Genomic DNA, 56,752 nt, shown 5'->3' on the forward strand with positions numbered 1-56,752 from the left:
CGCGGTGGTCCGGGCGGCCTGACGGCCGCCCGATACCCGTGGCCTCCACGGGATCTGCGGCGTTCTCGCAGGTGGCGGCGTGGTTCACACGTAGACCTGTCGCCCGGGGACGTTCGGCGACAAGATGGCGGCCGAGGGGCGGGGCTCGACGGCGAGCGGATGCCCATCGGTCGGGCGAGCGGGGGCGGACGCCGTCAGGATTCAGCTAGGAGGAGATTTGGCACGATCAGGCCAACGCCGACCGGGCCGCGCGCGGTCCGGGTCCGGCTCCGGCACCCAGCGCCGCCGCGGCGGCGCGCGGCCCGCCGAGCAGGGGATGATCCCGGTGCTCGCGCAGGCCGCCCACGAGGTCGACGGCGCCGTGCGGCGCCCGCCCACGCGCCCGGCGGTGCGCACCAAGTTCCAGGTGGTCGCGCTGCTCATGCGCGAGGAGCGGGCCCGGGTGCGAGCCGACGGCGACCTCACCGAGAACCAGCGGACCAAGCGGCTCGACCGGCTCGACGCGGTGGGGACGCTGCTGGCCCGCATCGCGGCCCGGGACACCTCGCTGCTCGAGCTGCTCGCCGAGGACGCCCGCGTCTCCGACGCGGCACGCGAGTTCAAGGCGGACATGATGCGCGCCGGCGGGCTCGAACCGCCGGAGGAGCCCCCGCCCGCACCGGTGGTCCCGCCCGTGCCGGGCGCCGAGAAGCAGGTGGTGCCCCGCTCGGTGATCTCGCGCCAGCTCGCGAACCCGTTCCTCGCCCCCGACTTCGCGGCCGCTGCCGAGCGGCAGGCCCCGAAGGTCCGCCGGCTCGCCGGCTGGGAGCTGCTCGAGCCGCTCTTCCGCTCCTTCGAGCACGCCGGGCCCGGCGCCCCGGCCTGCATGCCGCTGCCCGAGCCCCGCTCGCTGTCCGCGGCGCACGGCCGCACGCTCATGCACCACCAGGCCCAGGTGGTCGAGGCCACGGCCCGCGGCCACCGCACCTACCTGCTCGCCGACGAGCCCGGCCTCGGCAAGACCGCGCAGGCCCTGCTGGCGGCCCAGGCGGCCGACGCCTACCCGCTGCTCGTCGTGGCGCCCAACGTGGTGAAGACCAACTGGGCGCACGAGGTCGAGATGTGGACGCCGAAGCGCCGGCCGACCGTGGTTCACGGCGACGGCGACCAGGTCGACGGGTTCGCGGACGTCGTGATCGTGAACTACGAGATCCTGGACCGGCACGTCGGCTGGCTGGGCGACCTCGGCTTCCGCGGCATGGTCGTGGACGAGGCGCACTTCATCAAGAACAAGGGCTCCCAGCGCTCCCAGCACGTGCTCGCCGTCTCCGAGCGGATCCGCGAGCGGACCGCCCGGCCGCTCATGATGGCCCTGACCGGCACCCCGCTGATCAACGACATCGAGGACTTCCGGGCGATCTGGCAGTTCCTCGGCTGGATCGACGACACCAAGCCGGAGGCCGCGCTGCTGACCTCGCTCGAGGACACGGGCCTCACCCCGGCGGACCCGGGCTTCTACCCCGCCGCCCGGTCCAGCGTGATCGACCTCGGTATCGTGCGCCGCCGCAAGGCCGACGTCGTCGCCGACATCCCCGCCCGCCGGGTCGCGGACATGCCGGTCGAGCTCGACGGCGCCGTGGGCCGCTCGATCCGGGCCGCCGAGGTCGCGCTCGCCGAGCGCCTGGTGAGCCGGTACCGGTCCGCCGTCCAGGCGCGCGCCGAGAGCTCGGTCGTGGACGACGTCGTCGTGGAGGGCGTCGACCTGGAGCTCGCGCGCCGCGTGGCGGCGGCCGAGCTGAAGGACTCGAGCTCGCGCGCCGACGGCGAGAACGTGTTCACCATGGTCCGCCGGATCGGCCAGGCCAAGGCAGGGCTGGCCGCCGACTACGCCGCACAGCTGGCCCGCAACGTCGGCAAGGTGGTGTTCTTCGCCAAGCACGTCGACGTCATGGACCAGGCCGATAAGACGTTCGCGGACCGCGGCATCGGCTACGCCTCGATCCGTGGCGACCAGACACCCCGGGTGCGCGAGAAGAACATCGCCGCGTTCCAGGACGACCCGGACGTGTCGATCGTCGTGTGCTCCCTGACGGCCGCCGGGGTCGGGCTCAACCTCCAGGTGGCCTCCAACCTGGTGCTGGCCGAGCTGTCCTGGACGTACGCCGAGCAGACCCAGGCCATCGACCGCATCCACCGGATCGGCCAGGCCGACCCCGTCACGGCCTGGCGGATCATCGCCGCCCAGACGATCGACGCGAAGATCGCCGAGCTGATCGACAGCAAGGCGGGGCTCGCCGCCCGGGCGCTGGACGGGGCGGGCGAGGACGACGACGCGTCGTCCACGGACGTGCAGCTCGAGGCCCTCGTGAGCCTGCTCACGGAGGCGCTCGCCGCCGAGGGGGACCGAGCCGCCGGAGGCTGAGCCGCCGACGCCCGCGGCCGGGAGCACAGGGCACTGAAGTCCCTGTGCTCCGGGCCGTTCGGCCCTGGCCCGCCGCCTCCCGGGCGCGGGATGCTCGCCGTGTGTGCTTGCTGCCGGCGGGATCGCCGCCGGCGGGACGGAGGCATCATGACCACGCACGCGGACGACCGGACCGGGTCCCGAGCGGCTGGGGCGCCGGAGCCGGCATCGGACGAGCGGTACGTCTACGACCTGGCCGAGGGCAGCGCCGGCATGCGGGGGCTGCTGGGCGGCAAGGGCGCCGGCGTCGCCGAGATGACACGCCTCGGCCTGCCGGTCCCGGACGGCTTCACGGTGACCACCGCGGCGTGCGTCGCCGCCATGGAGAACGACCACCGCTGGCCCGACGGGCTCTGGGACGAGATCGTGACCCACCTCGCGGCACTGGAGCGCCGCACGGGCCGCAGGCTGGGTGCCGCCGACCGGCCGCTGCTGGTCTCGGTGCGGTCGGGAGCCGTGCGCTCGATGCCCGGGATGATGGACACGATCCTCGACCTCGGCATCTCCGACGAGTCGGTCGAGGCACTCGCGGCCGAGTCGGGCGACCCCCGGTTCGCCTGGGACACCTACCGCCGGTTCGTGCAGATGTACGGCGAGGTGGTCGAGGGCGTCCCCGCGCGCGCCTTCGAGGACGCGCTCACGGCGCTGAAGGACCGCCGCGGGCTGCGCTGGGACAACGACCTGACGGCGGACGACCTGCGGGAGCTCGTGACGACGTTCCGCGGCGCGGCCCGCCGGGCCACCGGCCACGACCTGCCGACCGACCCGCACGACCAGCTCCGCCGGGCGGTGGACGCCGTCTTCGGCTCGTGGGACAGCCCGCGGGCGCGCGTGTACCGCGAGCTCAACGACATCCCGGACGACCTGGGCACCGCCGTCAACGTGATGCAGATGGTGTTCGGCAACAAGGGCGACACGTCCGCCACGGGCGTCTGCTTCACGCGGAACCCCGCCACGGGCGCCCGGGAGCGGTACGGCGAGTTCCTCCTCGACGCGCAGGGCGAGGACGTCGTCGCCGGCATCCGCACGCCCCGGCCGCTGCCGGAGATGGAGACGCTGCTGCCCGCGGCGTACGCCCGGCTCATGGACACGATGGACCGGCTGGAGCACCACTACAAGGACATGCAGGACATCGAGTTCACGGTCGAGGACGGCACGCTCTACCTGCTCCAGGTACGCACCGGCAAGCGCACCGCGGCCGCGGCGCTGAAGGTGGCCCGCGACCTCGTCGCGGAGGGCGAGATCGACAAGGAGACGGCGCTGCGGCGGATCGACCCGGCCCAGCTCGACCAGCTCCTGCACCCGACGATCGACCCAGCCTGGTCCGGGACCCCGCTCGCGCACGGCCTGAACGCCTCGCCGGGAGCGGCAGTGGGCACGCTCGTGTTCGACGCCGACACGGCCGCCGAGCGTGGCCGGGCGGGCGAGGCCGTGGTGCTCGTGCGCTGGGAGACGACGCCGGACGACATCCACGGCATCGCCGCGGCCCAGGGCGTGCTGACCGCGCACGGCGGCATGACGTCGCACGCGGCCGTGGTCGCCCGTGGGATGGGCAAGCCGTGCGTGGCCGGCGCGGGAGAGCTGGGCATCGACGCCGACGCCCGCACCCTGTCGATCGGCGGCACCGTGCTCACCGAGGCGGACACGGTCACCCTCGACGGCACCGCCGGGCTGGTCTACGCCGGCGCCCTCCCGCTGGTGCCGCCGCAGGTCACCGACGACTTCTCCACCGTGCTGGGCTGGGCCGACGACGTGCGCCGACTGGGCGTGCGCGCCAACGCCGACACCGGCCCGGACGCCGCGAAGGCCCGCGAGCTCGGCGCCGAGGGCGTGGGCCTGTGCCGCACCGAGCACATGTTCATGGACCCCGACCGCCTGCCCGTGGTCCAGCGCATGATCCTGGCGGACACCGCCGCCGACCGCCAGGCGGCCCTGGACGAGCTGCTGCCCATGCAGCAGGCGGACTTCGAGGAGATCTTCACGGCCATGACCGGCCTGCCCGTCGCCGTCCGGCTCATCGACCCGCCGCTGCACGAGTTCCTCCCCGACCTCGTCGAGCAGTCCCTGCTGGTGCAGCGGCTCGAGGCGGACGCCGCACCCGGCGAGCTCGACCGGGCGCGGGCCCTCCTGGACCGCGTCCTGCACCTGTCCGAGAAGAACCCCATGCTCGGCACGCGAGGCGTGCGCCTGTCGCTGCTGTACCCCGAGATCGGCGTCATGCAGACCCGCGCGATCATCCGCGCGGCGCTCGCGGTGCGGGGCCGCGGGCTGGACCCGCGGGTGGAGATCATGGTCCCGCTGGTGGCGTTCGCCGAGGAGCTGCGGCGCATGCGCGAGATCGTCGTGGCCACCGCCGACGAGGAGCTCGCCGCGGCCGGGGCGCCGGGCCTGCCCTACGCCGTCGGCACGATGATCGAGGTGCCGCGTGCCGCCCTCACGGCCGGCGAGATCGCCGAGCACGCCGACTTCTTCTCGTTCGGCACCAACGACCTGACCCAGACGGCGGTCGGCGTCTCGCGCGACGACGCCGAGGGCTCCTTCCTCGGCCGCTACCTCGAGACGGGCATCGTGCCCGCCGACCCCTTCGCCTCCCTCGACGCCGACGGCGTGGGGGAGCTCGTCCGGATCGGTGCCGAGCGGGGGCTGCGGGCGCGGCCGGACCTGGAGACCGGCGTGTGCGGGGAGCACGGCGGGGACCCCGCGTCGATCGCCGTGTTCGACGGCATCGGTCTCGACTACGTGTCCTGCTCGCCCTACCGGGTCCCGATCGCCCGGCTGGCCGCGGCGCTGGCGCGGCTGGACGACGCCCCCGGGTAGCGCGGGTTCACGGTGTCGTGGCGTGCCGCGCCCGGCGGGGCGTCCGCTCCCCTCGTGGGCTGGTGCCGAGCCGCATCAGCATCTGGGGGAAGGTGCCGAGGGAGAGCGCCTCGCGCAGGTCGTGCCGTGTCGTGGGGTTCTCCAGGACGGTGGTCGCGAATGACGCCCGGACGAAGTAGGTGGTGGCGACCAGGAGCGCGCGCTCCAGGGCCTGGCCCGCCGCGACCCAGTCCCGTCGGGAGTCGCCGGACGTGGCCAGGACGGCCATGGTGGAGTGCTCCTCGAACGGCTCCTGGCCCCGGCTCGCGTGGAAACGGCGCACCGGGGCGTCCGGGTTCTTCGGTGCCCGTCCCAGCAGGTGCTCGGGGATCCCGTCGTCCCGTCCCGGCCAGGTGGCCGTCCACGCGGCTTCCTCGTCGCGCCCGGCCATGTCCTCGGCCGCGAGCGCCTCCGCCCGCCGGACCAGCGCGAGGACCTGGGCACGTGCGGGGTCCGTCGGCTGGATCGTGCGCAGGGCGGCCCCCTCGGCGTCGGCGGCCCGCTGGATCGCGACCAGCACGTCCGCGGGCAGGGGCTGGTCGTCGAACGGGACCCGCGACGTCACGCGGTGCTCGATCGCGATGGCGAGCTCGAGCTCGTCCGGGGTCGGGTCGTCGCCCGGTTCGAGGACGACCTCGGCGACGAGCAGCTCGTCGTCCGGATCGGGCAGGACGGTGACGACCGCGGTCAACGACTCGCGGCGAGCCGCTGCCCGGATGTTGAAGAGGTAGGCGCCGCAGCTGATCAGCATCTCCCTGCCCTGCGGGTCGCTGTGCCGGAGCTGCCGCGCCGGATCGGCACGGACCGTCACGGTGCTGTCCTCGACCGCCACCCGCCACGGCTGGGTGTTCAGGACGCTCGGTGCGTCCGCGGCAGCGCTCAGGATCCTCCCGACCTGCGCGTCGACGACGTCCATGGCTCGTCTCCCTTCGTGTGCCGGCTCACCTGGTGGTGCGCCACGATGACGGGGTTGCGCGACCGGCGGAGCACGGCGTCCGCGACGGAGTACCGCAGGCGCCCGGCCGTCGGCGAGTGCGGGCGCCCGCCGAGCACGAGGACGTCGTCGGGCCCGAGCTCGTCCAGGAGCACGTCCACCGGGTTCCCGCCGCCGAGGACGACGGTCGGGGCCACCGAGGGGTACTTCTCGGACCACCGGGCGACCTGTCGCCGCACGCCGTCCCGCTCCGCCTCCTGGTGCTGGGTGTCCGGTCCGCCGAGGTCGAGGCCCGCCGCGAGGCCGGGCTCGCGCACGTGCAACGCCACCAGCGGGCAGGCTCGCTGCTGGGCTTCCGCGAACCCCAGGTCGAGCTGCGGGTCGGCGTCGTCGTCGCTCACGGCGACCACCACCCGGCTCGGCTCCCCGGTCGCCGCGCCGGACGGGATCACGGCAACAGGCCCGGACGCCGCGGCGGCGAGCGCGCCCGACACGGAGCCGAGCACGGCCCGGTCCAGCGCGCCGAGGCCGCGCCGGCCGACGACCACCAGGTCGGCGGACGCGGACCGCTGCGCGAGCACCTGGGCCGGGTCGCCGTGCACGACCTGCTCCTCGACGCCGTGCCCGCCCGGGCGCGCGCCGTCCAGCCGGGCTGCGCCGCGCTCGACGGCGTCGTTCGCCCGGTCGCGGAGATCCGTGACGCTGACGCCCATCGTCCCCGCCATGTTGGCCGGCGGGCTGACGTAGGCGCTCAGCACGGTCAGGGGTGCCCCGTGCCGGTCCGCCGTCAGCGCGGCCCAGTCGACGGCGGCCATGCTCTGCGGGGAGCCGTCCACGCCGACGACGATGCCCCGCTGCCACGTGCTGCCCATGATCTGCTCCTCGGTCCGGGACCCGCGTCGGGTGCTCCTTCCCAGCGGACCATCTCGCGCGCGCCGCGGGCAGGGCCGACGGTCACGTGTCCACGGGACCTTCGACCGGGAGGACGACGACGCGGGCACCGCCCGCGGAGAGCCGGGACCGCGCGTCAGGCCGGTGCGACCAGCACCGCGGCCCCGCGCACCCGGTCGGCCGCGAGGTCGCGCAGCGCGACGTCCGCGCGGTCCAGCCGGTAGGGCGTCACCGTCGGCTCGATGCGCAGCCGGACGGCGAGCCGGAGCAGCTCCTCGCCGTCCGCGCGGGTGTTGGCGGTGACGCTCGTGAGGGTGCGCTCGCGGAACAGGTGCCGTTGGTAGTCCAGGACCGGGACGTCGGTCAGGTGGATGCCCGCCAGCGCGAGGGTGCCGCCCCGGTCGAGCGCGGCCAGCGCCACGGGGACCAGCTCGCCCGCGGGTGCGAACACGATCGCCGAGTCCAGCGGCACCGGGGGCGCGTCCGCCGCGGCCCCGGCCGACGCCGCGCCCAGCTCCAGGGCCAGGGCGCGGGCGTCGGCGTCGCGGGTGAGCACGTGCACCTCGGCGCCCCGCGCCAGGGCGATCTGCGCGGTGATGTGCGCGCTCGCGCCGAACCCGTAGATGCCCAGCCGCCCGCCGGGTGGCACCGCGGCCCGCCGCAGCGCCCGGTAGCCGATGATGCCCGCGCACAGCAGCGGGGCGACCTCGACGTCGGGCAGGTCCGGCAGCGGGTAGACGTACGCGGCCGGGGCCGTCACGTGCTCGGCGTAGCCGCCGTCGGCGTCCCAGCCCGTGTAGGTCGACGCCGGGCACAGGTTCTCCGCGCCCCGGCGGCACCAGGTGCACTCGCCGCAGGTCGAGCGGAGCCAGGCGACGCCCACCCGTTCGCCGGCGACGCGGCCGCGCACCCGCGCGCCGACCTGCTCGACCACGCCGACGACCTCGTGCCCGGGGACCACGGGCGAGCGGTGGGGCGGCAGGTCGCCCTCGACCACGTGCAGGTCGGTGCGGCACACGCCGCAGGCGAGCACGCGCACCAGCACCTCGTCGTCGGCGGGGACGGGCACCGGCATCTCGGCGCGCGTCAACCTTCCGTCACCCCGTGCCTGCCATGCCAGCATCGCTCGGCCCTCCCGGTCGGCCGCGGACGTCGCGCCTCCCGTTCATCGTGCCCCCGTGGTGCGGACGGCGCCCGGAGGAGGAAAGTGGTCGCATGGGACGCCCACCTCGTGCGGTGGTGGACCTGGCCGCCGTGGACGCCGTCGTGCTCGACACGGACGGCGTCATCACCGACACGGCCCGGATCCACGCCGCCGCCTGGAAGCGGGCGTTCGACGAGCTGCTCCGGGACCGTGGGCGGCGGGGCGGCGCCGAGCTCCCGCCGTTCGACGTCGGGAGCGACTACCCCCGCTTCGTCGACGGGCGGTCGCGAGTCGACGGCGCCCGCGGTTTTCTGCGGTCCCGGGGGATCACCCTGCCGGAGGAGGGCGGTCCCGCCGGCGAGGATCCCGGGGCGGAGACGTTCGGGTCGCTCCTCGACCGCAAGACCCGGTACTACCTCGACGAGATCGGGACCCACGGGGTCCGTCCGTTTCCCGGCACCATTCGCCTGCTGCGTGAGCTGCGGCGCCGCGGCGCCGGCGTCGCCGCGGCGTCGGCGAGCCGCAGCTGCGGGCCCGTGCTGCGCGCGGCAGGCGTGGACGGCCTGGTGGACGTGCGGGTCGACGGCCTCGACGCGGACCGCCTCGGGCTGCCGGGCAAGCCCGACCCCGCCCTGTACCTCGAGGCGGCCCGGCGGCTCGGTGTGCCGCCCGGCCGGTGCGCCCTGTTCGAGGACGCGCTGGTCGGCGTGGAGGCCGGCCGGCGTGGCGGCTTCGGCACGGTCGTCGGCGTCGACCGGCACGGCTCGCTCCGCGGTCCCATGCTCGACGCCGGCGCGCACCTGGTGGTCGCCGACCTGGCCGAGGTCACCGTGGTCGGCGCGGCCAGGCGGGACCGGGGCAGGGGCGAAGGTCCCCGGGGCGCGTGACCCTCGGCCCTCCCGGCGGCGCTGTCCGCGGCGCACCCTGGACGTAGAGGTCCCGGCCGCACCAAGGGAGGTTCGTCATGGGCACGACCCGGAACGTCGATCCAGTAGTCGTCGCCGTGGACGGGAGCGAACGCAGCGCGGGCGCCGTCCGGTACGCGATCCACGAGGCCCGCCTCAGCGGCAACCCCGTGCGGCTGGTGCACGTGGCGCCCACCCCGCTCCCGGAGGGCGGGCTCTGGCCCGCCGCGGGCCGCGACGTCGAGGACCTGCGGAGCTCGGGCGAGCTGATCCTCGACCGGGCCCTGGCGCAGGCGCGCGCCTCGGCGCCCGACGTCGCGTTCGACTCGCTGCTCGGCCGGGGGCCTCGCGCGACCGAGCTGGTCGCGGCGGCCGCGACCGGCGGTCTGCTGGTCCTCGGCCGGGAGACGCGGCGGGGGCTGGAGCGGGTCGTCGCCGGCGCGATGACGGCGGGGGTGGTCGCCCGCGTGGCGGTCCCGGTGGTGGTCGTGCCGGCGGACTGGCAGGGAACCCGCCGGGACGGCGTCGTCGCGGGGGTCAAGTCGTACCCGGCCGACGGCGAGCTGCTGGCCCGGGCCTTCGCCGCGGCCGACCTCCGGCACACCACGCTGCGCCTGGTCCAGGTGGCCGACCTCGCCGACCTCGCCCCGGACGCCGTCGCGGCCGCGGACGTCGACGCGCTGGTCGACGCCGGCAGCCGGATGCTGGGCGAGGCCGTACGCGACTGGTCCACCGCTTTCCCGGAGGTCCGGGTGGAGAGCGTGGTGCTGCCGGGACGGCCGGCCGAGGTGCTGGTCGAGGCCGCCGCCGGCGCGCACCTCCTGCTGGTCGCCCGTCCGCACCGCGACCTGCGCCACCCGGTCCGCCTGGGACGGACCCCGCGGGACGTCCTGGCGAGCTCGGGCACCCCGGTCGAGGTGGTCCCGCTACGAGGCGACCCGACCACGGCACCCCTCGTGCTCGAGAGGTCGGGCGAGTTCCTCAAGGACTGACGACCCGAGCGAGACCGACGCCCTGAGGGAGACTGGCGGCATGCGGCCGGTACGGGCGTTGCTGCGCTACCCGGCGATCACGGCGACCGCCGTCGTGCTCGCCCTCGTGCTCGTGCTCCAGGCGGGTGACCAGCCTGCCGCGGCGCGGTGGGTCGCGACCGTCTGGGTCGGCGGGTTCGTCGTGTGGACGCTCGTCGGGATGGTGCGCGACGTGCTGCGGGGCCACGTGGGGCTCGACGTCCTCGCGGTGGTGGCGATGGTCGCGACGCTGGCGGTCCAGGAGTACGTGGCCTCCCTGGTGATCGTGCTGATGCTCGCGGGCGGTGAGGCGCTCGAGGACTTCGCCGCCCGCCGGGCCCGCCGCGACCTGACGGCGCTGCTCGACCGTTCCCCGCGGACCGCCCACGTGGTCGCGGACCCGGGCTCCGCGGGCTTCGACGGCGTGCGGGACACCCCGGTCGACGACGTCGCCGTGGGTGACGTCCTCCTGGTGCGTCCCGGTGAGATCGTGCCGGTCGACGGTGTGCTGCTCGACGGCGGCGGCACCTTCGACGAGTCGTCGCTGACCGGGGAGAGCCTCCCGGTCGGGCGGGAGGCGGGGGCCGAGGTGCTGTCCGGCGCCGTGAACGGCACGCGCGCCGTGCGGGTGCGGGCCGTGCGCCGCAGCGTGGACAGCCAGTACCAGCAGATCGTCGCCCTGGTCGAGGAGGCCGGCCGGTCACGTGCGCCGGTCGTGCGCCTGGCCGACCGGTTCGCGGTGCCGTTCACCGCCGTCTCGCTGGCGCTGGCCGGTGCCGCCTGGACGCTCTCGGGGGACCCCGTGCGGTTCGCCGAGGTGCTGGTGCTGGCCACGCCGTGCCCCCTGCTCATCGCGGCACCCGTGGCGTTCCTCAGCGGGCTGTCCCGCGCCGCGAAGCTCGGGGTGATCATGAAGGGCGGCACGGTCGTCGAGCAGCTCGCGCGCCTGCGGTCGGTCGCGTTCGACAAGACGGGGACGCTCACCCGGGGCAGGCCCGACCTCGTCGCGCTCCGCCCCGCCCGGGGGCTGGCCGACGACGAGCTGCTGCTGCTCGCCGCGTCGGCCGAGCAGTACTCGTCGCACGTCTTCGCCGACAGCGTCCGCCGGGCGGCCGCCGGGCGCGGCCTGGTCCTGCGCCCGGCGGACGAGGCCGAGGAGGTGGCCACGAACGGCGTCGCCGCGAGCATCGACGGCCGCAGGGTCGTGGTCGGCAAGCCGGCCTACGTCCGCTCGGTCGCCCCGGACACGGTCGTCACGCCGCTCGGCCCCGGCCAGGCGGCCGCCTACGTCGCGGTGGACGGGCGGTTCGCGGGTGCCGTCGTCCTGGCCGACGACGCCCGGCCCGAGTCGCCCGCCGTCGTGGCCTGGCTCCGTGCCCACGGCGTCGAGCACGTCACGATGCTGACCGGGGACGCCCGGGCCACGGGGGAGTCGGTCGCCCGGCACGTCGGCATCGACGAGGTCCACGCCGAGCTCCTGCCCGGCGAGAAGGTACGGCTCGCCGCGGAGCTGAGCCCGCGGCCCGTGATGATGGTCGGCGACGGCGTGAACGACGCCCCGGTGCTGGCCGCGTCCGACATCGGGGTGGCGATGGGCGCCAAGGGCGCGACCGCGGCCGGGGACGCCGCCGACGTCGTGCTGCTGGTCGACTCGCTCGGCGGGGTCGTGGACGCGGTGTCTGTAGGCCGGCACACCCTGCGCACCGCCCTGACGGCGATCTGGCTCGGCATCGGGCTGAGCGTCGGCCTCATGCTCGTGGCGGCGACCGGAGCGATCCCCGCCGTCACCGGGGCCCTCGTCCAGGAGCTCGTCGACCTGGCGACCATCCTGTACGCGCTGCGGGCCCTGACCGGCCCGGCTCCGAGAATGCGCTGAGAATCGCCGCCGAGACTGACGGCATGAGCACGATCACGCCACCGCGTCCCTCGCCCGGGACCGAGCAGCCGGGACGGGCCGCCGCCCCGGACCGTCCCGGGAGCCTCGCCCTGCGGGCCCTCCTGGCCCTCGCCGTCGTGGCGGTGACCGTCTTCTGGTGGACGGGCACGCCGTCCGGGACGGGTACCACGCCCGGCGGGGCGGTCACCGCGCTCGGCGAGCTCACCGGTCTCGTCGCGTCGGTCCTGGTCTGCGCGCAGGTGCTGCTGACCGGCAGGGTGCCGTGGTTCGAACGGTCCGTCGGCCTCGACAGGCTCGTGTCGTGGCACCGGACGCTCGGGACGAGCGTCGTCCTCCTGGTCCTGACGCACGTGCTGCTGATGGTCCTGGGCGGCGCGCTCCTGTCCCGGAACGCGCTCTGGTCCCAGGCGGTGACCATCGTGACGACCCAGCCGGAGATGCTCTCGGCGGTGGCCGGCACGGTGCTGTTCGTCCTGGTCGGCGCGACCAGCGCCCGGCTCCTGCGCGCCTCCCTCTCCTACGAGGCGTGGTTCGTCGTGCACCTGAGCGTCTACCTCGGCATCTACCTGACGTTCGGGCACCAGATCGCGGCAGGGGCCCACTTCGTCGGCGACCCGGCGGCCCGCCTGGTGTGGATCCTGCTGTACGCGGGCACCGCGGCTGCGCTGCTGACCTGGCGGGTCGTCCTGCCCCTGGCCGACGTGGCCCGCCACGCGCCGCGGGTGACCGCCGTCGTGCCCGAGGCGGGCGGCATGACGAGCGTCTGGGTCTCGGGCAGCGGCCTCGGCGACCTGGGCGCGACGGCGGGCCAGTTCTTCCTCGTCCGCTTCCTGGTGCGCGGCCACCTGGTGTCCGCCCACCCGTACTCGGTCTCCGCGGCCCGGACGGGGGACCACCTGCGGTTCACCATCGGCGCGCTGGGCGACCACTCGCGCGCGGTCGCGCGGCTGCGACCCGGTACCCGGGTCCTGCTCGAGGGACCGTTCGGACGGTTCACCGCGGCCCGGGCCCGTCGTCGTGGGGTGCTGCTCATCGCCGGCGGGGCCGGCGTGGGGCCGGTGCGGGCGCTCGCCGAGGAGCTGCGGCTGCGGGGGCACGACGTCGTGGTGGTGCACCGCGCCCGGTCGGCGGCGGACCTGGGGCTCGGGGGCGAGCTCGCGGCCGAGGGCATCGACTACCGGCCGGTCGTCGGCCGGCGCTCGGAGCTGGGCCACGACCCGCTCGACGCCGGCCACCTCGTCGCGCTCGTGCCCGACCTGGAGCGGCGGGACGTGTTCGTGTGCGGTCCGCCCGGCATGGTCGCCACCGTCGTCCGGTCCGCCCGCGCGGCCGGTGTCCCGAGGTCCGCCGTCCATCACGAGGAGCTGAGCCTGTCATGACCGCACACCGCTGGAGGGGAACCTTCGTCTACCTGGGTGCCCTGGCCGGGCTGGCGGCGATCGCCGTGGCCCGGTTCGGCGGCCTTCCGTTCGAGCAGGCCGCGCCGACCGTCGCCGGCAGCACCCTCCCCGCCGGCGACACCGGAGGGTCCACGAGCGGCTCCGGGCCGGCGACGCCGGACGCCACCACCTCGCCGTCGAACCCCGGGACGGGTACGACCGACCCGTCGACGGTGACCGTCGGTGGTGACGTCGCCCAGACGCCCTACGGTCCCGTGCAGGTGGCCGTCACGTTCACCGGGACGCGGATCGTCGACGTCCAGACCGTGCAGGCTCCCGTCGGTCCCGAGAGCTCCCAGATCGCAGCCCGGTCCACGCCGGTCCTGGCGCAGGAGGTCGTCTCCGCGCAGTCGGCGCACATCGACACGGTCTCGGGCGCCACGTACACCTCCGAGGGCTACCGGGAGTCGGTCCAGTCGGCGATCGACGCGCGAGGCTGACCCGTGCGGTACCTGGGGACGGTCATGGGGGTCCCGATGTCGCTCGACCTGCGGGCCCCGGCCGACGAGCGCGCGCGGGCGGCCGCGCGTGCGGCGTTCGACCTGCTCCGGGTGGAGGACGCGCGGTTCAGCCCGTTCCGGGAGAGCAGCGAGCTGCGCCGGTACGAGCGAGGGCTCGTGGGGTCACCGTCGCCGGAGCTGGCCGAGGTGCTGCGGCTCGCCGAGGACGCCAGGATCGCCAGCGGCGGGGCCTTCGACGTCCGTCGGCCCGACGGCGGCCTGGACGCCAACGGCGTCGTCAAGGGCTGGGCCGTCCAGCGCGCGGTCGGGCTGCTGCGCGCCGGAGGCTTCGGCGACCTGTGCTTCAACGCCGGGGGCGACGTCGCGGTCCTGGGCGGCCCGGAACCGGGGCGCGACTGGGTCGTGGCGGTGCGGTCGCCGTCCGCGCCCGACGAGCTCGTCGCGCGGATCGAGGTCCGCGACGGTGCCGTGGCGACGTCCGGGACGTACGAACGAGGGCTGCACGTCCGGGACGGACGCACCGGCCGGCCGGCGGAGGCGCTGCTCGCGGCCACGGTCGTGGCCGGCGACCTCACCACGGCCGACATCCTCGCCACCAGCGTCCTCGCCCTCGGTCCCGACGGTGTGGGGTGGGCGCTCGGGCAGGGGGCGGCGTGGGCGCTCGGCGTGCGCCCGGACGGGACCCTGGTCAGCGGCGGCGCGGAGCCGCGCCGGGCAGCGTGAGCGTGAGCCGGGCCCCGTGCCCGCCGTCCGCACGCCCCGCCGCCGTCACGTCGCCACCGTGCTGGGCGGCGATCTCGGCGACGAGCGCCAGCCCCAGTCCGTAGTGCCTGCGGTCCGCAGATGCGTCTTCCCGGCCGCGGTGCGAGGCGAAGCGTTCGAAGAGGTCCGTGCCGCCCCCGGCGAAGCCGGGGCCGTCGTCCTCGACCACGACGCGCGCGCCGTCACGGTCCCGCTGGACCGCGACCCGCACCTCGCCGTCGGCATGGTCGACCGCGTTGTCCACCAGCGCCGTCACCGCCCGCCGGACCGCTGCCGGGGTCGCCAGGACCGGCGCCGTGGTCTCGCCCTCCTGCCGGAGCCGCACGCCCCGCTCCTCGGCCGCCGGTCCCGCCGCCTCGACGACCTCCCGGACGACGGCGGCGAGGTCCATCCCCACCGGGTCCACCGAACGGGGGTCCGCGGCGACCAGCAGGTCGTCCAGGATCTCGGTGAGCGCGGCCGTGTCGGCCAGCAGCCCGTCGACGTCGCGGCCGATCGCACCGGCATGGTCCGCCGGCGACTGCGTGACCCGCCGGCGCAGCAGCTGGGCCCGCGTGGACAGGAGCGTCAGGGGAGTGCGCAGCTCGTGGCCGGCGTCGGCGACGAAGCGGCGCTGCATGGCGAGGGCCTCCGCCGTGGGCCGGACCGCCCGCCGGGCGAACCACCAGCCGCCCACGGTGGCCAGGAGCACGCCCACACCTCCGGCGACCGACAGCGCCACGACCAGCAGCGCCAGCTCCTCCCGGCGCTCCGACGGGTCCAGCACGGCCTGCACCACCCGGCCGGGCCGCGCACCCGTCAGCGTCTCGTACGTCCCGGACGGGACGCTCACCTGACGGCGCAGCTCCTGGTCGGTCCGGGCCGCCTCCGCCATCAGCTCCAGGTCGGGCAGACCGTCCGGCAGCCCCGCCGAGACCTCCAGACCATCGGGCGACTCGATCGCCACCCAGACCCCGGGGTCCACCGCCTCCACGTGCTCGGCGGTGGCCACCACCGACTCGAGCCGGCGCTCGTCCTGCTCGGCATACCCGCGCGCCACGACGAGCACCGCGGTCACGGCGACGACGAGGAGGCACACCAGGACCAGGGCGCCCGTCTGCAGGCCGAGCCTGCGGCTCGTGCGCCGCAGCAGGGCGCGTTCCGCGGCAGTGGCCCGTGCCTGGCTCACAGCACACCGCACCGGTAGCCGAGACCACGCACGGTCACCACCGCACCGCGGCCCAGCTTGCGCCGCAGGTAGTAGACGTAGGTGTCGACGACGCCCTCGTCCGTGACGTCGGGGAAGACCTCCTCGAGCACCTCCCGGCGGCTGAAGACCTGGTTCCGCCGCCGCGCGAGCAGCTCCAGGAGCGAGGCCTCGCGCTCGGACAGGTCCACGGTCCCGCCCTCGGCCAGGTCGACCCGCCGGCTCGGCACGTCGAGGCGTCCGCCCGGCATCCTGATCTCCTGCGCCCCCGCCGGCATCGCGGCTCCGCGCCGGCGCAGCGCGCGCAACCGGGCCAGCAGCTCGTCGACGTCGAACGGCTTGCCCAGATAGTCCTCCGCGCCCGCGTCCAGCCCCTCCACCCGGTCGGCCGGGTTGCTCAGGGCCGACAGCACGAGGGCGGGGGTCGGCACGCCCTTCGACCGCAGGCGGCCGAGCAGGTCGAGCCCGTCCACGGCAGGCAGCCCGCGATCGAGGACCAGGACGTCGTACTCCCTGGTCAGGCCCAGGTGCAGGCCCCGCTGCCCGTCGCCCGCGACGTCGACGGCGTACCCCTCGGAACGGAGGATCTCCGTGAGCATGCCCGAGAGCTGCCGGTCGTCCTCCACCAGCAGGATCCGGGCCTCCGCCATCGGAACACCTCTCCTTCGCACCGCGCGAGATCGGGCGGTCCGCGCGACGGGTCCAGGCTCCCACGAACGCGCGTCGGGAGCCGCGCGTCCGCGCGCCGACCCACGGGCCTTTCGGCCCTGTGCCGGACCGGCGCCCCTGCCTACCGTCGGAAGCATGGCAGGGACCGACGAGGTCACGCTGAGCGACCCCCGCGAGCCCCTCGTGCCGCTGATGCGCGAGCTGCGGACCAAGCCGGAGGGGCTGTCGGGTCGCGAGGCCGCCCGGCGGCTGCTGGTGTACGGGCCGAACGAGCTGGCCCGACGCCGGCACACCGACTGGCCCGGACAGCTCCTGAGCCAGCTCACCCACCCGCTGGCCCTGCTGCTCTGGCTGGCCGCCGCGCTCGCCTTCCTCTCGGGGACGGCCGCGCTGGGGTACGCGATCGTCGCCGTCATCGTGCTGAACGCCGCGCTCGCCTTCGCCCAGGAACAGCAGGCCGAACGCGCGGTGGAGGCGCTCGCGGCCTACCTCCCGGCGACCGCGACCGCGCTGCGCGACGGGTCGCGCACCGTGGTGGAGGCACGCGACCTGGTGCCCGGCGACGTGCTCCTGATCGAGGAGGGCGACCGGGTCTCGGCCGACGCGCGGCTGATCGACGGCGGCGTCGAGGTGGACCTGTCCACGCTGACCGGTGAGTCGATGCCCGCCTTCCGGTCGGCCGAGCTGCTCGACCTGAGCGGCCCGCTGCTGGAGGCGCGGGACCTGGTGTTCAGCGGCACGAGCTGCACCGAGGGCGAGGCACGGGCGGTGGTCTTCGCGACCGGCATGCACACCGAGCTGGGGCGCATCGCGGCGCTGTCCCAGCGGGTCGAGCGCGAGGAGAGCCCACTGGAGCGTCAGGTGAAGCGTGTCGCCTGGCTGATCGCTGCGGTCGCGGTGGGCGCCGGAGTGGTCTTCCTGCCCCTCGGCGCACTGGTGGCGGGGCTGCCACTGCCCGAGGCGGTCAACTTCGCGATCGGGCTGCTGGTCGCCAACGTGCCCGAGGGGCTGCTCCCCACGATCACGCTGGCCCTCGCGGTCGGCGTGCGGGTGCTCGCCCGGAGCGGCGCGGTGGTCAAGCGCCTGTCGGCGGTCGAGACGCTCGGCTCGACGACGGTGATCTGCACCGACAAGACCGGCACTCTGACCCGCAACCGGATGACCGTCACCAGCATCTGGACGCCCGCCGGCCTGCTCGCCCTCGACGGCGTCCCGGGCGGACCAGGCAGTGGGCCGGTCCCGACCGCACTGGCCGAGGCCCTGGCGGCCTGCTCCAACGCCGAGCTCGACCCCGGCCGGCCCGGCGAGGGCTCGGGGGACCCGACCGAGCTGGCCCTGCTGCGTGCGGCGTCCGCGCTGGGGGCCGACGTGGCGGTGGACCGGCGGACCGCCGGCCGCCTGCGGCAGTTCCACTTCGACCCCGAGCTGCGGCTGATGTCCACCGTGGACCGGGGCGGCGACCGCGCCGTCGTCCATACCAAGGGCGCGCCCGAGGCGGTGCTGGACCGGGCCGGCGGAATCCTCGCGCCCGACGGCGAGACGCGCGCCCTGACCGCCCAGGACCGCCGGATGCTGGCGGACGTCGTGGCCGGGTACGCGCGCGACGGCCTGCGCCTGCTCGCCGTCGCCCGCCGGGAGCTGCCCGACGGCGCACCGGTGCCCGCCCGGCGGGAGGACGCCGAGCGCGACCTCGTCCTGCTGGGCGTGGCGGCCATGGTGGACCCGCCGCGCCCCGAGGTGGCCGAGTCCGTCGCGCGCTGCCACACCGCGGGCATCCGGCTCATCGTGGTCACGGGCGACCATGCCCTGACCGCTGCGGCGGTCGCCCGCCAGGTGGGCATCGCCCGCCACGACACCGTCGTGCTCACCGGGGCCGACCTGGAGGCGATGAACGAGGACCAGCTCGACGGCGTCCTGGCCGCGGGCCGCGAGCTGATCTTCGCGCGCAGCTCGCCCGAGGTGAAGCTGCGCATCGCCGACGCGCTGCGGGCGCAGGGCAACGTGGTGGCCATGACCGGGGACGGGGTCAACGACGCGCCCGCGCTGCGCCGCGCCGACATCGGGATCGCCATGGGGGTGACGGGGACGGACGTGGCCCGCGAGGCCTCGACCATGGTCCTGACCGACGACAACTTCGCGACCATCGTGACCGCGGTCCAGTCGGGCCGCAGGGTCTACGACAACGTCCGCAAGTTCATCGTCTACATCTTTGCCCACGCCACACCCGAGGTCGTCCCGTTCCTGCTGTTCGCGCTGTCCGGGGGCGCGGTCCCGCTGCCGCTGACCGTGCTGCAGATCCTCGCCATCGACCTCGGTACCGAGACGCTGCCGGCGCTCGCGCTGGGTCGCGAGCCGGCCGAGCCCGGGCTGATGGGCCGGCCCCCACGCTCCCGCGGGGAGAACATCATCAGCGCCTCGATGCTCGGCCGGGCCTGGGGGCTGCTGGGCGGCGTCTCGACGGTGCTGGTCCTCACGGGCTTCTTCCTGGCGCTCGTCCACGGCGGGTGGAGCCTCGGCGCACCGGTCGACCCGGGCACGCCGCTGCACCACGTGTGGCAGGAGGCGACGACCATGACGTTCCTCGGCATCGTCGCCTGCCAGATCGGCACCGGCCTGGCGTCCCGCACCCAGTACGCCTCCCTGCGCTCGATCGGCCTGCTCAGCAACCGCCTCCTGCTGTGGGGCATCGCGGCCGAGCTCGTGTTCGCCGCGGCGCTCGTGACCGTCCCGTTCCTGCGGCGGGTGTTCGGGACGGCGGCGCCGCCCGCCGAGCTCCTCGCCCTCCTGGTGCTGTTCCCGGTGGTCGTCTGGGGAGCCGACGAGCTGTGGCGCCTCGTCCGGCGTCAGCGGTCGAGCCGCGCGACCGCCTCGTCGATGACCGGCACCTAGCCGGCTGCGTCCTCACCAGCCCCGGCGCCGTAGCGGGCCAGGAACGTCGTGACCGCCTCGCGGGCGACGGCCTCCAGCTCCTCGGCCGGGTAACGCGCCGCGCCGCCGGTCAGGGTGAGGCGGTTCAGGGGTGCCGCCAGGGTGAGCCAGGTGAGCTGCTCTGCGGCGACCTCGGGCTCGTCGACCCGCAGCAGGCCGCGGGCGGCCAGGTGTCGCAGGGCGTCGGCCAGGAGCGCCTGGTTGTGGTCCCAGCTGCGGCTGACGTAGTCGGCGGCCACGTCGGGGAACCGTTCGGCCTCCGCGGTGATCAGGGTCCGCATCTGGAGCACCGGGGCGCTCAGCACGCCGTGGTGCAGGGTGCGGCAGAGCCGCAGCAGCCCCTGGCGGACGTCGTCGGTCGCCATCAGCTCCGCGAGGTGCGGGGCCATCGCGTCGCGGCCGCGGTCGACCCAGTCGCGCACGACGGCCGCGTACAGGATCTCCTTGGACGCGTACTGCCTGTAGAGGGTCTGCTTGGAGATCCGCGCCTGTGCGGCGACGGCGTCCATCGTGGCGCCTGCGTACTGGCGCGCGAGCAGGACCTCGCGTGCGACGTCGAGGAGGTCGGTGCCGCTGCTGCCGCCGGGCCGGCCGCGCCGCTGGGTCGGGGATGGACTGGTCACGAGAAAATAGTACTGGACAGTACTCCGGGCATCCGCTTACAGTACTGTGTAGTACTAAAAGGAGGATCGTCATGATCGCGTTGGGTGTCGCAGTCGCCGCCGTGGCGGCGTTCGTGCTCAGTTCCGTCTACTACGTCGTCGTCTCGCCGCTCGAACGGCGAGCGCTCGGCGACCGGGTGCTCGACCGGGGCCGCCCCGGCCCGCTGCGGGTGGTCACCGAGCTCGTGCGGACGGCCGTGGTCGGCGCCGGGTTCGCGTGGGTCGCCGCGCAGGCCGGCCTGCTGGCGCTGCCGGCGTCGCTCCTGCTCGCGCTCGTGCTGTGGGTGGCGTTCCCCGTGGTGCTGCTCACCGGGTCGATCATCTGGGAACGCGTGCCGTGGCAGACCGCGGCGATCCACGCGGGGGACTGGCTCCTCAAGCTCCTGCTCGTGGCGTTCGTCCTCGGGCTCGTCCACTGATCCGAAGGGAATTTCGTCATGTCCGCAGTCAGCAGCGGTCCGCTGGACTGAAGCTTCACCGCAGTACTGCTCCGGAGCGAGGCGAAGGGTGGCTGGACCTACCTGAAGCTGGACGGCTCCGCCGAGTACTTCGGCACCCGGGGCCTGGTCAAGGTCCGGGGCACCATCGACGGCGTCGAGTTCACCAGCTCCTTCATGGCGCTCGGCGACGGGACCCACAGGCTGCCCGTGGCCGCCGGCCTCCGCCGCGAGATCGGCAAGGAGGCCGGCGACACCGTCAGCGTGCGCCTGCTGGAGCGCCTGGCCTGACGGCCGCCGGCCCCGACGACTCCCGCAGCACCAGCTCCGTGGGCAGCCTGATCTGCTCGGCGTCCTGGGTGGTGCGCCCGGCGAACTGGTCGATCAGCAGCTCGACGGCCAGCCGTCCCGCGTGCGCGCCGGGCCCGCCGAGCGTCGTCAGCGACGGGTGCACGAACTCGGAGGCGAAGATGTCGTCGAAGCCGACCACGCTGACGTCGTCGGGCACCCTGATGCCGCGCTGGGTGAGGCGGCGGATGACGCCGAAGGCCAGCAGGTCGTTGTGGGCGACGATCGCCGTCGCCCCGGTGCGCAGGGCGCCGTCGGCCGCGGCTCCGCCGTTGGCGACGTTGGGGGTGTAGGGGCCGACGCGGTGCGCCGTCAGGCCGTGCTCCTCCGCCCCGGCGCTCAGCGCCGCCCAGCGCACCGCGCCCATCCAGGACCCCGGCGGGCCCGCGCAGTAGGTGAAGCTGCGGTGCCCGAGCGAGGCGAGGTGCTCCAGGATCTGCTGGCAGCCTGCGCCGACGGCGAGCGTGACGCTGGTCAGCCCGGCCAGCTCGCGGTTGAGCAGCACCACGCGGTGCTTCTCCGCGAGGGCGACCAGGGCGTCGTCGGCCAGTCGGCTGGCCGCCAGGACGAAGCCGTCGACGTTCGGAGACAGGTCGCGGACCTGGTTCTCCTCGATGCGCTGCGACTCCTCGGCGTTGACGATGACGAGCGTGACGTCGGACGCCTTGGCGCGCTGCTCCGCGCCGCGGATGAGCTCGAAGAAGTGCGGGTTGGTGATGTCGGACAGCACCATCGCGATGGTCCGGTGCCGCCCGCCGGGCAGCGCGCGGTTCTGCGGGACGTGCTCGTAGCCGAGCCCGGCGGCCGCGGCGAGCACCCGCTGCCGGGTCGCCTCGTTGACCCGGCCGGGCTTGTTGAAGGTGCGCGAGACCGTCGAGGCGGCCACGCCGGCCGCCTTCGCGACGTCGTAGATCGTGGGCTGCACCCGGGCATCTAGCCATATGTCCGGCAATTTTGGCAACTGCTTGCACAACTTGCCAGACGGTTTCTACTGTCGCCGCAGCTACGACGCCGCACACCGACGTGCGGCGGCGACCGCACCGCACACGGACGTGCGGTGCCGGACGGAAGGGGATCGTCCCGATGTACGTGAACCACCCATGAAGCAGGGTCTGCGGCGCGTCGTGCAGGTGCTCACCGGCATCGAGCTCGCGATCGCGTGCCTGGCCACGGCCATGATCTTCGTGCTCATCCTGTTCCAGGCCGCGCAGCGCTACCTGCCCGTGCCGCAGGTCGTCTGGGCGGGCGAGGTGTCGCAGTTCGGGCTGATCTGGCTCACGTTCGTCGCGGCCGGCGTGCTGGTCACCCGCAACGGCCACATCGCCATCCAGCTCATCGACAACGTCCCCGGCGCCCTCTTCGCGCGGGTGGTGCAGACCGTCGCCATGGCCCTGGTCGCGGTCATCTCCGCGGCCTTCACGTGGGCGTGCTGGGAGCTCGTGTACTCCGCCGGCTTCCTCACCTCGCCCGCTCTCAAGCTCCCGATGTCCTGGGTGTACGCGATCGCCCTGATCGGGCTGGCGAGCGCGACGGTCCGCGCTGTCGTCGCCGCGGTGCAGATCGCCCGGTTCGGCCCGCCGCCGCCTGACCACGACGGGCTGGTCGTCGAGGGCGAGGTCGTGCGATGACGTCGCTCCTGCTGCTGGTCACGATCATGCTGCTGCTGACGCTCCGCGTGCCGGTCGCGTTCGCGTTCCTCGGCCCCGGCCTGGGCTACCTGCTCGTCGAGGGGCAGTCGCTCGGCCTGCCGATGCGGCTGGTCGCCGACGCCACCGGCAACTTCGTGCTGCTCGCCATCCCGCTGTTCATCCTGCTCGGGGTGGTCGCCAACCATGCGGGCATCGCGGACCGCCTGTTCGACTTCGCGCTCGCCCTGTTCGGCCGGGTGCGCGGCGGGCTCGGCTACGTGAGCGTCGGCGTCAGCCTCGGCTTCTCCTGGATGAGCGGCTCCGCGGTGGCCGACGCCGCGGCGCTGAGCAAGGTGGAGATCCCGCCCATGCTGCGCGCCGGGTACTCCCGGCGGTTCGGCCTCGGCGTGGTCGGCGCGTCCGCGCTCATCGCCCCGGTCATGCCGCCGAGCATCCCCGCCGTCATCTTCGCGGGCCTGGCCTCGGTCTCCACGGGCGCGCTGTTCGCGGCCTCCGTGGTGCCGGCGCTGCTGATGGTCGCCGGCCTGTGCGTGGTGGTGTTCCTGCTGGTGCGCCGCCAGCCCGGCATCCGGCACATCGGGTTCTCCTGGCGGCGGGTCGCCCAGACCGGCAAGCGCGTGCTGCTTCCCCTGGGGGCGCCCGTGGTCATCCTCGGGGGCATCCTGGGCGGCTTCTTCACGCCCACCGAGGCGGCCGCCGTCGGCGCAGCGTACATGATGGCCCTCGGCTTCGCCTACCGCCGCCTCAAGATCAGCGACCTGCCGAAGATCTTCGTCGAGACCGTGCTGACCACGGCCGCGATCATGCTGATCGTCTCGTCCGCCGTGCTGCTCGGCTACGTGCTGGCCCTGGAGCGGGTACCCCAGGCGCTTTCCGGGCTCGTGCTCGGGTTCACCGACGACGGCACGGTCTTCCTGCTGATCGTGCTGCTCCTCATGCTGGTGCTCGGCACCGTCGGCGACGCGACGCCCATCCTCGTGCTCGTCGTGCCCATCCTCATGCCGATCGCCGCCACCCTCGGGGTGGACCCGCTCGTGCTCGGCGTCGTGATGATTATCTCGCTGATGATCGGCCTGCTCACGCCCCCGGTCGGCACCGTGCTCTTCGTCCTGAGCTCGACCCAGAAGGTGCCGGTCGGCGAGGTCTTCCGGGGCACCCTCCCGTTCATGGTGCCGCTGACGCTGGTCTGCGTCCTGATCATCTTCTTCCCCGGCCTCGCCACCTGGCTGCCGGCCCTGCTCGGCCTCTGAACTTCCTCTGCTCGGTCCGAACCGAAGGGAACCCTCATGTTCGCTCGTCGTACCACCGTGGCCGGCGCGGCCGCGGTCCTGCCCCTCGTCCTCCTGACCGCCTGCGGCGGCACCGGGCCCGACGACGCCGCCGGCGGCGGCCAGGTCGAGCTGACGCTCGCGCACAGCTACACCGAGGACCAGCCGCAGCACCTCTGCGGCGCCCAGGTCATCAAGGAGGAGGCCGAGGCCGCGGACGTCGGCCTCACCGTCGAGGTCTACCCCAACAGCCAGCTCGGCGGGGACGCCGACCGGATCGCGTCGGTGCAGGCCAGCGACGTCGACATCGACATCCAGGGCGCCTCGGCGCTCGCCGCCGTCTACGAGCCGGCCGGCGTGGTCGACGCGGCCTACGTGTTCGACGACGCGGCGCACCTCGACCGGTTCTTCGCCGACGGCTCGGCCGACCAGCTCGAGCAGGACTTCAAAGCGGCGTCCGGCGGCGTGTCCATCCTGGGCGCGTGGTCGGCCGGGGCCCGGCAGTTCACCGCCGACCTGCCCATCCGCGAGCCCGCCGACCTCGACGGCCTGCGGATGCGGTTCCCGGGCTCCGCGCAGCACCTGCTCAACGCCCAGGCTCTCGGCGCCCAGGCGACCGAGGTCGCCTACGAGGAGCTCTACCTCGCCCTCCAGCAGGGGGTCGTGGACGGGCAGGAGAACCCGCTGACCAACATCGACGCCAGCAACCTCGTCGAGGTGCAGGACTACCTGAGCCTGTCGGACCACGGCCAGAACTCCAACCTCATCGTCGCCGCGCCGTCCTACGACGCCGAGCTCGACGACGACCAGCGGGCCGCCCTGGATGCGGCCGTCGCGGCCGCCGTCGAACAGATGCCCGGCTGCGTGGCGGAGGCCGAGCAGGAGCTCCTCGACACCTGGGAGCAGGACGGCGCGATCGAGGTCGTCGACGACGTCGACCGGGAGGCCTTCGCCCAGCAGGCCGACGCCTGGTTCCTGGACAACCTCGAGGGCGACTCGCTCGCGGTCTACGAGGCCATCCGGGGCTCCGCGCAGTGACCCGCGAGTACCGGGTGGCCCTGCTGGGGAACGGCATCCGGGCCTCGCTGTCGCCCGCCCTGCACATGACGGAGGCGCGGCACCTCGGCCTCGGCTACGAGTACCGGACGGTCGACCTCATCGACCGCCCGCACGTGGACCTCGGGGCCGAGCTCCGGCGGCTGGAGGACGCCGGCTACGCCGCGACCAACGTGACCCACCCCTACAAGCAGGCCGTCCTCGACCACGTGACCGACCTCAGCCCGACCGTGCGCCACCTCGGCTCGGCCAACCTCGTGCTGCTCGACGGCGGCCGCCGCACCGCGCACAACACCGACCGCCCCGGGTTCCGCGCCGCGCTCGCCGGCTTCCTCGGCGACGACGGCGCCACCGGCACCGTGCTCCAGGTCGGGGCCGGGGGAGCGGGCCTCGCCACGGTCGCGGCCCTGCTCGACCTCGGGTTCGACACCGTCGTCGTGCACGACGCCGACCCCGCCGCGGAGGCGACCCTGCTCGACCGGTTCTCCGCCGGCCGGCCCCGGCTGCTGCCCGGCGGGGGCGGGCTGGACCACTGGCTGCCCCGCGTCGACGGCGTCGTGCACGCCACCCCGGTCGGCATGGCCGAGCACCCCGGGGTCGCCTTCGACGTCGACCGGCTCGCGCCGTCCGCCTGGGTCGCCGAGGTGGTCTACCGGCCGCTGGAGACCGAACTGCTGCGCCGCGCCCGGGCCCGCGGCCTGGCGACGCTCGACGGCGGCGGGATGGCCGTGGGGCAGGCCGCCGAGAGCCTGCGCCTGATCACCGGTCTCGAACCCGACACCACCCGGATGCACGCCCACTTCCACCGGCTCGTCACCCGACGAACCGGCACCTGAACCACCGGCGGAGGACCGACATGCGCAAGTCGATAGCGACCGTCTGCCTCAGCGGCAGCCTGGAGGACAAGCTCTACGCCTGCGCCGACGCCGGCTTCGACGGCGTCGAGATCTTCGAGCCCGACCTCGTGGTCAACGACCGCAGCCCCGAGGAGATCCGGGCGCTCGCGGACCGGCTGGGCCTGAGCCTGGACCTGTACCAGCCGTTCCGGGACCTCGAGGGCGTGCCTCCTGAACTGTTCGAGGACAACCTGCGCCGGGCCCGGGCGCGCTTCGAGACCATGCGGCGGCTCGGCATCGGCACCGTGCTGGTCTGCAGCAACGTCGCGACCGCGACGACCGGCTCCGACCGGGTGGCGGCCGAGCAGCTGCGCCGGCTGGGCGACCTCGCGGCGTCCTACGGGGTCCGCGTCGCCTACGAGGCGCTCGCCTGGGGACGGTTCGTGGACGACTACCGCCGCTCGTGGGAGATCGCCCGGCTGGCCGACCACGACGCCGTCGGCGTGTGCCTGGACAGCTTCCACATCCTCTCCCGCGGGCACGACCCGGCCGCGATCGAGGAGATTCCCGGGGAGAAGATCTTCTTCGCCCAGCTCGCCGACGCCCCGGCGCTCACCATGGACGTGCTGTCCTGGAGCCGGCACCACCGGCTGTTCCCCGGTGAGGGCGCCTGGGACCTCGGCCGGTTCGTGACCCACCTCGTGCGCGCGGGGTACACGGGGCCGCTGTCGCTGGAGGTGTTCAACGACGTGTTCCGGCAGACCGACACCGGCCGGACCGCCGAGCACGCCCTGCGCTCCCTCGTCTGGCTCGAGGACCGGGCGGCCAGGCTCCTGGCCGACGGCGCGGCTGACGGCGCCGCGGGTACGCCCGCCGTCCTCGACCGGATCGCCGACGTCGACGTGCCGACCGGCTACGACTACGTGGAGGTCAAGGCCGAGGACACCCACGAGGTCGAGGTGATGCTCGACCAGCTCGGGCTGACCTTCCGCGGGCAGCACCGCACCAAGCCGGTGCGGCTGTGGTCGTCCGGCGCCGCGCACGTGGTGCTCAACGAGCAGCAGGCCCGGGACCTGGCGCCGCACGTGGCGGGGATCGGCCTCGGCGTGGCCGACGCGACGGCGGCGAGCGACCGGGCCCGCGCCCTGGCCGTCCGCGCGGTGCCGCGCCGCACCCAGGCCGGGGAGCTCGACCTGGCGGGGTTCGTGGCGCCCAGCGGCCTGGAGGTGTTCCTCAACGACCGGCACACGCGGACGCCGTCGGGCGCCGAGCCGGCCTGGGCCGCGGAGTTCGACCGGGGCCGGCCCGGCCCCGGTGTCGGGGAGATCAGCGGCATCGACCACGTGAACATCTCGCACGGCTGGGACACGCACGACGAGGCGGTGCTCTTCTACACCACGGTGCTGGGGCTGGAGAGCCCGAGCGCCACCGAGGCCGCGGGCCCGCAGGGCCTGGTCCGCAGCCAGGTCATGCGCACGGCGGACGGCGCCGTCCGGATCTCGCTGAACGTCGCGCCCGCCGGCGTCTCCCACCCCCAGCACATCGCGCTGGCCTGCACCGACGTCGTCGCCGTCGCCCGCAGGGCGGGGGAGCGCGGGCTGCCCCGGGTGCCTGTGCCCGCCAACTACTACGACGACCTGCGGGCCCGGTTCGGGCTCGACGACGCGACTCTCGCCCTGCTGCGCGACCACCAGCTCATGTACGACCGCTCCGAGGCCGGCGAGTTCTGGCACTTCTACACGCCCCGCGTGGGCCACCTCTGCTTCGAGGTGGTCCAGCGGGTCGGCGGGTACGACGTCTACGCGGGCGACAACACCCCGGTGCTGCTGGCCGCCCAGGACCGGCTGGACCGGGCTCAGCGCAGCAGGCTCAGCAGGTCCTCCGGCGTCAGCGTCTCCGTGGGCGAGAAGTCGTCGCCGGCCAGGTAGTCCAGCAGGCTGCGCCGGAGCTGGCGCGCGGCCGCGCGGTCGCCGGACGGGTCGAGGTCGAGCGAGCTCACCATGATCCGGCCGCCGCCGACCCTGGCCTCGACCAGCACGCCGAGCCGGCGCGCCTCGAACCAGGTGTCGATCGGCTGGGCGACGGGGCGCAGCCCGGCGGGTAGCCCGTCGAGCAGCATCGCCTTGGCGCCGTGCAGCAGCTCCCACCACTGCCAGTCGGTGGTGCCCGTGGTGGGGAAGTGCCGGAACACCGGGTGCTGCGGGTCGTGCAGTACCCCGAGGGTATGCGGGGCCTGGCCCTTGGTCCAGGCGGTGTTCCAGAAGGCCGGGGTGAACCCGAGCGCGACGTCGTTCCCGATCTGCTCGGCACCGAGCTCCAGCAGCACGGTCGCGCCCGCGGCGGCCCGCTCGGCCGCCTCGCCGACGTCGCTCGTCACCAGCACGGACTGCGGGGTCGCGACCGGCTCGGCGGCCGGGTAGACCCACAGGTCCCAGTCGTTCTCGTACCGGGCGCCGGCGGCGTCGGCCACCGTGATGACCAGGGTGACCTGCGCGGGGCCGGCGGTGAGGCCCGCGGGGAGGCGCACCGGACCGAACCGGGTGCCGTTGCCGACGGGGACCGTCACGCCCTGGGCGACCGAGCCGCTCCCGAGCTCGGCGCCGTCCTGGTCGAGCAGGCTCCAGGTCACGTCCGCATCGATCGGCCCCGCACCGAAGTGCGCCACCTGCACGTCGAGCTCGATCTCCTGGTCCGCCGTCCAGACGCGCCGCGGCAGCCGGGCCAGCGGGACGGTGGGGCCGCAGAACCGCGCGAACTCCTCCGCCGTCGAGTACCCCTTCGACTCCCAGAAAGGGTTGAGCACGCCGACGAGCGCCGTGCCCTGGCCGGGGAAGTCGGTGAGCCCCAGCAGGTGGAAGCCGCCGAAGCCCTCGGTGCGCAGCGCGGCCTCGATGTCCTCCTTGTAGCAGAGCAGCTGCAGCCGGCCGGAGGCGTGCAGGAACGCGGCGGCCTGGTCGGACATGCCGCCCTGCACCAGGAAGTCGGCGAAGATGCCGAAGTTCCTGGGCTGCAGCAGCCCGGTGTACCTCGACACCTCGTCGAGGTCGGGGTAGGCGCACCACTGCCCGATCTCGTGGCTGACGATCGGGCGCGGGCGGGACTCGACCCACTCGCGGTAGTCGGACCGGGTCTCCGGTGGGCGGCCGTTCAGCCGGGACTCCAGCCCCTCGCCCCAGCGGTGCGCCCGCGGGTCCGGGATGTTGTCGAAGTCGTTCTCGACGAGGGCGGGCCAGCCCGCCCCGCTGGTGTACAGCCGCCGCGGGTCGTAGCTCCGCCAGGTCGCCACCCACGACGCGAGGAACTCGGCGTCCCTGCCGCCGGGCTCGTTGCCGTGCGCCATCATGACGAACGACGGGTGGTTGCCGTAGGCGTCCAGGATCTTGCGGGTCTCCTCGTACAGGTAGGCGTCCACCGGGCGCGACTCACCGAGCGCGGCCCCCTGGTTGGCCCAGACCGGGCCCTCGACCTGGAGGTAGAAGCCGGCCTCGTCGGCGGCGACGAAGGCGGCCTCGGGCGGGCACCACGAGTGGAAGCGCAGCAGGTTCAGCCCGTGCGCCGTGCAGACGGCGATGACGTGGCGCCACGCGTCGACGTCGGTCGGCGGGTAGCCGGTCAGCGGGAAGACGCACGACTCGAGCGTGCCGCGGATGAACGTCCGGCGGCCGTTGACCGTCACCTGGGTCCCCTCGACCCCGACCTCGCGCAGGCCGAACACGGTGCGCGCTACGTCGTGTTGCTCGTGCCCGTGCAGGTCGGTGACCAGCTCGACCGTGAGCTCGTACAGGGCCGGCTGGAACTCGTCCCACGTCAGCGCGTCGTCGCCCAGCGGGAGCTCGACGTCCACGTGCGCCCCGCTTGACGTCAGGCCGCGTTCGCCCAGTTCGCGGCTGTACTCGGCCGCGAAGGCGGCGCTCACCGGCCCCGCCTCGTGCTCGCCCGGCACGTTGAACCGCCGGGCGGAGACCCGGACGCTGCCGGCGCCCGCGCCGTCGCTCCCGGCGGCGATGTCCACCTTGACGACGGCGGAGCGGGCGGCGACGTCGGGCACCACACGCACCCGGCTGATGGTCACGGCCGGCGCCGCGATCAGGGACAGCGCGCCGACCACGCCGTTCCAGTTGCCCTGGGTGTGGTCCGAGACGCTGTGCGCGTTCGGTCCGACGTCGACCACGGCCCGGTTGTCCACGCGGAGCGTGACCACGTGCCGGCCGGGGGTGAGGCGGCCGAGGTCGAGGCGGTGGGCGGTGGTGAGGCTTCGCTCGGACCCGACGAGGCGCTCGCCGACCCAGACCGTGGACTCCCAGTGCACCCGCTCCAGGGACAGGATGACGTCCCGCCCGGCCCAGCCCGCCGGGATCTCGACCTCGCGCTGGAACCAGGCCGCGCCGCGGTAGTACACGCGGGGCTGGAGCCAGAACGGCACGGCGATGTCGCCCGGCTCGCGGTACGGCGCGTACCGGTCGTCGGTGAAGTACGACCGGTCCACGATGCTGCCGGTCCAGGGCGTGTCGAGGCCGACCGGGTCGCCGAGCCCCTGGTGCTGGACGGATCCGGGAAGCGCGACGGTCGGCGCGTCCCCGGGCAGGCCGTGCCGGAACCACTGGTCGAGCTCGCCCACGCCCTTCGGGTCGAGGGCGCACCGCCACTCGCCCGCCAGGTCGAGCGACCATTCGGGCGACAGGGCGGCCTCGGGCGTGGTCCCGGTCTCGGGTGCGTGCGGGTCGAGGAGCATGAGCAGGGGGATCCCTTCGGGCGGTGTCCGGCTCGACGGCGAGCCTGGTCCGACCCTAGGTCGGCGACCGGGGCGGCTGAAGGGACGATGCTCTGCACTTCCATGGACGGATCCACGATCCGGCCGCCCGGTCCCGGCGCTCCCTCAGCGGCTCTTGCGGGCGCGGTACTCGCTGGGGCTCATCGAGTGGATCCGCCGGAACCGGCGGGAGAAGTACAGCGGGTCGGGGTAGCCGACCTGGCGGGCGATCGAGGCGACCGTGCGGTCCGTCGTGTCGAGGAGCTCGCGCGCCGACGCCATGCGCAGCCGGGTCTGGTACTCCAGCACGCCGAACCCGGTGGCCCGGCGGAACAGCGCCGCGTAGTGGGACTGGCTCAGGCCCGCCATCCTCGCCAGCTCGGGGACGGTGACCTGGTCCGCGAGGTTGGCCCGCAGGAACTCCAGCGTGTTCTCGATCGGTGCCGCCCGGTCGGGGGTCGTCGTACCCCGGTCGGCCGCGATCAGGGCCAGGGCGTGCCACGCGGCGCCGGCGGCGGCCGCCAGGCTGGAGGCCGTCTCGTCCCGTTCCATCCGGCGCAGCACGGTGTCGGCCAGCGCGATGACCCGGGACGGGTCGCTGAGCTGCACGACCGGCCGCCGCACGGTCACGTCCGTCCCGGCGAACAGCGCGGCCAGGGCCGGGCCCGTCACGTGCATCCACCAGATCGTCCAGGGGTCGGCGGCGTCGGCCTCGTAGCTGTGCGGGGTGCCCGCCGGGATGATCACGGCGCCGCCCGTGCCGACCTGGTGGACGTCGGGGCCCACCACGCACGTGCCCCGGCCGGCCCCGCAGACCATGACGATGTCCTGCGCCGCACCCTGCGGACGGGACCTGCTGTGCTGGGCCGCCCGCGGGTAGAACCCGACGTCGGTCACGAGCAGCTGGGACGTCACCGGCCGGGTGCGTGCGCGGGCCACCAGGGGCTGGGGCAGCACCCGCATCCGCTGCCCCGGGAAGCCGGTCAGCGGCCCGCCCGTGCCGAGTGCCGGCGCACCGCCGCGTCGAGGCCGTCCGCGATCATGGTCAGCGCCTCCTCGAAGTCGGCACCCGCCTCGGGCGGCGCGCTGACGGCGTCCGGGCTCAGCGACGTCCGCGTGTCCAGCAGCCCGAGGGCGTCGGCGCTCAGGCGCTGCTGCTCGTGGAAGGTGAACCCGACGACGTAGTGCATGACGGTCTCCGCGGCGACCAGGGCCAGCGGCTCCGGCACCGCGTCCCGGCGCGTGGCCCGCATCAGCTGCGCCTGGACGGGGGAGTCGACGAGCCCGAGCGCCAGCGAGCTCGACACGAGCTCGGCGCCGTCGCGGTAGGCGAGCAGGCACTCGCGCAGCCGCCCGCCCAGCAGACGGACGACGTCGGACGTGGGCAGCTCCTCGACGTCCACCTGGTCCATGGGTCCGAGGATCCGCGCGCTGACCGCCGCGAGCAGCGACTGCTTGTTCGGGAAGTGCCAGTACAGGGCACTGACCTGCACGTCGAGGGAGGTGGCGATGGCCCGCATGGTCAGGTCGGGCAGACCGAACTCGTCCAGGAGCCGCAGCGCGGTCCTGGACACGTCGTCGCGGCTGTGCCGACGGCCGTTTGCCGGTGCGCTCATCGCGCCACTATATTCCTGAACGCCGTTCAAGTGAACGCTGTTCAAGTGGGAGAGGGACCGATGCGAGACGACTACCGATCGAGCCGGCGCGCGCTGGACGCGACCGACCTGGCCCGGGTGGCCGTGATGGCCGCGACCATCGCCGTGCTCGGCCTGCCCGGCAGCTTCAACGTCTTCGGCGCGGTGCCGATCACGGCGCAGTCGCTCGGCGTCATGCTGGCCGGCGCGATCCTCGGGCCGCGGCTCGGGGCGCTCTCCGTCGTCGTGCTGCTCGCGCTCACCGCCACCGGCCTGCCGCTGCTGGCCGGCGGGCGCGGCGGCCTCGGCGTGTTCGTCGGCCCGTCCGCGGGGTACGCGATCGGCTGGATCGCCGCCGCGTTCGTGATCGGGCTGATCGTGCACGCCACCCCCTACAAGCCGACCGTGTGGCGCACCGCCCTGGGGGTCGTGGTCGGGGGCATCCTCGTGGACTACGCGTTCGGCATCCCCGTGCAGAGCCTCGTGACCCGCCTGCCGCTCGGGGAGACCGCGCTGACCAGCCTCGTCTTCGTGCCCGGCGACCTGGTCAAGGCGGTGCTCGCGACGCTCGTCGTCGTCGGGCTCGTGCGCGCCTACCCCCGGGCGTTCAGGCGCACCTGGCAGCCCCGGAAGCAGCGCGACACCGACGACCAGGTGCAGGCCGGGCGGTGACGCGGCGCATCGTCGTGCTCGACGACACCGCGGACTCCCTGCTCTCCCGCATCGAGGCGGTGCGGTCCGCGGGCGACGTCCCGCTCGTCGCGGACGGCCGCTGGCCCGCCGCGCAGCGCGAAGCGGTCGACGCGCTCGTCCGCACGGCCGAGCCGCCGGCCGGTGCGGCCTGGGCGACGCTGACCTCCGGCAGCAGCGGCACCGCCCGCGTCGTGGTGCGGACCGAGGAGTCCTGGGCGCGGTCGTTCGCCGCCGTGTCCGGGTTCCTGGACGCGGGTGCGGAACAGGTCGTCGCCCTGCCCGCCCCGGCGTCGTCCTCGCTCACGCTGTTCTCGCTGGCGCACGCCCTGGCCGGCGGCCCGCGCCCGGCGCTCCCGGGGGACGACGCCGGGCTGGCCGCGGCCACCGCGTTCCACGGCACGCCGCACGCCCTGCGCACCCTGCTCGAACGCGGGGCGCTGCCGCGCGTGCGCACCGCCCTGGTCGGCGGCTCCCACCTCGACCAGCAGGTCCGCGCGCTCGCCGAGTCCCGGGGCATCCGCGTCGTCGCCTACTACGGCGCGGCCGAGCTCTCCTTCGTGGCCGCCGCCGACGGCACCGGGCTGCGCCCCTTCCCCGGGGTGGAGGTCGACGTGCGCGACGGCCAGGTCTGGGTGCGGTCCCCCTACGTGGCCCTCGGCTACCTCGGCGACACCGGCCCCCTGCGCACGGACGGGCCGTGGGCCACCGTGGGCGACCTCGGCGAGCTACGGGACGGGGTGCTCACCCTGCGCGGCCGCGCGGACGGCGCCATCCTCAGCGCCTCTGCCACCGTGATCCCCGAGGAGGTCGAGGCCCACCTCCGGCGGCTGCCCGGCGTCCGGGACGCCGTCGTCTTCGGCTACCCGGCCGGCGGCGTCGGCGCGCTGGTCGCCGCCGTGGTGGAACCGGCCGCCGGCCGCGCGCCGGTCGGCGCAGGCCTCCTGCGCGAGACGGCGGCGGCCGGCATGAGCCCGTCGCACCGGCCCCGCATCTGGTTCACCGGCGACCTGCCGCGCACCGCCGCCGGAAAACCGGCCCGCGCCGAGGTGGTCCGCCGCGCACTCGCGGGGGAGGTGCGTCGAGTTGTCGGCTGACGCCGTGGTCGTCGCCGCCCGCCGGACGCCGGTCGGCACCCGCGGGCGGGCGCTGGCGAGCCTTGACGTGGAGCGGCTCGCCACGCCGGTCGTCCGTGCCGCGCACGCCGACGCCGAGACCGCGGCCGGCCGACCGCTGGCCGTGGCCGACGTCGTGCTCGGCAACTGCATGGGCCCCGGCGGCAACCCGGCCCGCGTCGCGGCGCTCGCCGCCGGGCTCGGCGTCGAGGTGCCGGGCGTGACCGTGGACCGGCAGTGCGGCAGCGGGCTCGCCGCGGTGCTCGACGCCGCCGCGGCGATCCGCGCGGGCGACGCCCGGGTGCGGATCGCGGGCGGTGTCGAGAGCGCCTCGACGGCTCCGGTCCGCTCCGTCGACGGCGTGCCCTACTCGCGCGCGCCGTTCGCGCCGCACGGCTGGCCCGACCCCGACATGGTCGAGGCCGCGGAGCACCTGGCCGCCGCCGACGGCATCGGCCGCGACCGGCAGGACGCCCACGCCGCGCGCAGCCACCGCCGGGCGGTCGCCGCCCGGGACGCCGGGCGGTTCACGGCGGAGCTCGTCCCGGTGGCGGGGCTGACCGCGGACGACAGTATCGGCGTCGCCGAACGGCTGCTGCCGCGTCTGCCCGCCCTGTTCGACGGCGGCACGCTGACCGCGGGCACCGCCACCCGGATCAGCGACGGGGCGGCCGCCGTCGCGCTCGTGCCGGACGGGCTCCGGGGCGACGCCCCGGGCCTCGTGCTCCGGGGCCACGCGGTGGTCGGCTGCGACCCCGCGCTGCCGGGGATCGGGGCCGCGCCGGCCGTACTGGCGGCGCTCGACCTGGCCGATGCGCGGGCGGATGACGTCGCGGCCTTCGAGATCGTCGAGGCCTTCGCCGCCCAGTCGCTGGCCGTGCTCGACCGCCTGGGCATCGCCGACGACGACCTGCGGGTGTGCGCGGACGGCGGGGCGCTCGCCCTGGGACATCCCTGGGGAGCGAGCGGCGCGGTCAGCGTGGTGCGGCTGTTCGGCCGGCTCGTGCGCGGGGGAGCGCCCGCCGGGACGCTCGGCGTCGCCGCGGCGTCCGTGGGCGGCGGCCTGGGCGTCGCCGCCGTGTTCGAGGTGGTTCGAGAGGTGGTCCGATGAGCGGGGTCGAGCTGGAGAACGTGACCGTGCGCCTCGGCGACACGGACGTGCTGCGCGACGTGACGCTGTCCCTCCGGGCGCGGACCGTCGCCGTGGTCGGGGAGAACGGCTCGGGCAAGTCGACGCTCGCGCGCCTGCTCAGCGGCCTGGCCGTCGCCCGGGAGGGCACCGTCCGCGTGCTCGGCCTGGACCCGGCCCGCCAGGTCGCGGAGCTGCGCCGGCGCGTCGCCGTCGTCTTCAGCAACCCGGACGCGCAGATCGTCATGCCGACCGTGGCCGAGGACGTCGCGTTCTCCCTGCGCACCGAGAAGCTGTCCCGCCAGGAGCGGACCGAGCGGGTGACCGCCGCGCTCGGCCGGTTCGGGCTCGCGGACCTCGCCGACCGGTCGTCGCACGACCTGTCCGGCGGGCAGAAGCAGCTGCTGGCCCTGTGCGGCGCCTTCGTGCGGAACCCCGACCTGGTCGTGGCCGACGAGCCCACCGCCTACCTCGACGCGCCCAACGCCCGCCGGGTCGCCGACCACCTGCTCGAGGACGCCGCGCACCGGATGGTCCTGGTGACGCACGACCTGGCGCTCGCGCGCCGCTGCGACGTCGCCGTGCTGGTCCAGGACGGAGCGGTGACAAGGGTCGGGGCGCCCGACGACGTGCTGGCCGCGTACGAGGCGAGCATCCGGTGGTGACCCTCTACCGGCCCGGGGACGGGCCCTGGTACCGCCTGCCGACCGGGTGGAAGACGGCGCTGCTCCTCGTGGTCGTGCTCGCCGTCTGCCTGCTGCCGCCCACCTGGTGGGCCGCCGGGGTGATGGCCGCCGTCTGCGTGGCCTGCTACGCGGTGCCGGGCATCGGGCTGCGGGAGCTCGGCCGCCAGGCCTGGGCCGCCCGCTGGATCGTCGTGGTGACGCTCGCGGGCCAGCTGATCTTCCTGGACCCGGAGCACGCCGTCGCCAACGCCGCCCGGGTGACCACGGCGATCACGCTGGCCGGGCTGCTCACGCTGACCACCCCGGCGACCGAGCTGCTGGACACGGTCGAGCGGGCGATGCAGCCCCTGGCGCGCCTGGGCCTCGACCCCCAGCGGGCGGCGCTGACCCTCTCCGTGACGCTGAGCACCCTGCCCGTGCTCGCCCGCCTCGCGCGCGACGTGCGCGAGGCGCAGCTCGCCCGCGGCGGCGGCCGGAGCCTGCGGCACTTCGCCATGCCGTACCTCGTCATGGTGCTCAAGCACGCCGACGAGCTGGGCGACGCGCTCGCGGTGCGCGGGGTGCGGTAGGCCGGTCGCCTCCCGGCTCAGAGGTGCAGCGTGCCCTCCGCGGTCACCACGCCGCTGCCGGTGATCGTGACCAGGGGTCCGTCGACGCGCAGCTCGATCCGGCTGGGCCGGCCCAGCGCGCGGCCCTGCTCGACGACGACGCGCGCCGGGTCGGCCACGAGCCCGTCGCGGGTCAGCACGGCGGCGAGCGGTCCGGCCGCCGTGCCCGTGGCCGGGTCCTCGGCGATGCCGACGGTCGGGTTGAAGAACCGGGCGTAGGCGCTCAGGCCCGGCGCGGCGTCGGTGGTGTACACGTAGCAGCCCTCGGCCCCGGCGTCCGCCAGCAGGGCGCGCAGGCCGGCCGTGTCGGGCTGCGCGGCGTCGACCGCCGCGACGTCGCGCACCGGCACCAGCAGGTGCTCCGCGCCGGTGGAGGCGACCTCGGCGACCCGGTCGGCGTCGAGGTCCTCGGGGCGCAGACCCAGCACGGCGGCCAGTGCCGCGCGGTCCTCGACCCGGCCCAGGAACCGCGGGGCCGACTGCGCCATCGAGACCTCGACGCCGGAGGCCGACCGCGTCACCCGCACGTCCAGCAGGTCGGCGCCGATCTGCTGGACGAACCGGTCCCGGTCCTGGTCCAGCCGCCCGGCCAGGGCCAGCCAGATCCAGGCGCCCATCGCGTTGTGGCCCGCGCCGAAGACCTCTACCCCGGCGGGCGTGAAGGACCGCAGCCGGTGGTCGGCACCGGGGCGGTCGGGGCGCACCAGGAACGTCGTCTCGGACTGGTTGAACTCGCGGGCGACCGCCTGCATCGTCCCCTCCGGCAGCGGGTCGGCGTCGGGCACGAGGGCGAGCGGGTTGCCGGTCAGCGGCGTGGCCGCGAACACGTCCACCCAGTAGAACGGAACGTCCACGGAGGGCTCCTTGGTCGGCGTCGGCGATCGGTGGCCCCATGCTAGGGGCGCGCGGCGTCCCGCCGGTGGGCCACGATCACCGGGTGGTGCGACCGGCGCAGTACGGCGTCCGCGACGGAGTACCGCAGGCGCCCGACGGTCTGCGAGTGCGGGCGGCCGCCGAGCACCACCAGGTCGTCCGGCCCGAGCTCGTCCAGGAGCGCGTCGACCACGTTGCCGCTGGTGAAGGTGACCGACCGGGCCACCCCGGGGAACCGTTCGGACCACTGCGCCACCTGCCGCTGCACGCCCTCCTGCTCCGCCGCGCGGTGCCCGGTGTCCGGCCCGCCGAAGTCGAGGTCCGCCGCGGCGGCGGGCTCCATCACGTGCACCGCCGCCAGCGGGCAGGACCGGCGCCGCGCCTCCGCGAACCCCAGGTCGAGCTGGGGGCCGCCGTCGCCGTTGCTCACGGCGACCACCACGCGGCCCGGCTCGCCGGCGGGCGCACCGGCCGGGACGACGGCCACGGGGCCGGGCGCCGACGCGGCGAGCGTGCCCGACACGGAGCCGAGCACGGCCCGGTCCAGCGCGCCCAGCCCGCGCCGGCCGACCACCACCAGGTCGGCGGCCGCGGACCGCTGCGCGAGCACGTGCGCCGGGTCGCCGTGCACGACCTGCCCGTCGACCAGGTGCCCGCCGGGGTGGGCGCCGTCCAGCCGGGTCACGGCGCGCTCGACGGCGGCGTGCGCCTCCGCGCGCAGGTCCTCGACGTCGACGCCCATGGTGGCGGTCCTGGCCGAGGGCGGGGTGACGTAGGCGCTCACCACGGTCAGGGGTGCCCCGTGGCGGTCCGCGGTCAGCGCCGCCCAGTCGACGGCGGCCATGCTCTGCGGGGAGCCGTCGACGCCGACGACGATGCCGCGCTGCCAGGGGTTGCCCATGATCGTCTCCTCGCTCCGGCACCCGCCCGGGGTGACACCTCCAGCCGATCACGTGCGGTACGCCGGGCATCAGTGCTGGAGGGCCCGGTGGGCGGGGCCAAGGTCCCGCCCGGGACGGGCCGAAGGTCCCCCGACGGCGTTACCGTGGAAGACGCAGGGGGTGTGAACGGCGGGAGGCTGCCGTGGCGGAGCATGCTCATGAGCGGACCGAGCTGTTGCTCGACGCGCTGGCGAACCTCGGGCGCGGTCTGGAGCTCGAGACGGCTTTGAACCAGATCAGCGCGATCGCCGCCCGCCTCGTCGGCGCCCGGTACGTGGCGCTGGGCGTGCTGGGGGACGACGGGCGCATCGCCCGGTTCCTGACCGTCGGGCTGTCCCCGGAGCAGGTGCGGGCGATCGGCCCCTACCCGACCGGGCACGGGATCCTGGGCGAGCTGATCCGGCACCCGGTCCCGCTGCGGCTGCACGACCTCGGCGAGCACCCGGCGTCCGTGGGCTTCCCCGCCAACCACCCGCCCATGCGGTCCTTCCTGGGGGCGCCACTGCGCGTGCACGGCGGCGCGTTCGGCAACCTCTACCTCACGGAGAAGGACGGCGGGGGCGACTTCACCGAGGACGACCAGCGGCTGCTGGAGGCGCTGGCGGCCGGCGCGAGCGTCGCGATCGAGAACGCCAACCTGTACGAGGAGGCGCGCCTGCGGGAGCAGTCCGCCCGGGCGAACGACGAGATCTCCCGCCGCGTGCTCACCGGCTGCTCCCCGGAGGAGGTGTTCGCGCTCGCGGCCGACAACGCCCTGCGGGTCGCGGGCGCGGACACGGCGATCATCGCGCTGCCCGAGGACGGGTACCAGCACCTCGTCGTGCGGGCCGCCGCGGGTACCGAGGCGACGCGCCTGGTCGGCGTCATGCTCCCGCCGGGCGGCACCTTCTCCAGCATCGTCCTGAACTCGGGCGAGCCGATCGTCTCGCCCGACGCCGTGGCCGACGAGCGCACCCAGCTCTCCTTCGACCTGCGGCACGAGATCGGCCCCCTCGCGGTGCTGCCGCTGGGCGGCCCGGGCGGTACCCGCGGCGTGCTGGCCGTCGGGCGGTTCGAGGGCCGGGTGCCGTTCGCCCCGGTGGTCGTCGAGGCGCTGCAGGGCTTCGCCGCCCAGGTGGCCGTGGCGCTGGAGCTCGCGGAGCACCGCGTGGACGCCGCGCGGTTCGCCGTGCTCCGCGACCGGGAGCGCATCGCCCGCGACCTGCACGACCTCGCCGTGCAGCGGCTCTACGCGACGGGCCTGGGGTTGCTCTCCCTGCGGCGCGACCTCGACGGCGACCACGCGCACCGGGTCGGCCGGGCGGTCGACGAGATCGACGAGACGATCGCGCTGATCCGGACCACCGTGCACCGGCTGCAGCCGGGGCCGGCACGCACGCGGCAGGAGGACCTGCGGACCCGGGTCATCACCGAGGTCGACGTCGCCACCGGCCCGCTCGGCTACTCCCCGCAGCTCCGCTTCGACGGGCCGGTCGACTCGGCGGTCCCGTCCGACGTCGCCGAGCACCTGGTCGCCGTCCTGCGCGAGGGGCTGTCGAACGTCGCGCGGCACGCCCACGCACGCTCGGTCGCGGTCCGGCTGGCGGTGTCGGACGACGTGGTCCTGACCGTGGTGGACGACGGCGTCGGCATCCCCGGCGACGTGCCGCAGAGCGGCCTGCGCAACCTGGCCCGGCGGGCGGCCGAGCTGGGCGGTGCGCTCGGCGTCGGCCCCGGTGACGCGGGCGGCACCCGGCTGGAGTGGCGCGTACCCCTGGAGAACACGTGACGCGCCGGCCGGACGACGGCGGGGGAGGCGCGGTGGACCCCGGGATCCTGTCGTACGAGGGGTTCGACCCCGCCGCCGAGGGGCTCCGCGAGGCGCTGTGCACCCTCGGCAACGGCTACGTCGCCACAAGGGGCGCGGCCCCGGAGTCACCCGCGGACGGCGTGCACTACCCGGGCACCTACCTGGCGGGCTGCTACGACCGCCTGAAGTCCGTGGTCTCGGGGCACGCGGTGGAGAACGAGGACCTGGTCAACGCCCCGAACTGGCTGCCGCTCACCTTCCGCACGCCCGGCCAGCTCTGGCTCACGCTCGACGGCGGCGAGGTCCTGGAGCACCGGCAGGAGCTGGACACGCGCCGCGGCCTCCTGACCCGGCGCACCCGGTTCCGGGACCCGGCCGGCCGGGTGCTGGCCGTGACACAGCGGCGGATCGTGTCGATGCACGACCCGCACGTGGCCGCGCTGGAGACCACGTTCCTCGCGGAGAACTGGTCGGGGTCCATCGAGGTCCGCTCGAGCCTCGACGGCCGGGTGATCAACGCCGGGGTGGCGCGGTACACGGCGCTCGACGGACGGCACCTGGTGCCGGTCGCGGAGGGCTACGACCAGGCCGAGGACGTCTCCTGGCTGCAGGTGCGCACCGCGGCGTCGCAGGTCCGGATCGCGCAGGCGGCCAGGCTGGTGGTCACCGACCCGGCCACGCCGGTGACCAGCCGCGCCGAGCGGGCTACCGGGCGGGCGTCGGTGCGGATGTGGCCCGACCTGGTGCAGGGCGTGCCCGTCACGATCGAGAAGCGCGTCGCGATCTACACCTCGCGGGACCTCGCGATCTCCGAGTCGCTGGAAGCCGCCCGCGAGCACGCGGCCCACCTGCCGCCCTTCGCGGACCTGCTCGCCGACCACGTCCTGGCCTGGGAGCGGCTGTGGCGCGCGAGCGGGGTCGGCGTGACCGGACAGCCACGGCAGGCGCTGGAACTGAACACGTTCCACCTGCTGCAGACCCTGTCCGAGCACACCGCGCACCTCGACGTCGGCATGCCGGCCCGCGGCCTGCACGGGGAGGCGTACCGCGGGCACGTGTTCTGGGACGAGCTGTTCGTCTTCCCGTTCCTGCTCCTGCGCTTCCCGCGCGTCGCGCGGTCGCTGCTCATGTACCGGTGGCGCCGCCTGCCCCGGGCGCGGCAGGCGGCCGCGGACGCGGGCTACCGGGGCGCGATGTACCCGTGGCAGAGCGGCAGCGACGGCCGGGACGAGACCCAGCGGACGCACCTCAACCCGGAGTCGGGCCGGTGGCTGGAGGACCGCTCGTACCTGCAGCGGCACGTGGGCATCGCCGTGGCGCACGACGTCTGGCAGTACTACCAGGCCACCGGGGACGTCGCCTTCCTGTACGGCTACGGCGTCGAGATGCTCGTCGAGATCGCCCGGTTCTGGTGCAGCCTGGCGACGTACGATGCCGCCACCGACCGGTACGACATCCGGGGTGTCGTGGGGCCGGACGAGTACCACGACGCCTACCCGGGCGCCGACCGGCCGGGGATCGACAACAACGCCTACACCAACGTCATGGTCACCCGGGTGCTGCGGTACGCCCTGGACGCGCTGGCGCTGCTGCCCGGGCCCGAGCGGGCCGCCCTGGCCCGCCGGCTCCACCTCGGGGACGACGAGACGGACCTCTTCGAGCGGGTCTCCCGGCGCATGCGCGTGGTGTTCCACGGCGACGGCGTGATCAGCCAGTTCGAGGGGTACGACCAGCTCGCCGAGCTGGACTGGGCGGGCTATCGCGCCCGGTACGGGGCGATCCGCCGGCTCGACCGGATCCTGGAGGCCGAGGGCGACTCGGTCAACCGCTACCGGGCCTCCAAGCAGGCCGACGTGCTCATGCTGGTGTTCCTCCTCGGCGAGCGGGGCGTCATCGACGCGCTGGACGCGCTCGGCTACCGGTTCGACCACGCGGCGCTGGACCGGACCGTGGACCACTACCTGGCGCGGACCAGCCACGGGTCGACCCTCAGCGCCGTCGTCCACGCCTGGGTGCTGGCCCGGCGCGACCCGAGCGCGTCCTGGCGGTTCTTCCGCGAGGCGCTCGACAGCGACATCGCCGACGTCCAGGGCGGGACCACCGCCGAGGGGGTGCACCTGGGCGCGATGGCCGGGGCCGTCGACCTGGTCCAGCGCTGCTACCCGGGCCTGGAGCTCACCGGCGACGTGCTGCGGCTCGACCCGCGCCTGCCCGACACGATCGCCGAGCTGCGGTTCCGCCTGCGCTACCGCAACCACTGGGGCATCGAGGTGCGGTGCGGCGACGACCAGGTCGGCATCAGCCTGCCCCGGTCGCCGCAGCCGCCGATCACCGTCGCGGTCGACGGCGAGCAGCGAGTTCTGGGGCCGGGAGAACGGTGGGAGACGCGGCCGGCAGGACGACGGTGAGGTAGTCCTGGTCGCCGGGACCGCACAGCGGCAGGACCGGATCGGCCGGGCCCGGTGCGTCGTGGCAGGCGACCGCGGCCTGCTGCTTGGCGCGGTCGCACGCGACGGCGAGCACGCCGTCGGGCGGGTCGGGCGTGTCCCAGGTGCGGCGCACCCAGCCGTAGAGCGGGCAGCCCAGCCGGGCCGCGACGCGGCGGGCGGCCCGCATGGCCCGCACGTGGTCGGGATGGCTGCCCGGGGCGCTGGCGTCGATGGTCAGCACCGCGTCGACCGGCCCGGCGACCGACCGCAGCTCCGCGGCGAGCACCTCCGGCGGGTTCCACTGCAGCTGCGCCGCGCGGTGCTCCAGCAGCGTCGCCTCCCGGGCGCCCAGCAGGCTCGCCGCCCGCATGAGCTCTGCCGCGAGCACCTTGCGGCGACAGGCGTCGAGGTCGGGACCGGGGTCGTGCGTCAGGCAGACGATCTGCACGGCCGTGCCGGTGTCCGCGAACGCACCGATGACGCCGCCCAGCGCGAGCGTGGCGTCGAACGGGTGCGCGCACACCACCAGCAGCCGGCGGGTCAGGGGCAGGGGCGGGGGACGCCGCACCTGGTCGGAGTCGACGGCGACGGTTTCTCGCATGACAGCTCCTCCGGGGACGGTCCTTGGTCCCGCCTCCCCAGCGTCTCGCGGGTCGCCGATGTCCGACCAGGGACCAACGGCCCGCCCTGCCCGGGACCGAAGCCCGGATCAGCCCACCGGGTACACGATGCGCGTCTGCCACCCGTTCGGGTCGGCCAGGCTGTCCGGCCCCACGACGTACTCCTCCCAGACCGTCGCCGGCGGCGTCATCCCGTTCTCCTCGAACCACACCGTCAGCTCCGCGTGGGACTCGCGCAGCCGGTCGTACGGCCCCACGTGGACCGCCTCCACCGTCGCGCCGCCCGGGAGCATCGCGGCGACCACCTGGTCGGACGGCGCCGCCCCCGCCGGCACCGGGTACCCCGCGGTCACCTCGAACCGCTCCGCCCGCATCCCCTCGTAGAGCGCCACGCCCGGCCCCGACGGCTCCATGCCCCGCTCGTACAGCGCCGCGGCCGCCGCCGCCATCGCGCGGGGGAAGAAGTCCCGCAGGTCCTCCATCCGCACGCTCTCGTGCAGGCCCACGATCTCCTGCGCCTCTCGTTCGCCTCGGACGATCTCCATCTGGTCCGCCTCCTCGTCGCTGCGGCAGCACGTCTGTCGGACACCCCCAGCATCGACCCGGCGGCGCCGCGGGCGCACCTCGGGGCCGGTGCCCGGCCAGCGCTCGCGGGCGCTCGCGGCGGGGGTCACGATGATCCGGGAGGTGGACCACATGGCCGCTGACGCCGGGGCGCCGCGCCGCCCGTGGGTGCGTGCCGCCGCGGTGCTCGCGCCGCTGCTGGCCTGCGCGATCCTGTCCGCCTTCCGGGACGACATCACCACGGTGACCTCGACGCTGATCCTCGTCGTGCTCGTGGTCGCCGCGGCGGCCACGGGCGACCGGCCGGCCGGGCTGCTCGCCGCGCTGTCGGCGGGGGCCGGGTTCGACCTGTTCCTGACCGAGCCGTACCTGCGCTTCGTCATCACGGACGCCGAGGACGTCGAGGCGACGGTGCTGCTCGTCGTGATCAGCCTGGCGGTCACCGAGGTGGCCCTGTGGGGCTACCGCCAGCAGCAGCGCGCCGCCCGGCGCGCGGGCTACCTCGACGGCATGCTGGACGCCGCCCGCGCGGCGATCGAGGGCGACCTGCCGACGGGGGCCGTGCACGACGTCGTCGCCCGGCACATCACCGACGTGCTCGGCGCCGAGGACTGCCGCTGGGTCCCGGGACCGGTGACCGACGTCCGCATCGCGATCCTCGACCACAACGGCGTGCTGATCAGGAACGGCCGCGAGGTCGACGTCGAGCGGTCGGGTCTGCCGGTCGACGAGTACGTCGCGATCCCGGTGCACCGGGGTAGCGACGTCGTCGGCCACTTCCTGGTGACCGCCGTCTCGCACCCGCACTACCCGACGCACGAGCAGCTCCGGGTCGCGGTGCTCCTGGCCCGGCAGGTGGCCTCGCTGGACGCGGGCGGCCGGGCGTGACCCGGCGCCTCAGTCCGGCTCGATGTATCCCGTGATCTCCCGGCCGCGCCCGGTGTGGGTCGCCCGGGGCGCCAGGTCCTCGTTCTCGTCCCAGTCGAGCGGGATCTCCGTCACGTCCGCGCGGTCGAACCCGAGCTCGGTGCCGTTCTCCAGGGCGCTGTACTGCGACCGGTACGGATCGTCGACGACGCCCGTCAGCCGGTCGCCGTCCTGCGCGGTGACACGCACGTAGGGCGTGTCCGACCAGCCGGTGTCGGGGCTCCCGTTCTCGGAGACCTGCACGCGGACGATGTTGCCCACCGCGACGTGCTGCCGGATCTCGGGGTGCAGCTGCCCGCCCGACCAGTCGTAGACGTCCTCGGGCCGCGGCCGGAACACCTGGTAGCCACCGTTCATGTGCGCAGGGTATCGGCCGCCGGACGGCCGAGCGCACCGGCCACGGCCTGGCGCAGGCTGGTCGGCGGGCGGCCCAGCACGTGCCGCAGGTCGTCGGTCTGGCGCTCCAGGGCCCCGGCGCGCGCCAGCCCCATCAGGAAGCCCATCGGCCCGGACACGTCCGCCTCGACGGCGGCGACCGGCTCGCCCGTGACCCGGGCGAGCGCCTCGGCGAGCTGCGCGTAGGTCCACAGCGGACCGGTCAGGTCGTAGGCCCGGCCCGCGTGGGCGTCGTCGGTCAGGACGGCGGCCGCGGCGGCGGCCAGGTCCGCCCGGGTGGCGGTGTTGAGCCCGCGGCCGCCGGTCGCTGCGGTGAGCGTCCCGGACCGGACGGCGGCCTCCAGCCCGGGGTTGATGAAGGCGTCGGAGTAGAACGGGTGCCGCAGGATCGTGTGCCCGACACCGCTGTCCCGGAGCGCGAGCTCGGTGGCGTGGTGCGCGGCGTTCATCGGGTCGCCGGCGCGGCCGGCGCCCAGGAAGCTGGTGTAGGCGACGCGGCCGACCCCCTCGGCGACGGCGGCGTCGATCGCGGCCCGGTGCTGCCGGGTGCGCAGGCCGGTGTCCAGCTCGGGGGAGGAGATCAGCAGGAGCCGGTCCGCGCCGGCGAAGGCGTCGCGCAGGCTGGCGGGGTCGTCGTAGTCCCCGCGCCGGACCTCGACGCCGAGGTTCGCGAGGTCGGCGGCCCGCTCGGGATCGCGGACGGCGGCCACGACCTGGCCGGCGGGAACACGGGTGCGGAGCTCGGCGACGACGAGCCGGCCGAGGGCGCCGGAAGCGGCGGAGACGACGATCAAGGGTGCTCCAGGGAGGGGCCGGGTACGGGCCGGGTCCGGTCGGACGGCCTGCGATGACGACGTCAGGCAACACCCGGGCGGGCCGCCGGGGCCAGGGATTTTCGTCGCCGTCGGACCGCTCCGGGGTGGTCGCCTTTGAGGCCTAAGTTTCTTCGCTTTGGGTCGCCCCAAAGCGAAGAAACTTAGGCCTCAAAGGGGAGCGTGGCGGGCCGGGTCCGTCAGAGGCCGGCCGCCAGGGTCCGCAGGACGTCGGCGGCGGAACCCGGCGCCGCGTTCCGGTAGCCCGTGCCCGCCCAGAGGTGCAGCCGCTCGGCGTCACCCTCCGCCGCGGCACGACGACGCAGGTCGCGCGTCAGGTGGTGGATCGCGGGGTAGCCGACGGGGGCGGCGGCGTCGTGCCGGTCGACGAACCCGTTGCGCACGGCGCGCGCCGGCCGCCCGGTGAACGACCGGGTGACCACCGTGTCGCGGTCCGACGCCGCCAGCGCGGCCTGGTAGGTGGCGGACGCGCCGGACTCGTCGGTCCGCAGCAGCAGCGTGCCGACCGCGACGGCCTGCGCCCCGGCCGCGAGCAGCTCCCGCACGGCCTCGGGCCCGTCGACGCCTCCCGCCGCCACGATCGGCAGGTCGACGGCGGCCGCGACGGCGCGCACCACCGCCGACGTCGGCCCGTCGGCGATGCGGCGGACCGGGTCCCACGTGGCGCTGTGCCCGCCGGCCGCGGGACCCTGCACCACGAGCCCGTCCACGCCGCCGGCGCGGGCCGCCGTGGCCTCGTCCACGGTCGTCACCGAGGCGAGCACCACGCTGCCCACGCGCCGCAGCGCCCGGACGTCGGCGGCCGACGGCAGGCCGAACGTGAACGACACGACCGGCACCGGGTTCTCGACCAGGAGCCGGAGCTTGTCGGCCCACCCGTCGTCGTCCTCGACCGGCTCGGCCGCCAGGTCGACGCCCAGCGCGGCCGCCTCCGGGGCCAGGCGCCGGGCGTAGGCGGCGAACGCGGCCTGGTCCAGGTCGGGCGAGCCGGGCACGAAGAGGTTGACCCCGAACGGGCCGCCCCATTCCCGGGCGGCCGCGATGTCCGACGCCAGGCGGTCGGGCGCGAGGTACCCGCCGGGGAGGAACGCGAACGCCCCGGCCCGGGTCGCGGCGGCCGCGAGCCCGGCCGTCGTCGGGCCGCCGGCCATCGGTGCCGCCGCGATCGGCAGCTCGCTGCCCAGGAGGGTGGGGGTCGTCACGACAATGCTCCGTTCGGGCGGGTGGCGGCCGGCCAGGCGGCCAGCGCCCGGTTGCGCAGCCGGAGACGGGAACCGGCCGTGGCGACGTCGACCACCACGGCCGCGAGGGCGGCCGCCAGCACGACCGCGAGCAGCACGGCCGCCGTCGTGCCCGGCTCGGGGCCCAGGTCGAGGAACGGCCGGAGGGTCGCGGTCACCGCCACCACGAAGCTGCCGACGGCGCCCACGGCCGCCGTGGCGCGCCGCACCGGGGTGTCGAAGGTCAGCAGCAGGCCGGCCAGCTCGGGCTGCGGCCGCTGCCCGTCGAGCAGCGGCTGGTCCAGGCGCTCGACGAGCGCGCGCCGGGCGAGCACGTAGCGCAGGTCGGTCGCGACCCGGCGCAGCACGGTCAGCGCCAGGGCGAGCACCACGAGCACGGTGACGGCGACCGAGGCCGGCGACCCGACCAGCGCGTCGACGTCGGCGGCGGACCCGGACCCGCCGGGGAGCAGCACGAACCGGCCGCCGATCGCGACGCCTCGCCCCGACAGCGCGCCCCAGGCGGCCACGACGATCCAGGAGAGCTGCAGGAGCACGACCGTCACGACGCCCACGACCGACGCGAAGCGCTCGGCCCAGCCGAAGGCGGCGGTCAGCGCGACCGGTTCGACGCCGGGGTCGGCGCCGAACGACACGGGCGCGTGCCGCGTCGCCAGGTGGACGGCGGCGAGCCGCGCCCGCCACCACCGCACCAGCAGCATGACCGCCACGCTGCCGCCGATGAGCCCGATCGCGAGCGCGGTGGCGCCGCCCAGCCCGTCGACGTCCGGGTCGCTGATCCACTCCACCAGGCAGAACACGGCGAGGAACGCCCCGACCACGAGCACCGGGACCGCCAGGAACAGCCAGCGCACGAACGGCCGCCCGTTCACCGTCTCGCCCGAGGCCAGCGTCCCCTGGTACTCGGGCACGGGCAGCGCGCGCCCGTCGGCCCCGGTCTCCGACGCGTCGCGGACGGCGCGCGCGTGCGCGAAGGTCCGCGCCGTCGAGAGGGCCAGCACCACGACGACGGCGCCGAGCAGCGCCGCCAGGTCGAGCGTGAACCCGCGCGTGAGGGCGGCGTCGAGCGGGGCCGGGGCGGTCACCGCCCCGCTCTCGGCCAGCAGGCCCACGACGACGTGCGCGAGCGTGGCCAGGAGCAGGCCGGCCGCGCCCCCGAGGGCCAGGGCGTGCAGCGCGTCGGCGAGCCGCCCGAAGGGGCCCGGCGATACCTCTGCGAAGTGCCCGGTCGGGGTCGTCTCGGCGGCCGGGAGCGGGCGCGGCTGGAGCGGCATGGGCAGACTCTATCCACCGGGTGAACCCGTCCCGGACCACCCCCGCCGGCCGTCCCGCGCCGCTACGTTGGTGGCGCTGGACCACTCGAGCAGGAGGCACGATGCGGGCCGTCATCCAGGACCGGTACGGGAGCGCGGACGTGGTGGTGGTCGGCGAGCTGCCCGACCCGATCCCGGCGGACGACGAGGTGCTGGTCGCGGTCCGTGCCACCTCCCTGAACGGGTCGGACCGCGAGAACCTCGTGGGCAGGCCGTTCTACGCGCGGGTGGGCGGCCTGCGGCGTCCGCGGCACCCCGTCCCGGGGTCGGACGTCGCGGGGACGGTCGTGGCGGTGGGCCGGTCCGTGACCGAGTACGCCCCGGGCGACGAGGTGTTCGGGGAGCTGGCCGGCTACCGCGGCGGGCTCGCCCGGTACGTCGCGACGTCGCCGCGGCTGCTGGCCCGCAAGCCGGAGCACCTGTCGTTCGTGCGGGCGGCGGCGGTGCCGCAGGCCGGGTGCATCGCGCTGCGGGCCACCCGCGGGCTGGGGCCGGGCGACAAGCTGCTGGTCAACGGCGCGGGCGGTGCGGGCGGGGCGCTCGTGATCGGCCTCGCGCGGCACCTGGGCGCCCACGTGACCGCCGTGGACCGGGCCGACAAGGCCGGTCACCTGCTCCGGGTGGGCGCCGACGACACCGTCGCGTTCGAGCACTGCGACTGGGCCGACCAGCGCGACCGGTACGACCGCGTGGTGGACCTGGTGGCCCACCGGTCCCCGTTCCGGGTGCACCAGGCGCTGCGGGCCGGCGGGTCCTACCTGATGGTCGGCGGCCGCACCCGCGTGCTGCTCGCGACGCTGGTGGCCGGGCCGTTCCTGCGGGCGCTGACCGGCAAGCGCGTCGGCGTGCTGTTCGTGCCCCAGTCGCGCGCGGACCTGGAGGAGGTCGCGGACCTGGTGACCGAGGGCGTCGTCGTCCCCGCGATCGACGAGGTGCTGCCGCTGGAGGAGGCGCCGGCGGCGTTCGCGCGGCTCGAGGCGGGGGACAACCTCGGGAAGATCGTGGTCGAGGTGTCCTGACCGCCCGGCGCCCGGCTAGGCCAGGTCGGCGTGCGAGAGGTCCTCGATCCCGGACGGGGCCGTGCCCTCGAAGAGCACGCCGATCCCGTACGGGTCGGCCAGCCGGAGGCGGGACTCCGCGAACCGCAGCAGCCAGGTGCCGTCGGCCCAGACCACCGCAGCGGGCTCCGCGGCCGGCGGCTCGGCGGCGTCCAGCGTCGCGAGCTCGTCGGCCGACAGGCCGTGCTCCGGCTCCCGCAGCCGCTCGCGCAGGTACGCGAGCGCGAGGTCGGCGAGCTCGTCGAACCGCCTCAGCACGGTGGCGGTCAGGTCGAGGGTCGCCCGGTCCGGCGCGTCGGCGGGCTCCGTCAGCACGCTCACGGGCCGGTGGTCGCCGTCCGCCGACCAGCAGGCGATGCTCTCGGGGGACTCGATGCGGGTGAACGCCGTGCCCGCGATCTCCAGACGGTCGGGGATCTCCGGAAGGTCGGCCACCGCGGCAGTCAAGCACAGCCCGGGCCGGGACTCACACAGGCTGGTCGTGCTGGTTCTCCCGCCGGTACGCGGCCGGCGGCATGCCGCACGCGTCGCCGAACGCGGTGTAGAACCGGCTCACGGAGCTGAAACCCGACTCGGCCGCGACGTCGGCCACCGGCAGACCGGTCGTGACCAGCAGACGCCGCGCCTCGGCCAGCCGGCACCGGGTCAGGTAGTCGACCATGGTGGTGCGCACGACCTTGCGGAACTGGGCCATGGCGTAGTTGGGGTGCAGCCGCACGGTCCGCGCCACGTCGGCGACGGTCAGCGGCTCGCGGAAGTTCTCGGCGATGTGCCGCACCATCGCCAGCACCTGGCGCAGGGCCGGGTCGCCGGCTGTGAACTGCCGCACCGGCTGCCCCGGCGTGGCCAGCCCGAGGCGGCGCACCCGGGCCTCGATCTCCAGCATCGCGACGCGGCGCAGCTCCGGCTGCTCACCCGACAGGTCGGCGGCCCACTGCGTGAAGTTCGCGTCGTCGGTCGTCAGCGCCGCCTCGGGCGGGGAGATCAGCGGCATGCCGGACAGCAGCCGGCCGACCAGGGCGGTGGGCAGCCCCCAGCCGAGGAAGGTCGAGAACGGCACGTGCACCCAGTGCGCCCGGGTCGCCGTGCTGGCGATGAGCTGGTGCGGCACCGCCGCCCAGAACGCGGCGACGGACCCGGGGCCGATCTCGACCGGCGCGCCGCCGAACAGGTAGAGCATCGTGCCGCCCTCGGTGACGAGGTTGATCTCCAGGTCGTCGTGCTGGTGGGCGGTGCCCATCAGGCTCGGGCGGCCGGACCAGCTCACGAGGGCGGGCGGTTGGATCTCGATCTGCGACGTCATCTGCGACCCCCGGCATCTGATGATCCGGGAAGAACCGGCTCTGATCCATGAAGAGTTCGCTGATCGTAGGTACGTAGGGTCGGGGCCGTCAACGCCGCATCGCCGCGGCCCTACGGCAAGGAGCATTGCGTGTTCACACTTGGCATCGTCGGAGCCGGGCAGTTCGCCGGGCAGTTCGTCAAGCTCTGGAACCTGCACCCCGGCGTCGGGGACATCTACGTCACCGACCTGCTGCCCGAGCGTGCCGAGAAGCTCGTCGGCGAGTACGACCTCGCCGGGACCGTCCCGTCCTTCGAGGCCCTGCTCGCCTCCGACGTCGACGCGATCGCGATCTTCACGCAGCGCTGGACGCACGGGCCGCTGGTGGTCCAGGCGCTGCGCGCCGGCAAGCACGTCTACTCCTCGGTGCCGATGGCGATCTCCGAGGAGGAGATCGAGGCGATCGTCGAGGCGGTCCGCGAGACCGGCCTGACCTACATGATGGGCGAGACGAGCTACTACAACCCGGCGACCGTCCACGCCCGCGACCAGGCCGCGAAGGGCGCGTTCGGGCGGCTCTTCTACGCCGAGGGCGACTACCTGCACGACATGGACCTCGGCTTCTACGACGCCTACCGGTACAGCGGCGGGGAGAACTGGAAGTCCACCGCGAGCTACCCGCCCCTGATGTACCCGACCCACTCCCTGGGCGGGATCCTCGGCGCCTGGCAGACGCACGCGACCAGCGTCTCTGCGATCGGCGTGCTCGACGACCGCGGCGACGGCGTGTTCGACAAGGAGGTCAGCCAGTTCGGCAACGACTTCTCCAACGCCACCGCGCTGTTCGAGGCCGCGGGCGGTGGCGCGTTCCGCATCAACGAGTTCCGCCGGGTCGGGTTCCCCTCGCACTTCCGGGAGTCGCGGTTCCGGTTCTTCGGCACCGAGGCCAGCATGGAGCAGCTCGTGAACGTCAGCCTCTGGCAGGACAAGGAGCAGGTCGTGGACCTCACGGAGCACCTGGCGCCCAAGCCCACGCTCTCGCCCGACGACCCGTCGCTGGAGCACGTCTCGCCCGCGCTGCGCGACGCCTTCACCTCGGGCTCCGCGCCCGTGCACGACCGCTCGCGGCTGCCGAAGGAGTTCGCCGACGTGTCCAACGGGCACGAGGGCAGCCACCACTTCCTGGCCGACGACTTCGTCACCGCCGTCAACGCCGGCACCCTCCCGCCGGTCAACGCCTGGGTCGCCGCGCGGTACACGATGCCCGGCATCGTCGCGCACGAGTCGGCCCTCAAGGGCGGCGTCCGCCTGGACATCCGCGACTTCGGGGACGCGCCGCAGGACTGACGCCGCGACCGTCGCGTCCCGGGTTCCCAGGCCGGGGTGGGAGACTCTGGGGCGTGACGCAGGCAGCACCCTCGCAGCCGGCCCCCGGCGCCGGCACCCACCCCGAGCCGCGGGCGACCGCGCGGACCGAGTCCGCGGGCCGCGCCCGCACGCGACTCCTCGACCCGCCCCTCCTGCCCCTGTGGGCGGCCGTCCCGGTGGCCGCCCTGGCGGGGCTGGCGCTCGACGGCGCCTTCCCGTCGCTCGGGTGGTGGCCGCTCGCGTTCGTCGCGGTCACCCTCTCGCTGCTCACGTTCATCGGCCGGCGGGCCTGGGGCGCCGTCCTCGTGGGCGCCGCGTTCGGCGCCGCGTTCTGGTTCCCGCACGTGTCCTGGTCGTCCCGGTTCCTCGGCGACGACCCGCTCGGCTGGGTGCCCTGGGTGGCGCTCGCGACCGTGCAGACCCTCTTCATGGCGGCGCTGTCGCCCCTGATCACGCTGGCCTACCGGTGGGTGCCGCGCCGCGGCTCGGCCGGCGCGCTGCGCCTGGTGGCGCTGCCCCTGCTCGTGGCCGGCGCCTGGATGACGCGCGAGCTCGCCATGGGCTCCTGGCCCTACGGCGGCTTCCCCTGGGGCCGCCTTGGCATGAGCCAGTCCGCGAGCCCGATCGCGCCCGTGGCGTCCTGGCTCGGCGTGTCCGGGCTCGGCTTCTGCATGGTGCTGCTGTGCGCCGCCGTCATCGAGCTGGTGCGGGCCCTGCGCACCGGCTCCACCACCCGGCGCTGGACTGCCGCCGTGCCCGCGGCGGCGCTCGCGGTCCTGCTGCTGGTCGTGCCCCAGTTCCCGACGTCGGACGCCGGCACGCTGCGCGTCGGCGCCGCCCAGGGCGACGGCCCCGCCGCCTACTCCGACGCGCGGGAGCCCGGCGACATGCTGGACTCCCAGCTCGCGGCGTCCGCCCCGCTGGAGGACGACCAGGTGGACCTCGTGGTCTGGCCGGAGGGCGGCGTGGACAGCGACCCGGCGGCCACGCCGTCCACCGCGGTGGCCCTCGACTCGGCCGTCCGCCGGTACGGCGCCCCGCTGCTGCTGAACGCCGCGTCGGCGGACGGCGACCTGATCTACAACCGGTCGTTCCTGTGGACCGAGGACGGCGCCGCGGCCTCGCACTCCAAGCGGCACCCCGTCCCGTTCGGCGAGTACGTGCCGGACCGGTGGCTGTACGGCGCCATCGTGCCCAGCCTCGTCAACCTGCTGGGCCGCGAGTACACGCCCGGCACCGACGTGCCCGCCGTGGACACCGGCGACGCCGTCGTCGGGCTCGCGATCTGCTTCGACGTCGTGTTCGACGACGTCATCCGCGAGGGCATCGGCAACGGCGCGCAGGCGTTCATGTTCCAGACCAACAACGCCGATTTCCGGGGCACGGACGAGAACCTGCAGCAGACCGCGTTCGCGCGGATGCGGGCCATCGAGACCGGCCGCGCCGTCGTCAACCTCTCGACCACGGGCACCAGCCAGGTCTTCGGGCCCGACGGCGCCGCGGGCGAGTCCCTGCCCGCGGCCGAGCCCGGGCTGATCGTCACGGACGTCGAGCTGCGCGACGGCGTCACCGCGGGCGTGGCCCTCGGGCCGTGGCTGCAGGTGCTGATGGCGGCGGGCACCCTGGTGACCCTCGTCGCGCTGGGCGTGGCCGCCCGCCGCCGCACGGCCTGACGGCTCAGCTCGTGCGGGCCACCGCGATGTTGGTGTTCCCGCGCTGCCCGGCCTCGTAGAACATGTACAGCCGGCCGCCCTCCTCGGCGAAGCTGGGGGCGGCGGCCCGCGTGGCCTGCGGCTCCGTGTACAGCACGCCGAGGTGGTTCTCGCGGTCGAAGCTCGTGCCGACGTCGGCGACGTGCATGCTGCCGGAACCGCCGTGGTAGACCACGTGGCCGCCGCCGTTGCGCGACCAGTAGTGGGCGCCGGAGAGCTGCCCGCCCTCGCCCGCGGCGGGCGAGATCAGGGGCTGGGGCTTGAACTGCCAGCCCGACGTCAGCCGGTTGGACCAGCCGATGAAGATCTTGCGGGTCCCGGCCTGCGCGCCCATGAACAGCATGATCTGCGTGTCCGACTTCGTGGGGTGCGGGAACACCCGCGCGTAGGACGTCTCGGTGACGTCTCTGGGCAGCATCGCGGTGGTCAGCACGGTGCCCTCGTAGGTGAAGCTGCGCCCGTCGGCCGACGACGCGACCCGCGTGGTGGTGTTCTCCCCGTGGAAGTACAGGTAGATCCGGCCGTCCGCGGCGTTCCAGACCGCGTGCGGGCTGGACACGTGGCTCACCGAGTAGTGCGGTGACCAGGTGCGGGAGATGACCGGGTTGCCCGAGTACTCGCGCCACGGGCCGTCGAGCGAGTCGGCGTAGGCCAGGCAGATCCCGCCCGGCGCGTCGTGCGGGGCGTAGTACATGTACCAGTTCCCCAGCGGGTTCTGGACCCGGCCCGCGACGTTGCGGACCGACGGGAAGATGAGCTCGTTCGTCGGGTTGTAGGCCAGGGCCGACTTGTTCAGCGCCGCGCCGACCCGGTTGAACGTGGGGAAGCCCGGCACCGCGGCGGCCGCCCGGGGCGGTGCGGCGACGCCGAGTGCGGCGGCCGAGCCGAGCACCGCCGAGCCCAGGAGCAGGCTGCGGCGGTCGAGCAGGAGCTTTCGGTCCGTTTCCATGGTGACTCCCGTCCGGCCCGGTGGGTCGCCGCGCTCCGGTGCGCGGCGGTGCGGTTGCCGCCCGGGCCGTTCGGGGTCGAATCTCCGGCCTGGGCGGTGCGGGGGTCAACGGTGATGATGCGACCTATCAGCCCCGGGGGCGTTCACCTCCTGGCCACGGCCAGGCCACGCATCCGCCGTAGCGTCACGGCCGCACGCCTTCCGAGCCGAGGAGAATCCGATGTCATCACCCGCACCCGTACGCCTTCGACGCCCGCTCGCGGCCGTCGCCGCGGGCGCCATGCTCGCCGCGCTGGCCACCGCGCCGTCGGCCGCCGCCACGACCGCACCGACCGTGTCGCCCGCCGCGCCCAAGCCCGAGGTGGACGGCGTCAGCGAGCTGAACGTCCTCACGTTCAACGTGTGGCACGGCGGCACGCAGATCGACGACGGCGCCCGCGAGATCGCCGACGTCCTTCTGGAGACCGACGCCGACGTGACGTTCCTGCCCGAGCAGGGCGACGCCCCGCGCCAGGTCGCCGAGCTGCTCGGGTACGACCACGTGATCGCCACCGACACGGGTATCGTCTCCCGGTACCCGATCCTGGAGACCAGCACGGTCGACCGCTGGTGGACCAAGGCCGTGCTCGACGTGAACGGCACCGAGGTCGTGGCCTACGGCGGCCACCTCGAGTACCGCTGGTACGCGACGTACCTGCCGCGCGGCTACGGCGGCGCCGTCCAGGGCGACTGGCCCGACGGCTGGGACACGTGGGACAAGCTGCCCGGCGGCCCCGTCACCGACGTCGACGCGATCCTCGAGGCCAACCGGCAGTCGGGCCGCCCGGCCACGGCCGCCGCGCTGGTCGAGGACGTCCGGGCCGAGCGGGCGGCGGGCCGCATCGCCGTCGTCGGTGGCGACTTCAACGAGCCGTCGGTGCAGGACTGGACCGCGGAGACCGCCGACCTGCAGGACCACAACGGCCTCGTGATCCCGTGGCAGTCCACGCAGACGCTGCTCGACGGCGGCCTGGTCGACGCGTTCCGCGAGGTGCACCCGGACCCGGTCGCCAACCCGGGTGTCACGTGGCCGTCGGACAACCCGCTGTTCCCGACGACGGACCTCACCTGGGCGCCCGAGGCCGACGAGCGCGACCGCATCGACTACGTCTTCGTCACGCCCGACGAGCGGGTGTCGATCGACGGCGCCGCGGTGGTGGGGCCGCAGTCGACGATCATCCGGAACGAGCGGGTCGACGACGACAGCTCCGACGAGATCCTCACGCCGGACGCCGTCTGGCCGTCCGACCACAAGGCCGTGCTCGCCTCGTTCAGCGTGTGCGACGACGGCTGCGGGGCGGCTGTTCCGGCCTGGGACACGTCCGCGGTCTACACGGCCGGTGACGAGATCTCGTACGAGGGCTCGACCTGGCGGGCGGCCTGGTGGACGCGGGGCCAGGAGCCCGGCGCCGCCTACGGCCCGTGGCAGGAGATCGTCGAGCGGGACGGCGTGACGGGATGGACGCCGTCGCGCATCTTCGAGGCCGGGTCCGTGGCCGTGTTCGAGGGCCGGACGTACGAGGCGAAGTGGTGGACGCGCAACGAGAAGCCGGGCACTCCCTGGGGTCCGTGGGTGGTCCAGGGGTAGTCAGTTTTCGGCGACAAAATTGTCAACAAGATTGTTGATGGACTACGGTGCCGGGACACGCCTCATGGAGGAGGAGCGCAGTGACCGCCACCGATGGCCCGTCCTATCGCCGTGCCCGCACCGCGGGCTCGCAGACCGCAGTGCCCGCCCTCGTCATGCGGGGCGGCACGTCGCGGGGCCTGTTCCTCGACGCCCGCACGCTGCCGGCCGACCCGGCCGTGCGCGACGCCGTGCTGCTGGCCGCGATGGGCTCGCCTGATCCCCGCCAGATCGACGGCCTGGGCGGCGCGCATCCCCTGACCAGCAAGGTCGGGATCGTGTCGCCCGGGTCGGGCGGCGTCGACGTCGAGTGGACGTTCGCCCAGCTCCAGCCGGACTCCGACACCGTGGACACCACGCCGAACTGCGGCAACATGCTGGCCGCCGTGCTGCCGTTCGCG

50 protein-coding genes (1 of these 50 running past the window's edge) are annotated in these 56,752 nt (G+C 74.9%); 29 read left to right on the forward strand and 21 right to left on the reverse strand.

The annotated features are described in order from the left end of the window. Positions 1–316 precede the first annotated feature (316 nt). Both H291_RS0100250 and ppdK read left to right on the forward strand, forming a co-directional pair. Positions 317–2,401: a DEAD/DEAH box helicase gene (locus tag H291_RS0100250; protein WP_020012961.1), complete on the forward strand. Its 2,085-nt coding sequence runs from the start codon at positions 317–319 to the stop codon at positions 2,399–2,401. Positions 2,402–2,548: 147 nt separating this feature from the next. Next, positions 2,549–5,257, forward strand: coding sequence for a pyruvate, phosphate dikinase (gene ppdK, locus H291_RS0100255; protein ID WP_020012962.1), 2,709 nt, complete (start codon positions 2,549–2,551; stop codon positions 5,255–5,257). Between the two features lie 7 nt (positions 5,258–5,264). On the opposite strand, the gene H291_RS28060 is transcribed toward ppdK, so the two are convergent. From H291_RS28060 to H291_RS0100270, 3 genes are all read right to left on the reverse strand, one after another. After that, positions 5,265–6,212, reverse strand: a complete 948-nt coding sequence (locus H291_RS28060; protein WP_020012963.1) for an Acg family FMN-binding oxidoreductase — start codon at positions 6,210–6,212, stop codon at positions 5,265–5,267. After that, a complete protein-coding gene (locus H291_RS0100265) occupies positions 6,176–7,102 on the reverse strand; it encodes a universal stress protein (RefSeq protein ID WP_020012964.1) in 927 nt (308 codons plus the stop codon). The genes H291_RS28060 and H291_RS0100265 overlap by 37 nt, the downstream gene beginning before the upstream one ends. Before the next feature lie 155 nt (positions 7,103–7,257). Continuing rightward, positions 7,258–8,211: a zinc-binding alcohol dehydrogenase family protein gene (locus tag H291_RS0100270; RefSeq protein ID WP_420038563.1), complete on the reverse strand. Its 954-nt coding sequence runs from the start codon at positions 8,209–8,211 to the stop codon at positions 7,258–7,260. 125 nt (positions 8,212–8,336) lie between these two features. Here H291_RS0100270 and H291_RS28065 point away from each other — a divergent pair, with 125 nt between their 5' ends. The 6 genes from H291_RS28065 to H291_RS0100300 all read left to right on the forward strand — a co-directional run bounded on the left by H291_RS28065 (position 8,337) and on the right by H291_RS0100300 (position 14,700). Then, the gene (locus H291_RS28065) at positions 8,337–9,152 is read left to right on the forward strand and encodes an HAD family hydrolase (RefSeq protein WP_033325231.1); all 816 of its coding nucleotides are present in this window, start codon (positions 8,337–8,339) and stop codon (positions 9,150–9,152) included. 77 nt (positions 9,153–9,229) lie between these two features. After that, entirely contained in the window at positions 9,230–10,162 is a 933-nt protein-coding gene (locus H291_RS0100280; RefSeq protein ID WP_084467543.1) for a universal stress protein, read from the forward strand. A gap of 40 nt (positions 10,163–10,202) precedes the next feature. Beyond that, entirely contained in the window at positions 10,203–12,056 is a 1,854-nt protein-coding gene (locus H291_RS0100285) for a heavy metal translocating P-type ATPase (protein WP_020012968.1), read from the forward strand. A gap of 23 nt (positions 12,057–12,079) precedes the next feature. After that, the gene (locus tag H291_RS0100290) at positions 12,080–13,456 is read left to right on the forward strand and encodes a ferredoxin reductase family protein (protein WP_020012969.1); all 1,377 of its coding nucleotides are present in this window, start codon (positions 12,080–12,082) and stop codon (positions 13,454–13,456) included. Next, positions 13,453–13,956: an FMN-binding protein gene (locus H291_RS0100295; RefSeq protein ID WP_020012970.1), complete on the forward strand. Its 504-nt coding sequence runs from the start codon at positions 13,453–13,455 to the stop codon at positions 13,954–13,956. Before H291_RS0100290 ends, H291_RS0100295 begins: the two co-directional genes overlap by 4 nt. Positions 13,957–13,959: 3 nt before the next feature. Next, a complete protein-coding gene (locus H291_RS0100300; RefSeq protein ID WP_020012971.1) occupies positions 13,960–14,700 on the forward strand; it encodes an FAD:protein FMN transferase in 741 nt (246 codons plus the stop codon). Here the strand turns inward: H291_RS0100300 and H291_RS28070 are convergent. Further along, the gene (locus H291_RS28070) at positions 14,666–15,907 is read right to left on the reverse strand and encodes a sensor histidine kinase (protein WP_020012972.1); all 1,242 of its coding nucleotides are present in this window, start codon (positions 15,905–15,907) and stop codon (positions 14,666–14,668) included. The genes H291_RS0100300 and H291_RS28070 overlap by 35 nt on opposite strands. After that, positions 15,904–16,575 carry a response regulator transcription factor gene (locus H291_RS0100310; protein WP_020012973.1) on the reverse strand — a complete coding sequence of 224 codons (672 nt, stop codon included), beginning with the start codon at positions 16,573–16,575 and terminating at the stop codon, positions 15,904–15,906. The genes H291_RS28070 and H291_RS0100310 overlap by 4 nt, the downstream gene beginning before the upstream one ends. Before the next feature lie 154 nt (positions 16,576–16,729). On the opposite strand from H291_RS0100310, the gene H291_RS0100315 reads away from it, so the two are divergent. Continuing rightward, on the forward strand, positions 16,730–19,483 hold the full coding sequence (locus H291_RS0100315) for a cation-translocating P-type ATPase (RefSeq protein WP_020012974.1): 2,754 nt from the start codon (positions 16,730–16,732) through the stop codon (positions 19,481–19,483). Here H291_RS0100315 and H291_RS0100320 read toward each other — a convergent pair. Beyond that, positions 19,480–20,145, reverse strand: coding sequence for a TetR/AcrR family transcriptional regulator (locus H291_RS0100320; RefSeq protein WP_020012975.1), 666 nt, complete (start codon positions 20,143–20,145; stop codon positions 19,480–19,482). The two genes, H291_RS0100315 and H291_RS0100320, sit on opposite strands and share 4 nt — an antisense overlap. 71 nt (positions 20,146–20,216) lie before the next feature. On the opposite strand from H291_RS0100320, the gene H291_RS0100325 reads away from it, so the two are divergent. Together H291_RS0100325 and H291_RS31975 are read left to right on the forward strand one after the other, a co-directional pair. Next, the gene (locus tag H291_RS0100325) at positions 20,217–20,603 is read left to right on the forward strand and encodes a DUF1761 domain-containing protein (protein ID WP_020012976.1); all 387 of its coding nucleotides are present in this window, start codon (positions 20,217–20,219) and stop codon (positions 20,601–20,603) included. A gap of 108 nt (positions 20,604–20,711) precedes the next feature. Then, positions 20,712–20,912, forward strand: a complete 201-nt coding sequence (locus H291_RS31975; RefSeq protein ID WP_232215951.1) for a DUF1905 domain-containing protein — start codon at positions 20,712–20,714, stop codon at positions 20,910–20,912. On the opposite strand, the gene H291_RS0100335 is transcribed toward H291_RS31975, so the two are convergent. Continuing rightward, a complete protein-coding gene (locus tag H291_RS0100335) occupies positions 20,881–21,894 on the reverse strand; it encodes a LacI family DNA-binding transcriptional regulator (RefSeq protein ID WP_020012979.1) in 1,014 nt (337 codons plus the stop codon). The two genes, H291_RS31975 and H291_RS0100335, sit on opposite strands and share 32 nt — an antisense overlap. A 175-nt stretch (positions 21,895–22,069) precedes the next feature. On the opposite strand from H291_RS0100335, the gene H291_RS28080 reads away from it, so the two are divergent. Genes H291_RS28080 through H291_RS0100360 form a run of 5 tightly spaced genes read left to right on the forward strand, consistent with a single transcriptional unit; the run spans position 22,070 to position 27,706 of the window. Continuing rightward, a complete protein-coding gene (locus H291_RS28080; RefSeq protein WP_020012980.1) occupies positions 22,070–22,597 on the forward strand; it encodes a TRAP transporter small permease in 528 nt (175 codons plus the stop codon). Further along, positions 22,594–23,868, forward strand: coding sequence for a TRAP transporter large permease (locus tag H291_RS0100345; protein WP_020012981.1), 1,275 nt, complete (start codon positions 22,594–22,596; stop codon positions 23,866–23,868). Before H291_RS28080 ends, H291_RS0100345 begins: the two co-directional genes overlap by 4 nt. Before the next feature lie 36 nt (positions 23,869–23,904). Further along, on the forward strand, positions 23,905–24,924 hold the full coding sequence (locus H291_RS0100350) for a DctP family TRAP transporter solute-binding subunit (protein WP_020012982.1): 1,020 nt from the start codon (positions 23,905–23,907) through the stop codon (positions 24,922–24,924). Beyond that, the gene (locus H291_RS0100355; RefSeq protein WP_020012983.1) at positions 24,921–25,778 is read left to right on the forward strand and encodes a shikimate dehydrogenase; all 858 of its coding nucleotides are present in this window, start codon (positions 24,921–24,923) and stop codon (positions 25,776–25,778) included. The genes H291_RS0100350 and H291_RS0100355 overlap by 4 nt, the downstream gene beginning before the upstream one ends. 20 nt (positions 25,779–25,798) lie before the next feature. Next, positions 25,799–27,706: a bifunctional sugar phosphate isomerase/epimerase/4-hydroxyphenylpyruvate dioxygenase family protein gene (locus H291_RS0100360; protein ID WP_020012984.1), complete on the forward strand. Its 1,908-nt coding sequence runs from the start codon at positions 25,799–25,801 to the stop codon at positions 27,704–27,706. Here H291_RS0100360 and H291_RS0100365 read toward each other — a convergent pair. From H291_RS0100365 to H291_RS28085, 3 genes are all read right to left on the reverse strand, one after another. Then, positions 27,634–30,510 carry a sugar-binding domain-containing protein gene (locus H291_RS0100365; RefSeq protein WP_020012985.1) on the reverse strand — a complete coding sequence of 959 codons (2,877 nt, stop codon included), beginning with the start codon at positions 30,508–30,510 and terminating at the stop codon, positions 27,634–27,636. The two genes, H291_RS0100360 and H291_RS0100365, sit on opposite strands and share 73 nt — an antisense overlap. 144 nt (positions 30,511–30,654) lie before the next feature. Further along, positions 30,655–31,491, reverse strand: coding sequence for an AraC family transcriptional regulator (locus H291_RS0100370; RefSeq protein ID WP_020012986.1), 837 nt, complete (start codon positions 31,489–31,491; stop codon positions 30,655–30,657). Between the two features lie 20 nt (positions 31,492–31,511). Further along, complete coding sequence (locus H291_RS28085; protein ID WP_020012987.1) at positions 31,512–32,144, reverse strand: TetR family transcriptional regulator; 633 nt, start codon at positions 32,142–32,144, stop codon at positions 31,512–31,514. Between the two features lie 60 nt (positions 32,145–32,204). On the opposite strand from H291_RS28085, the gene H291_RS0100380 reads away from it, so the two are divergent. Genes H291_RS0100380 through H291_RS0100400 form a run of 5 tightly spaced genes read left to right on the forward strand, consistent with a single transcriptional unit; the run spans position 32,205 to position 36,351 of the window. Continuing rightward, a complete protein-coding gene (locus H291_RS0100380) occupies positions 32,205–32,834 on the forward strand; it encodes a biotin transporter BioY (RefSeq protein ID WP_020012988.1) in 630 nt (209 codons plus the stop codon). Then, on the forward strand, positions 32,831–33,949 hold the full coding sequence (locus tag H291_RS0100385; protein WP_020012989.1) for an AMP-binding protein: 1,119 nt from the start codon (positions 32,831–32,833) through the stop codon (positions 33,947–33,949). The genes H291_RS0100380 and H291_RS0100385 overlap by 4 nt, the downstream gene beginning before the upstream one ends. Beyond that, positions 33,939–35,078: a thiolase family protein gene (locus H291_RS0100390; protein WP_026365231.1), complete on the forward strand. Its 1,140-nt coding sequence runs from the start codon at positions 33,939–33,941 to the stop codon at positions 35,076–35,078. The genes H291_RS0100385 and H291_RS0100390 overlap by 11 nt, the downstream gene beginning before the upstream one ends. Continuing rightward, positions 35,075–35,761 carry an energy-coupling factor ABC transporter ATP-binding protein gene (locus H291_RS0100395; protein ID WP_020012991.1) on the forward strand — a complete coding sequence of 229 codons (687 nt, stop codon included), beginning with the start codon at positions 35,075–35,077 and terminating at the stop codon, positions 35,759–35,761. The genes H291_RS0100390 and H291_RS0100395 overlap by 4 nt, the downstream gene beginning before the upstream one ends. After that, positions 35,755–36,351, forward strand: a complete 597-nt coding sequence (locus tag H291_RS0100400; RefSeq protein ID WP_020012992.1) for an energy-coupling factor transporter transmembrane component T family protein — start codon at positions 35,755–35,757, stop codon at positions 36,349–36,351. Before H291_RS0100395 ends, H291_RS0100400 begins: the two co-directional genes overlap by 7 nt. Positions 36,352–36,368: 17 nt before the next feature. Here the strand turns inward: H291_RS0100400 and H291_RS0100405 are convergent, their stop codons facing one another. Both H291_RS0100405 and H291_RS32090 read right to left on the reverse strand, forming a co-directional pair. Further along, positions 36,369–37,244 carry a PhzF family phenazine biosynthesis protein gene (locus tag H291_RS0100405; RefSeq protein ID WP_020012993.1) on the reverse strand — a complete coding sequence of 292 codons (876 nt, stop codon included), beginning with the start codon at positions 37,242–37,244 and terminating at the stop codon, positions 36,369–36,371. A gap of 41 nt (positions 37,245–37,285) precedes the next feature. Next, on the reverse strand, positions 37,286–38,164 hold the full coding sequence (locus H291_RS32090; protein ID WP_020012994.1) for a universal stress protein: 879 nt from the start codon (positions 38,162–38,164) through the stop codon (positions 37,286–37,288). A 182-nt stretch (positions 38,165–38,346) separates the two neighbouring features. Here H291_RS32090 and H291_RS0100415 point away from each other — a divergent pair, with 182 nt between their 5' ends. Both H291_RS0100415 and H291_RS0100420 read left to right on the forward strand, forming a co-directional pair. Then, on the forward strand, positions 38,347–39,972 hold the full coding sequence (locus tag H291_RS0100415) for a sensor histidine kinase (RefSeq protein WP_026365232.1): 1,626 nt from the start codon (positions 38,347–38,349) through the stop codon (positions 39,970–39,972). Continuing rightward, complete coding sequence (locus tag H291_RS0100420) at positions 39,969–42,401, forward strand: glycoside hydrolase family 65 protein (RefSeq protein ID WP_020012996.1); 2,433 nt, start codon at positions 39,969–39,971, stop codon at positions 42,399–42,401. The genes H291_RS0100415 and H291_RS0100420 overlap by 4 nt, the downstream gene beginning before the upstream one ends. Here the strand turns inward: H291_RS0100420 and H291_RS0100425 are convergent. Together H291_RS0100425 and H291_RS33100 are read right to left on the reverse strand one after the other, a co-directional pair. After that, a complete protein-coding gene (locus H291_RS0100425) occupies positions 42,322–43,023 on the reverse strand; it encodes a PIG-L deacetylase family protein (protein ID WP_020012997.1) in 702 nt (233 codons plus the stop codon). The genes H291_RS0100420 and H291_RS0100425 overlap by 80 nt on opposite strands. A 108-nt stretch (positions 43,024–43,131) precedes the next feature. Then, positions 43,132–43,740 (reverse strand): GyrI-like domain-containing protein, encoded by a 609-nt coding sequence (locus H291_RS33100; RefSeq protein WP_198012371.1) that lies wholly within the window; start codon positions 43,738–43,740, stop codon positions 43,132–43,134. Between H291_RS33100 and H291_RS0100435 the strand changes: the two genes are divergently transcribed. After that, positions 43,739–44,494 (forward strand): DUF4118 domain-containing protein, encoded by a 756-nt coding sequence (locus H291_RS0100435; protein ID WP_026365234.1) that lies wholly within the window; start codon positions 43,739–43,741, stop codon positions 44,492–44,494. The genes H291_RS33100 and H291_RS0100435 overlap by 2 nt on opposite strands. A 9-nt stretch (positions 44,495–44,503) precedes the next feature. On the opposite strand, the gene H291_RS0100440 is transcribed toward H291_RS0100435, so the two are convergent. The 4 genes from H291_RS0100440 to H291_RS34375 all read right to left on the reverse strand — a co-directional run bounded on the left by H291_RS0100440 (position 44,504) and on the right by H291_RS34375 (position 48,277). Next, the gene (locus tag H291_RS0100440) at positions 44,504–44,890 is read right to left on the reverse strand and encodes a hypothetical protein (protein ID WP_020013000.1); all 387 of its coding nucleotides are present in this window, start codon (positions 44,888–44,890) and stop codon (positions 44,504–44,506) included. Continuing rightward, on the reverse strand, positions 44,887–45,723 hold the full coding sequence (locus H291_RS0100445; protein WP_020013001.1) for an NAD(P)H-binding protein: 837 nt from the start codon (positions 45,721–45,723) through the stop codon (positions 44,887–44,889). Before H291_RS0100445 ends, H291_RS0100440 begins: the two co-directional genes overlap by 4 nt. Positions 45,724–45,941: 218 nt before the next feature. After that, entirely contained in the window at positions 45,942–46,964 is a 1,023-nt protein-coding gene (locus tag H291_RS34370; RefSeq protein ID WP_020013002.1) for a nitronate monooxygenase, read from the reverse strand. Then, positions 46,961–48,277 carry a hypothetical protein gene (locus H291_RS34375; RefSeq protein ID WP_020013003.1) on the reverse strand — a complete coding sequence of 439 codons (1,317 nt, stop codon included), beginning with the start codon at positions 48,275–48,277 and terminating at the stop codon, positions 46,961–46,963. The genes H291_RS34370 and H291_RS34375 overlap by 4 nt, the downstream gene beginning before the upstream one ends. Before the next feature lie 101 nt (positions 48,278–48,378). On the opposite strand from H291_RS34375, the gene H291_RS0100460 reads away from it, so the two are divergent. Beyond that, positions 48,379–49,335 (forward strand): NAD(P)-dependent alcohol dehydrogenase, encoded by a 957-nt coding sequence (locus H291_RS0100460; RefSeq protein WP_020013004.1) that lies wholly within the window; start codon positions 48,379–48,381, stop codon positions 49,333–49,335. Between the two features lie 15 nt (positions 49,336–49,350). Here H291_RS0100460 and H291_RS0100465 read toward each other — a convergent pair whose 3' ends face one another. Together H291_RS0100465 and H291_RS0100470 are read right to left on the reverse strand one after the other, a co-directional pair. Continuing rightward, entirely contained in the window at positions 49,351–49,809 is a 459-nt protein-coding gene (locus H291_RS0100465) for a hypothetical protein (protein WP_020013005.1), read from the reverse strand. A 31-nt stretch (positions 49,810–49,840) separates the two neighbouring features. Next, positions 49,841–50,677 carry a helix-turn-helix domain-containing protein gene (locus tag H291_RS0100470; protein ID WP_020013006.1) on the reverse strand — a complete coding sequence of 279 codons (837 nt, stop codon included), beginning with the start codon at positions 50,675–50,677 and terminating at the stop codon, positions 49,841–49,843. A gap of 129 nt (positions 50,678–50,806) precedes the next feature. On the opposite strand from H291_RS0100470, the gene H291_RS0100475 reads away from it, so the two are divergent. Both H291_RS0100475 and lnt read left to right on the forward strand, forming a co-directional pair. Then, positions 50,807–52,003, forward strand: a complete 1,197-nt coding sequence (locus H291_RS0100475) for a Gfo/Idh/MocA family protein (protein ID WP_020013007.1) — start codon at positions 50,807–50,809, stop codon at positions 52,001–52,003. A gap of 53 nt (positions 52,004–52,056) precedes the next feature. Then, positions 52,057–53,697, forward strand: a complete 1,641-nt coding sequence (gene lnt, locus H291_RS0100480) for an apolipoprotein N-acyltransferase (RefSeq protein WP_020013008.1) — start codon at positions 52,057–52,059, stop codon at positions 53,695–53,697. A gap of 4 nt (positions 53,698–53,701) precedes the next feature. Here the strand turns inward: lnt and H291_RS0100485 are convergent, their stop codons facing one another. Beyond that, positions 53,702–54,685, reverse strand: coding sequence for a hypothetical protein (locus H291_RS0100485; protein ID WP_020013009.1), 984 nt, complete (start codon positions 54,683–54,685; stop codon positions 53,702–53,704). 220 nt (positions 54,686–54,905) lie between these two features. Here H291_RS0100485 and H291_RS28095 point away from each other — a divergent pair, with 220 nt between their 5' ends. Together H291_RS28095 and H291_RS0100495 are read left to right on the forward strand one after the other, a co-directional pair. Beyond that, positions 54,906–56,312 carry a carbohydrate-binding protein gene (locus H291_RS28095; protein WP_157236629.1) on the forward strand — a complete coding sequence of 469 codons (1,407 nt, stop codon included), beginning with the start codon at positions 54,906–54,908 and terminating at the stop codon, positions 56,310–56,312. A gap of 80 nt (positions 56,313–56,392) precedes the next feature. Beyond that, positions 56,393–56,752 carry the 5' end (the start) of a 4-oxalomesaconate tautomerase gene (locus tag H291_RS0100495; protein WP_020013011.1) on the forward strand. Its footprint extends 846 nt past the window's final position, so only the first 360 of its 1,206 coding nucleotides appear in the window; the start codon lies at positions 56,393–56,395; its stop codon lies beyond the right edge, outside the window.

This window comes from Promicromonospora sukumoe 327MFSha3.1 (assembly GCF_000385135.1).
Classification (GTDB): domain Bacteria; phylum Actinomycetota; class Actinomycetes; order Actinomycetales; family Cellulomonadaceae; genus Promicromonospora; species Promicromonospora sukumoe_B.

Bases quoted from the DNA above. Each gene is read 5' to 3' on its own strand.
- H291_RS0100250 (WP_020012961.1), top strand. From the start codon at position 317: ATGATCCCGGTGCTCGCGCAGGCCGCCCACGAGGTCGACGGCGCCGTG.
- ppdK (WP_020012962.1), top strand. From the start codon at position 2,549: ATGACCACGCACGCGGACGACCGGACCGGGTCCCGAGCGGCTGGGGCG.
- H291_RS28060 (WP_020012963.1), bottom strand. From the start codon at position 6,212: ATGGACGTCGTCGACGCGCAGGTCGGGAGGATCCTGAGCGCTGCCGCG.
- H291_RS0100265 (WP_020012964.1), bottom strand. From the start codon at position 7,102: ATGGGCAGCACGTGGCAGCGGGGCATCGTCGTCGGCGTGGACGGCTCC.
- H291_RS28065 (WP_033325231.1), top strand. From the start codon at position 8,337: ATGGGACGCCCACCTCGTGCGGTGGTGGACCTGGCCGCCGTGGACGCC.
- H291_RS0100280 (WP_084467543.1), top strand. From the start codon at position 9,230: ATGGGCACGACCCGGAACGTCGATCCAGTAGTCGTCGCCGTGGACGGG.
- H291_RS0100285 (WP_020012968.1), top strand. From the start codon at position 10,203: ATGCGGCCGGTACGGGCGTTGCTGCGCTACCCGGCGATCACGGCGACC.
- H291_RS0100290 (WP_020012969.1), top strand. From the start codon at position 12,080: ATGAGCACGATCACGCCACCGCGTCCCTCGCCCGGGACCGAGCAGCCG.
- H291_RS0100295 (WP_020012970.1), top strand. From the start codon at position 13,453: ATGACCGCACACCGCTGGAGGGGAACCTTCGTCTACCTGGGTGCCCTG.
- H291_RS0100310 (WP_020012973.1), bottom strand. From the start codon at position 16,575: ATGGCGGAGGCCCGGATCCTGCTGGTGGAGGACGACCGGCAGCTCTCG.
- H291_RS0100315 (WP_020012974.1), top strand. From the start codon at position 16,730: ATGGCAGGGACCGACGAGGTCACGCTGAGCGACCCCCGCGAGCCCCTC.
- H291_RS0100325 (WP_020012976.1), top strand. From the start codon at position 20,217: ATGATCGCGTTGGGTGTCGCAGTCGCCGCCGTGGCGGCGTTCGTGCTC.
- H291_RS28080 (WP_020012980.1), top strand. From the start codon at position 22,070: ATGAAGCAGGGTCTGCGGCGCGTCGTGCAGGTGCTCACCGGCATCGAG.
- H291_RS0100345 (WP_020012981.1), top strand. From the start codon at position 22,594: ATGACGTCGCTCCTGCTGCTGGTCACGATCATGCTGCTGCTGACGCTC.
- H291_RS0100350 (WP_020012982.1), top strand. From the start codon at position 23,905: ATGTTCGCTCGTCGTACCACCGTGGCCGGCGCGGCCGCGGTCCTGCCC.
- H291_RS0100360 (WP_020012984.1), top strand. From the start codon at position 25,799: ATGCGCAAGTCGATAGCGACCGTCTGCCTCAGCGGCAGCCTGGAGGAC.
- H291_RS0100365 (WP_020012985.1), bottom strand. From the start codon at position 30,510: ATGCTCCTCGACCCGCACGCACCCGAGACCGGGACCACGCCCGAGGCC.
- H291_RS0100370 (WP_020012986.1), bottom strand. From the start codon at position 31,491: ATGCGGGTGCTGCCCCAGCCCCTGGTGGCCCGCGCACGCACCCGGCCG.
- H291_RS28085 (WP_020012987.1), bottom strand. From the start codon at position 32,144: ATGAGCGCACCGGCAAACGGCCGTCGGCACAGCCGCGACGACGTGTCC.
- H291_RS0100380 (WP_020012988.1), top strand. From the start codon at position 32,205: ATGCGAGACGACTACCGATCGAGCCGGCGCGCGCTGGACGCGACCGAC.
- H291_RS0100395 (WP_020012991.1), top strand. From the start codon at position 35,075: ATGAGCGGGGTCGAGCTGGAGAACGTGACCGTGCGCCTCGGCGACACG.
- H291_RS32090 (WP_020012994.1), bottom strand. From the start codon at position 38,164: ATGGGCAACCCCTGGCAGCGCGGCATCGTCGTCGGCGTCGACGGCTCC.
- H291_RS0100425 (WP_020012997.1), bottom strand. From the start codon at position 43,023: ATGCGAGAAACCGTCGCCGTCGACTCCGACCAGGTGCGGCGTCCCCCG.
- H291_RS0100435 (WP_026365234.1), top strand. From the start codon at position 43,739: ATGGCCGCTGACGCCGGGGCGCCGCGCCGCCCGTGGGTGCGTGCCGCC.
- H291_RS33100 (WP_198012371.1), bottom strand. From the start codon at position 43,740: ATGTGGTCCACCTCCCGGATCATCGTGACCCCCGCCGCGAGCGCCCGC.
- H291_RS0100440 (WP_020013000.1), bottom strand. From the start codon at position 44,890: ATGAACGGTGGCTACCAGGTGTTCCGGCCGCGGCCCGAGGACGTCTAC.
- H291_RS34375 (WP_020013003.1), bottom strand. From the start codon at position 48,277: ATGCCGCTCCAGCCGCGCCCGCTCCCGGCCGCCGAGACGACCCCGACC.
- H291_RS0100460 (WP_020013004.1), top strand. From the start codon at position 48,379: ATGCGGGCCGTCATCCAGGACCGGTACGGGAGCGCGGACGTGGTGGTG.
- H291_RS0100470 (WP_020013006.1), bottom strand. From the start codon at position 50,677: ATGACGTCGCAGATCGAGATCCAACCGCCCGCCCTCGTGAGCTGGTCC.
- H291_RS0100485 (WP_020013009.1), bottom strand. From the start codon at position 54,685: ATGGAAACGGACCGAAAGCTCCTGCTCGACCGCCGCAGCCTGCTCCTG.
- H291_RS28095 (WP_157236629.1), top strand. From the start codon at position 54,906: ATGTCATCACCCGCACCCGTACGCCTTCGACGCCCGCTCGCGGCCGTC.